The sequence below is a fragment of the Oryzifoliimicrobium ureilyticum genome, from assembly GCF_037199735.1.
Classification (GTDB): Bacteria; Pseudomonadota; Alphaproteobacteria; order Rhizobiales; family Rhizobiaceae; genus Rhizobium; species Rhizobium ureilyticus.
The window spans coordinates 1-57,671 of sequence record NZ_JBBBVQ010000005.1 but is presented as its reverse complement, the minus strand read 5'-3'; the positions used below and the strand labels follow the sequence as shown (position 1 = coordinate 57,671).

Here is a 57,671-nt window from a genome sequence, read left to right as displayed (position 1 = left end):
AATGAATGTGCATGCCCATCGAAGTGGGGCTCTTGTGGAGATCATGAAGGGCGCAGGCCTGTTTATCAACACGACCTCGCTCGGAATGGATGACAGCGAAGCGCCGGTCATAGATTTTTCCCCTCTTCTATCGAAAGCGGTTGTAACCGATATTGTCTATGTGCCCCTCATGACGCCGATCTTGCGTCAGGCGAAGGAACAGGGATTTGAGACCGTCGATGGCCTTGGCATGCTGCTTCATCAAGCCGTTCCCGGATTCGAGAAATGGTTTGGCAGGCGTCCTGTGGTCGATGAGGTTCTTCGATCTCTGGTCCTGAAGGATATGGATCGTCATTGATGCTGACCATCGGCGTGACGGGATCGATTGGCATGGGAAAGTCGACGACCGCACGGCTTTTCCAGGAGGCTGGTATCGCGGTCTGCGATTCCGATGCCGTTGTTCATTCGCTCTATCAGGAAGAAGCAGTCGGGCCGATTGGCTCAGCGTTTCCTGAGGTCATTCGCGACGGCGCTGTCGATCGTGCGGCTCTCTCGAAAAGGCTTGCCGACAAGCCGGCGGACTTTGCAATTCTTGAAGCGATCGTGCATCCGCTTGTTCGTCAAAAACAGGATGAATTTTTGAAGGAGCAGAAACGCGCGGGCGCGACATTGGCCGTTCTCGATATTCCACTTCTCTTTGAGACGAAAGCGCAGGACCGCGTTGATTTTGTCGTCGTCGTGAGCGCCGATCCACAGATTCAACGACAGCGGGTCCTTGCGCGACCCGGCATGAGCGAGGAAAAGTTTGAACTGATCATGAAGCGGCAAATGCCAGATGAGGAAAAGCGTAAGCGTGCGGATTTCATCATTGATACTGGCCGTGGCATTGAGCCGGCGAGGCGGGACGTCCTCGCACTCATCGAGAAACTAAAAAGCGGAAACGCGAGTAGGAGCTAGGACTTTGCGCGAAATCATTTTCGATACGGAAACGACGGGCCTCGACAATCAGCTTGATCGCATCATCGAAATTGGCGGCATCGAGCTTCTCAATCATTTTCCAACAGGTCGTAGCCTGCATATCTATATCAATCCAGGAGACCGAAAGGTTCATCCTGAAGCGCTCGCTGTTCACGGCATTAGTGACGAGTTTTTGAGCGATAAGCAGCCTTTCGAAGCTGTCGTCAACGAAATCATCGAATTTTTTTCAGGGGCGAGGTGGGTCGCGCATAATGCGACCTTCGACATGGGTTTTATCAATGCTGAATTCGCACGGCTCGGTATGCCTCCGGTCTCGCCTGATCAGGTCATCGACACCCTTTCTCTTGCCCGTCGTAAACATCCGATGGGTCCAAACTCTCTAGACGCTCTTTGCCGACGCTACGGTATCGACAACTCGCATCGCACCAGGCACGGAGCACTGCTTGACTCCGAACTGCTGGCCGAAGTCTATATCGAAATGATTGGTGGTCGGCAGGCAGCGCTCAGCCTCGGCTCTGCCAACGGCGATAGAGAGAGAGCCGAAAATTCCTCTGACGATATCGTCATCGATCTTGCGCCTCGGGTTCGCCCTCTAGAGCCAAGAGTGACAGCAGCGGAAAAGGCAGCCCATGATGCCTTGGTCGCGCAACTTGGAGGCAATGGAATTTGGGCGAAATATTCAAGGCTAAACTAAAAAAGCCAGGCACAGCGCCTGGCTCTCATTCGTCCGCCCGTTAAAGGCCTTATCAGTTCGGCATCACACTGCCATTGCCCCGCGCCTGCTCTTCGGCAACGCGCTGTGCGAACATCTGCGCGAAATCAATCGGATCGATCATGAGCGGAGGGAAGCCGCCATTGCGTGTGACGTCCGAAATAATCTGACGTGCAAATGGGAAAAGCATCCGCGGGCATTCGATGAAAAGAACCGGCAGCATATGCTCTTGAGGGAAGCCCTCGATACGGAAAACGCCGCCATATACCAGTTCTGTGTGGAAGACGGTCTTGTCGCCATCCTTGGCATCGGCATTCAACGACAGAATGACGTCGAAATCTGTGTCGGACAAAGGGTTGGCATTGACGTTGACGCTAATGTTAATGGCCGGCGCCTTATCGCGCGACTGAAGCGAACGCGGCGCACCTGGATTTTCGAAAGACAGATCCTTGGTATACTGCGCAAGAATCGTAAGGCTTGGATTCTTGCCTGGAGTAGCGTTGTTTTCGTCGGCCATTGTCTTTCCTCAAAGCAGTTCTTTGCGCCCGCCTTAACACTTCGGCCAATGCCTTACAACCCTTGCCCGCGGTGCCTATTGATCGCCAAGGCGTTTACCCGACCAAGGCGAATGAGGGTCTGGCTCACGTCGGTAATCGTCAGCATCGAGATCGACGACGCCCGGCCCAGCGGGTGATTTCGGTTGACCGCGAGTAAATCCGTCCGAAGTTTTGATGACGAACATTCTCTTTGAAATGAACCGCCAGACATGGTCCTGCACTGCCGGCACAAGGAGAAGAAGCGCCAGAATATCGGTGACGAAGCCCGGCACGATCAGGAGCAGCGCCGCCACCACCGACATGACCGGCTTTAACAATTCTGATCCAGGCATCTGACCTGATCTTTGTTGTGTCCTCATCTGCCGCAAGATGTCGAGACCCTGTCGCCGCAGGAGAATAACTCCGCAGACGAAGCTTAAGATGACGAGCGCCAAGGTCAGGCCGAGCCCGAGAACCTTACCGACGATCACAAAGCCCGCGATCTCGACGAGCGGCATCAGGAGAAAAACAATAGGAAGCATGGAAGGACGCATCTTCTTTCCCGACCTCCAGCCGGGTCCTTTCTGCGGCAAACGCGCCGCCATTTGAATCATCTGTGTTACCGGACTATATGGGTATAGAAACTAGAAATGTTAATTGGCAAATGCGTAGGTTATGGGCTCAAGCGACTTCATTACTTTATTCTTCCTCGTTGCTGCGGTGCTGATCTTTCTTCAGCTTCGCAGTGTTCTTGGCCGTCGCACAGGCAATGAAAAGCCGCCACGCGATTCCTACGGTCTTCAAAATACTTCAACCGAGGACGCGCCTGACGCAGGGAAAGTGGTGACTTTGCCACGCCGCGAGGGTTCGGACGAAGAAGACCGCTTTGCTAAGATCGACGCTTTCGCACCGGCCGGCACTCAATTGAACGAGGCTTTAAGAAACCTCGTGCGCTCGGACCCATCCTTTACGCCAAAAGAATTTTTGGATGGCGCGCGCATGGCCTATGAAATGATCGTCATGGCATTTGCGACAGGCGATCGACAGACGCTCAAGAATCTTCTTTCAAAAGAGGTTTACGAAGGTTTTGATGCTGCGATCTCAGAGCGTGAGCATAGGGGCCAGACAGTGAAATCGACATTCATAGGTATCGACAAGGCGGAAATCCTTCAGGCGGAAGTCAAGGGTCCCGAAGCGCAACTGACGCTGCGCATCATCAGCCAGCTGATTTCTGCCACCTATGACAAGGACAACAAGCTTGTCGAAGGAGATGCCGAGAACGTCGCGGAGGTCAACGATATCTGGACATTCGCTCGCGACACGCGCTCTCGCGACCCCAACTGGAAACTGGTGGCCACCGAATCGGAACATGAGTGATCGACCGGCGGATTTTGCATTAGAGGCCGTTGCATTCGACGAACTGCCGGGCTGGAAGGACGACAATCCTTCCAGCCTTTTTACCGCTATGGAGGATTGCTACCGGCATATCACGGAGGTCAAACCCTACCGCACGGGGTCGACGGGGCTGGGCAGTGACGACCTCCTACCACTGCTTGCCGCGGTACGAGGGTTTGCTCCATCGACTGCCGCCGAAGCACGATCCTTCTTCGAGAACATGTGCCAACCCGTCAAAGTCCGCGAACTAGCCGGACAGCGTGGTTTCGTAACCGCCTTTTACGAACCTGAGGTCGAGGTTTCAGATAGTCTCGACGCGGTTTTCCGCTATCCCTTCTATCGCAGACCAGATGATCTTATCGATCTTGATGACAATAACAGACCGGCGGACCTCGATCCGTCCTATGCGTTTGGCCGGATGGTCGAGAACGAAATTAAGCCCTACGCGGATCGAGCCGCCATCGATAGTGGCTTCCTCGCAGGTCAGGGACTTGAAATCGCTTGGGCAAAATCGAAGGTCGACGTCTTTTTTGCCCATGTTCAAGGCGCCTGTCGGCTTGTTTATCCTGACGGTCGCGTCAAACGGATAACCTACGCGGCAAAGGCTGGCCACCCGTTTTCGGCTATCGGGAAACGCTTGATCGAGCTTGGCGAGATTGAGACAAAGGCGATATCGATGCAATCGATCCGTCAGTGGTTGAACGAGCATCCCGATCGCGTCGATGAGATCTTGTGGCATAACCGCTCCTACATTTTTTTCCGCGAAACGGATTCGCCAAGTCTCTCGAAAGGGCCGATTGCTGCGGCCAAGGTTCCCTTGGTCGCGGGTCGATCGCTTGCCGTTGACCGATCGATTCACAGTTTCGGTTTCCCGTTCTTCATCAGCGCGGAGACGCTCAAACACCTAGACCAAGGTCAACCGTTTCAGCATCTCATGCTGGCTCTCGACACCGGATCTGCGATTGTCGGGCCGCAGCGCGGCGACATCTTCACCGGTTCAGGTTTCACTGCTGGCGAGCTTGCCGGGACCGTGCGCCATCCGGCGGATTTTTATATCCTCGTGCCGAAGCAGGCCGTAGCGAGACTTCTGTCATGAGCAAAGACAGAAAGCTGAGCAGCGAAGAGCGCATTTTGTGGGGCAAGGTGGCACGCAGCGCACGGCCCCTTCATCCCGAACGAATGTCCGATGATGACGTGGAGGCGTTTGAGCAGGAGGCAACTCACGCCATGGCTTCGGGACGATCGCATTTAACGCCTGCCCAAGCAGAACCAGATCGACCGGTCAAGAAGAAGCCGTCGGGCATACACTACCCGCTTGAACGGCCTGTGAAGAAGAAGATTGCCAAAGGACGTGTTGCGCTCGAGGCGCGGCTTGATCTTCACGGCCTCGTTCAGGACGAGGCACATGCCGTCCTCCTCGACTTTCTGATCAGGGCGCATCAGCGCGGATTGCGCCACGTTCTTGTCATAACCGGTAAAGGCAGCTCCTATGGCAGCGATGGCGCCCTGAAAAGGGCAGTGCCGCTCTGGTTTTCAAAGCCTGACTTCCGGCACCTGATCTCCTCCTACGAAACAGCGGCGCGCCATCATGGCGGGGAGGGGGCGCTTTACATCAGACTTGCCCGCCGACATGGGGAAGAAGCATGACACCCTTTGGTGAAGCGGTCAGACGCTTGCGCGCCCGAAAAGGCGTATCGCAAAAAGAGATGGCCATGGCTTTGCAAGTTTCACCTGCCTATCTCTCTGCCCTCGAGCACGGCAAGCGCGGGCTTCCAAGCTTCGAATTTTTGCAGCGCGTTGCCGGCTACTTCAACATCATCTGGGATGAAGCGGACGAACTTTTTGCGGTTGCACGATGTTCCGATCCCCGCGTTGTCATCGACACTTCCGGTTTGCCACCTGAGTATACGGCTTTGGCCAACAAGCTAGCCGCTAAAATTCGAGACTTGGACACGACAAGAATTGCCGAAATCGATATGCTTCTAGAAAAACAAAGCCAAGACACCATAAAAGCGTTATAATCCCCCGTTTTCTTGTGGTTTTAAGGGCCGGCTATTGGGAAAATCGGCTGAAAACCTATATTCTAAAACGATACGGAGACGCTGATTCGCGTCACTTCTCGCGACCTCCGCAACAGGGAATTCTTAGACAGTATGAGCGATACGAACGTGACGGATACAGCCGTCCCCGAATATGGTGCCGATTCGATCAAGGTGTTGAAAGGGCTGGATGCTGTTCGCAAACGTCCCGGCATGTATATCGGCGATACGGACGACGGCTCCGGTCTCCATCATATGGTCTATGAGGTGGTTGACAACGCCATCGATGAGGCCTTGGCCGGCCATGCTGATATTGTCACTGTGACCCTCAATGCGGACGGGTCTGTGACCGTCACGGACAATGGCCGCGGCATTCCGACCGACATTCATACTGGCGAAGGCGTCTCGGCGGCCGAGGTCATCATGACCCAGCTGCACGCCGGGGGAAAATTCGACCAGAATTCCTATAAGGTTTCCGGAGGCCTTCATGGCGTTGGCGTTTCCGTCGTCAATGCTCTTTCGGTCTGGCTGAAGCTTAGGATTCGCCGTAACGGCAAGGTTCACGAGATGAGCTTCACGCACGGTGTCGCCGATGCTCCGCTTGTCGTCACTGGCGAGGCGGAAGGTCGCTCCGGCACGGAAGTGACCTTCATGCCAAGCTCGGAAACATTCACGATGACCGAGTTCGATTACGACACGCTTGAGCGGCGTCTGCGTGAACTTGCATTTCTGAACTCAGGTGTCAGAATCCGGCTAACGGACAAGCGTCATTCCGACGTAAGGCAGGAAGAAATGCTTTACGAGGGCGGCCTTGAAGCCTTCGTGACTTATCTCGATCGTGCCAAGAAGCCGCTGGTAAATCGTCCAGTCGCTATCCGCGGCGAAAAAGACGGCATTACGGTGGAAGTCGCAATGTGGTGGAACGACAGCTACCATGAAAACGTGCTGTGCTTCACCAACAACATTCCGCAGCGCGACGGCGGCACGCATATGGCGGGCTTCCGCGCCGCTCTCACCCGCCAGGTCGTTTCTTATGCCGACACTTCCGGTATTACGAAAAAGGAAAAGGTCAGCCTTCAGGGCGAAGATTGCCGCGAAGGCCTAACTGCCGTTCTTTCCGTGAAAGTTCCGGATCCAAAATTTTCCTCTCAGACCAAGGACAAGCTCGTATCCTCAGAAGTACGGCCCGTCGTTGAGAGCCTTGTGAGCGAGGCGCTCAGCCATTGGTTCGAGGAGCATCCGGCAGAAGCTAAAATTCTGGTCGGCAAGGTGGTAGAGGCCGCGGCGGCACGCGAAGCGGCTCGGCGCGCGCGTGAACTCACGCGGCGCAAGGGCGCGCTGGACATTGCCTCGTTGCCAGGCAAACTCGCGGATTGTTCGGAGCGCGATCCCACCAAGTCAGAAGTTTTTCTTGTCGAGGGCGATTCGGCCGGCGGATCGGCGAAACAGGGACGTTCGCGTGAAAACCAGGCAATCCTGCCCCTGCGAGGCAAGATCCTGAACGTCGAGCGTGCGCGCTTTGACAAGATGCTGCTGAGCCAGGAAATCGGAACGCTGATTACTGCGCTCGGAACCGGCATCAAAGATGAGTTCAACGCCGATAAGCTGCGTTACCATAAGATCATCATCATGACAGACGCTGACGTTGACGGCGCCCACATCCGCACGCTGCTTCTCACATTCTTCTTCCGTCAAATGCCGGAACTGATTGAACGCGGCCATCTCTATATAGCTCAGCCTCCTCTCTACAAGGTGACCCGCGGCAAGTCGGTTCAGTACGTCAAAGACGAAAAGGCACTTGAGGATTATCTGATTGGCCAGGGGCTCGATGAAGCAAGGCTGACGCTCGGGAATGGCGAAGTGCGGGCTGGCCAGGACCTTCGAGAGGTCATTCAGGATGCGCTTCGTCTTCGCACGCTTCTTGATAATCTACATTCCCGTTACAACCGCTCCGTTGTTGAACAGGCCGCGATTGCAGGAGCCTTGAATGCCGAGGCGCTCCACAGCCGTGCTGAAGAATTGACGGCCGAGGTCGCTGCACGCCTTGATATGATTGCCGAAGAAACGGAACGCGGTTGGCAAGGCAGTCTTGCCAACGACGGCGGGCTGCGTTTTGAGCGAATGGTCCGTGGCGTCAAAGAAGTCGTCTTCCTCGACACGGCGCTTCTCGGTTCGCAAGATGCGCGCCTCATCGACAACCTCTCCGGCCGTCTTCAAGAAATCTACAAGACGTCACCTGTATTAGCACGGCGGGACGGAGAAACTGAGATTTCCGGTCCAAGGGCGTTGCTTGAAGCTGTCTTCGCAGCTGGCCGCAAGGGCCTAACCATGCAGCGCTACAAGGGGCTAGGAGAAATGAACGCCGAGCAGTTGTGGGAAACCACGCTCGATCCGAATGTGCGTTCGCTTCTGCAAGTCAAGGTCAGCGACGCTACCGATGCCGACGGCTTGTTTGCACGACTGATGGGCGATGAAGTCGAGCCTCGTCGCGAATTCATTCAGGATAATGCGCTCAACGTCGCAAATCTCGATATCTAATCTCTCCTCGCTCGTATTCGCCTCGTCGAGCAAAAAAAGATCAACCGGAATAAGTAGCGGCGCGCCTTCATGACGCGCCGTTTCGCTTTTAACGACTAAAGCTGGATACGGGTCGATCAGCGAGATCAGCGCCATCAGTTGGCGGTAAAAGTACCGTTGAAGGCCACTTCAGACAGCGGCTTCCGACTGCTCGGAACTTCTCGCTCGCGCAGTTTGTCGGGAAGCGTGTCTCTATCGCCAATTGTCCCGATGGCGACTGCCGCTTCCACGCGGTAGCCATCCGGAATCGCATAGGCCTCTTTGATCTTGTCGTAGTGAATGCCGCCCATCCCGTGGGTATGAAAGCCAGCAAGATGTGCTTGGATAGAGAGAAAACCAAAGGCAGTTCCGGCATCGAAGGAATGCGAGTAACTCGGTTTGCGCTCGCCATCGACTTCGCCTTGAAATGTTCGCGAGACGATGAAGACGAGAGCAGAAGCGTTTTGAGCCCATCCCTGATTGAACTCTATCAGGAGTTCGAGCGCCTTTTCCCACTGTTCCGTACCCTTCAGGGCATAGATGAAACGCCAGGGCTGCTGATTGGACGAAGACGGCGCCCAGTGTGCCGCCTCGAGTATAGAGAGTATCTGTTCTTCCGAAATCGCCTCATCGCGGAACGCTCGGGGCGACCAGCGGTCCAGGAAGAGTGAATCGATAGGAAATGAAGATTCGCGGTGGTTACTTTTTGTCATAGCGTTTCCATTCAAAAAGATAGCGCGGCATCGTAAAATGTTCTGAAGCCATTTGCCAATCGCGAAGGCATCACACTGCGGTGTCTTCGAGAGCGGCGCCCTCGAAAAAGCCTGGTGACACGGATGAATAATTTGTTCATAGGTAAGCAAAGCTAGAGGAGAAAGCTCTGATGAAACTACTGCGCATTGGAAAACCCGGAGAGGAAAAGCCCGCTCTGTTGGACCAGAATGGTAAAATTCGCGATCTTTCTGCGCATGTCGCCGACATCGGCGGTGTTGGTATCTCCCCGGATAGTCTTGCACGCCTCCAGGCCATTGATCCGTCTTCCCTGCCGGAAACAGCACCGGACAGATATGGCCCGTGCGTGGCCGGGACAGGCAAATTCATCTGCATTGGCCTGAATTACTCCGATCACGCTGCAGAAACAGGTGCAACAGTCCCACCGGAGCCTATCATATTCATGAAGGCAAGCTCCGCCATCGTTGGTCCGAATGACGATGTGGTTATCCCTCGCGGGTCCGAGAAGACCGATTGGGAAGTCGAGCTCGGTGTCGTCATTGGGCAAAAGGCGAAATATGTATCCGAAGCCGAAGCGCTCGATTACGTAGCCGGCTACTGTGTTACGAATGATGTTTCCGAGCGTGCGTTTCAGACGGAGCGATCCGGCCAATGGACCAAGGGCAAATCATGCGACACCTTCGGTCCTCTGGGGCCTTGGCTTGTTACGAAGGATGAAATACCCGATCCGCAAAATCTTGGCATGTGGCTGAAGGTCAATGGCGAGACAATGCAGAATGGTTCATCCAAGACCATGGTGTACGGCGTTGCCTTCTTGGTTTCTTATCTTAGCCAGTTTATGTCGCTGATGCCCGGCGATGTCATTTCGACAGGAACGCCTCCTGGTGTCGGCATGGGCCTGAAACCACCGCGCTACCTGAAAGCTGGCGACGTCGTCGAACTCGGGATTGAGGGATTGGGTACGCAAAAGCAGACCTTCGTCGCAGACGTTTGATGACATTGATCATCGGCGCCCTCGATGACGGCGTGACCTGCCGTCATCGAAACGACGCTGTGGGAACGCGCTATTTGCTTATTTTCTGCCCGTATGCTTGCCGATCGGGCAGAAATTGATCATGCTGCCGCATCGGCCTTGTTGGAGATGGAGGCTTCTTTAGCGAGCGTCGGAGGAGATGGCCTATGTTTTATCACCTCTATGAATTCAATCATGCGGCGATGACTCCTTTTCGCATCGCCGCAGAGGCGACGCGGCGGGCCTATGACAATCCGCTGAACCCTTGGGCACAGACTGCGTTCGGCCGCACGATCTCGGCAAGTCTGGAAATGTTCGAGCGCATGACGCGCCGTTATGCAAAGCCTGAATTCGGCCTGCATGAAACCGTCATGGATGGCCGACCAGTTTCCGTTGTCGAAAAGCGAGTGTGGTCGCGGCCCTTTTGCAGTCTTCTTCATTTCGAAAAGACGACTTCTGCTGACTATCAACCTGATCAACCGCGTATTCTCGTTGTTGCGCCGATGTCGGGGCACTATGCCACACTGTTGCGCGGCACAGTCGAAGCGCTGCTTCCCCATGCCGATGTCTACATCACCGACTGGATTGATGCCCGAATGGTTCCTTTGGAGGAAGGGCATTTCGATTTCGAAGACTATGTCGACTATCTCGTCGAGATGCTTCATGTCCTGGGTCGCAACACCCATGTGGTTGCTGTCTGCCAGCCGTCGGTTCCGGTTCTGGCTGCGACCGCCATCATGGAGGCAGGCTCGGATCCGCACGCGCCTGCTTCGATGACGCTGATCGGCGGTCCAATCGACACAAGGATCAATCCGACGGCCGTCAACAAAATGGCGGTAGAGCGGCCGATCGAATGGTTTGCCGAAAACGCCGTTATGGAAGTGCCCTGGCCGCAACCCGGTTTCAGAAGACGAGTTTATCCCGGGTTCCTCCAGCTTTCCGGCTTCATGTCGATGAACCTTGATCGACATGTCGTTGCGCATCGGGAGTTCTTCCTGCACCTCGTTAAGAATGACGGGGAGCCGGAAAAGCATCGCGAGTTCTACGATGAATATCTGGCCGTCATGGATCTCACTGCTGAATTCTACCTCCAGACCGTTGAGCGGGTTTTCATCAACCATGCTCTTCCGAAGGGTGAGCTTCTGCATCGCGGCCAGTTTGTCGATCCAATGGCGATCAAGAACGTCGCTCTGTTTACGATCGAAGGTGAAAACGACGACATTTCCGGCGTTGGACAAACTCAGGCTGCGCATCAAATCTGTGGCAATATCCGGCAGGAGAAGCGGTTACATTATCTCCAGCCGGATGTAGGGCATTACGGCGTTTTCAACGGTTCACGCTTTAGAAGCGAAATCGCGCCGCGCATCATTCGGTTTGCACGAGAGCAATCCCAAACGGCGTGATGCTGGTCGGCTATATAATTTCTTCGTTACGAAACAGGTAATTAACCAGACCCCCGACTTTGCCGCCTTGAACCGCCAAAGCGGCTTAACCACATCCAAATCGGGCGTTCGCGATTCCGTCGAACGCAGATGAAGGATGGGAAACAATGAACCAGTCTGCATTGCTCCGGCCGGATTGGACCCCGGCAACGATTGCGTTGATGGTGCTCGGCTTCGTGGTCTTCTGGCCGCTTGGTCTGGCAATGCTTGCTTACATTATCTTCGGCGAACGTCTGCGTTCTTTCAAACGCGACGCAAACGATGCTGCTGATCGCTTCTTCGGCGGGCTGAAGCGTCCATACCAGCGCTACAATTCGCACTTTTCAACCGGTAACGTCGCCTTCGACGAATGGCGGACTGCTGAGCTGAATCGCCTTGAAGAAGAGCGCCGCCGGCTTGATGAGATGCGTGAAGAATTCGATTCGTATATGCGCGAGCTTCGCCGAGCCAAGGATCAGGAAGAGTTTGATCGCTTCATGCGCGAGCGCCGCAACTCGCGCGGCGATTCGGGTCCCGTGACTGAATTCACAAGGGCTTAATGCGTTGATCTTGACAGTGGGCCGGCATCTCGATGCCGGCCTTTTTTATGCGATCACCGCCTTTTGGAAAAACGCCGTAAAGCCTCTTCTTTCTCTGAGCTGACACCGACATTCGCGCTCTCAATGAAATACGCTTTGCCCCGGTGGCTCATTCCAGTGCAAGTTTTGCGAAAATGAGGCCGGGACGATTCCCGTTGGCGTGATTTTGCGGTAGCTAATCGCTATGTTTCTATCGCCGCTTCGGAAGAAAATTTCCCCCCGTAAAACCGTTCCGCCGGAGCGGCGAATGCTGGACGTTGACGGAAGGCTCCTGCCACTCACCATCAAGCAGAATGAGCGGGCGACACGTATTACCTTGCGGATCGAGCCCGGCGGAAAAGCTCTCAATATGACCGTTCCCCCGGGTCTGATGCGGCGCGAAGTCGATAACTTCATCGACCGGCACCGCGGTTGGCTGAAGACGCGACTTGCCAAATTGGTGATCGACACCGACCTCAGCGATGGGAGTATTATTCCCTTTAGGGGTGAGGATCACCGTATTGTCCTCACCGGCAGTCTGCGCGGGTTGACGGAAGCCGTGACGCTCGCCGATCAAAAGATCCTGAAGGTGAGCGGTCTTCCCGAATATACCGGTAGACGAATTGCCACCTTTCTGAAAAAGCAGGCGAAACTTGATCTTGAAGAACGCGCGCGGGTGCATGCCCGATCGATTGGAGCGAACATTGGCTCTATTTCCTTCAAGGATACTCGCAGCCGTTGGGGATCTTGCTCATCAAGTGGCAATTTGAGCTTCTCCTGGCGCATCATGATGGCGCCTCCTCTTGTGATCGACTATCTGGCGGCGCATGAGGTGGCCCATCTCAAGGAAATGAACCACGGTCCGCGCTTTTGGGCTCTTTGCCAAAAGCTGTGTCCCAGGATGGAAGAGGCAAAGTCCTGGTTGAAGCAGAACGGAAGCCGGCTTCACGCCATTGACTTCGATTAAGGCCGATTTTGCAGAAGCGTTAAAATGAAGCATCCCTGTGATTTGGCTCGACTTGAGCGTCATTTCGTGCCACTTCGCTCGCATGAAACCGGATATCAAGATATGCGGCCTGAAGACGCCCGAAACCATTGAGCGCGCGGTTGCTCGTGGGGCAAGCCATATTGGTTTTATTTTCTTTGAACAGAGCCCGCGTTACATCGAACCGGCTGATGCGGCCGAAGCCGTTGCGGCAGTGCGCGGAAAAGTGAAAATCGTTGCCGTTGTCGTCGATCCCACAAATGACGATCTTGATGAAATCGTGTCGCTTTTAAAGCCGGACTTGATTCAACTCCACGGTAACGAAACCCCAGATCGCGTTCTCGAAGTCAAAATGCTTTATGGCCTGCCCGTCATGAAGGTATTTTCGGTGCGCGATGCCGATGATCTGAGGCGCATCGATTCCTATATAGGGATAGCTGATCGGTTTTTGTTCGACGCCAAGGCGCCAAAAGGGTCTGAACTTCCTGGAGGTAATGGGGTCTCGTTTGACTGGACTCTGATGAAGCAGCTTGACGAAAACGTCAATTACATGCTTTCCGGAGGCCTGAACAAGGACAATGTTGCAGCGGCCTTGGCCACGACCCGTGCCCGAGGACTAGATGTATCATCCGGGGTTGAAGAAGCGCCGGGCGTGAAGAACATCGATATGATTGACGGATTTTTCGACGCGGTTGCCAAGGCCTCGCACCTTTCCGCCGCCTCAGGGAGTTGAAAGTGGATCAGAGCTTGAAACCAAATTCATTCCGTTCCGGCCCGGACGAAGACGGCCGCTTCGGCATTTACGGTGGTCGTTTCGTCGCCGAGACCCTGATGCCGTTGATCCTAGACCTGCAGGAAGAATGGGCAAAGGCAAAGGGCGATCCGGAATTTCAGGCGCAGCTCAAACATCTCGGAACCCACTATATCGGCCGTCCGAGCCCTCTTTATTTTGCCGAAAGACTGACTGCCGAACTTGGCGGCGCGAAAATCTACTTCAAGCGCGAAGAGCTCAATCATACGGGTTCGCACAAGATCAATAACTGTATCGGCCAGATCCTTCTGGCCAAACGTATGGGTAAAACGCGCATCATCGCTGAAACTGGCGCCGGTCAGCATGGCGTCGCTTCAGCGACCGTCGCAGCTCGCTTCGGCTTTCCTTGCGTCGTTTACATGGGTGCTACGGATGTCGAGCGTCAGGCGCCGAACGTGTTCCGTATGCGTCTTCTCGGCGCTGAGGTGAAGGCCGTAACCTCTGGCAACGGCACCTTGAAGGATGCCATGAACGAGGCCCTGCGCGACTGGGTCACGAATGTCGATGACACTTACTATCTCATCGGGACAGCTGCAGGCCCGCATCCTTATCCCGAAATGGTGCGTGACTTTCAGTCGGTAATTGGCACCGAGGCTCGCCAGCAGCTTCTCGAAGCGGAAGGCCGTCTGCCCAATCTGGTGGTGGCTGCCGTTGGCGGCGGATCGAATGCCATCGGCATTTTCCATTCCTTCCTGGATGATCCCGATGTAAAGATCGTCGGCGTGGAAGCCGGCGGCAGGGGTCTTAGCGGTGAGGAGCACTGCGCGTCCATCACGGCGGGATCGCCAGGTGTTCTTCATGGAAACCGCACCTATCTGCTGCAAGATAATGGCGGGCAGATCAAGGAAGGCCATTCTATATCGGCTGGCCTCGATTATCCCGGGATCGGACCTGAACACGCCTATCTCAACGACATCGGCCGCGTTGAATACGTTCCAATCATGGATCACGAAGCGTTGGAAGCATTCCAGCTTTTGACACGCGTGGAAGGTATCATTCCCGCGCTTGAGCCATCGCACGCAATTGCGGAAATCGTAAAGCGCGCGCCCAAGATGGGCAAAGACGAGATTATTTTGATGAACCTCTCCGGGCGTGGCGATAAAGACATCTTCACCGTTGGGAAGCTTCTTGGCATGGGTGGACAGGCATGACGGCACGGATGAACGAACGTTTTGCTGCGTTGCGAGCCGAAAATCGTCCTGCGCTCGTGACCTATTTTATGGGTGGTGATCCCGATTACGAGACTTCCCTTGCCATCATGAAGGCTTTGCCTGAAGCGGGCTCGGATGTGATTGAGCTTGGCATGCCTTTTTCCGATCCGATGGCCGACGGTCCCGCCATCCAAGCGGCTGGTCAGCGCGCATTGAGGAAAGGCCAAACACTCGAAAAGACGCTCGAGTTGGCAGCCGCGTTTCGCGAGAGCGACCAAAAGACACCTATCGTCATGATGGGATACTACAATCCAATCTACGTCTACGGCGTCGAACGTTTTCTGGACGATGCGCTGAAGTCCGGTATCGACGGCTTGATCGTTGTCGACCTGCCGCCGGAAATGGATGACGAACTCTGCATTCCGGCACTGGAAAAAGGCATTAGCTTTATCCGTCTCGCCACCCCGACGACGGACCACAAGCGCTTGCCCGCCGTTTTGAAGAACACGTCGGGCTTTGTCTATTATGTGTCAATGAATGGGATTACCGGTTCGGCGCTGCCGGATCCGTCGCTCGTCGGCGGAGCCGTGCGTCGCATCAAGGAGCACACGGATCTGCCGGTTTGTGTCGGCTTTGGCGTCAAGACGGCCGAGCATGCACAAGCCATTGGCCAATCTGCCGATGGCGTGGTGGTCGGCACCGCGATCGTCAACCAGATCGCAGCGAGCCTTACACCGGAAGATGGTGCAACGAGCGAGACCGTTCCAGCGGTTGTGACCTTGGTGCGTAGCCTGTCTTCCGGCGTTCGCTCGGCTCGCCTTGTTGCTGCCGAATAATTATCTCACATTGACACTTGTCAATCAGGAGTTTTGACCTTGAACTGGATCACCAACTACGTCCGTCCACGCATCAACTCGATGTTGGGACGCCGCGAAGTCCCGGAAAACCTCTGGATCAAGTGCCCCGAGACGGGCGAAATGGTTTTTCATAAGGATCTCGAAGACAATAAGTGGGTCATTCCTGCCTCTGGCTACCATATGAAAATGCCGGCCAAGGCGCGTCTGATCGATCTTTTCGATAACGGCGAATACGAAGCGTTCCCGCAGCCGAAGGTCGCTCAGGACCCGCTAAAATTTCGCGACTCTAAAAAATATAGCGATCGCCTGAAGGACAGCCGCGTGAAGACCGAGCAGGAAGACACGATCCTGTCCGGTCTCGGAAAAGTCCACGGTCTGAAGGTGGTTGCCATTGTTCATGAGTTCAATTTCATGGGCGGTTCCTTGGGGATTGCTGCCGGCGAAGCTATCGTGAAGGCATTTGAACGTGCGATTTCCGAAAAGTGCCCGGTTGTCATGTTCCCGGCATCAGGCGGCGCCCGCATGCAGGAAGGCATCCTGTCACTGATGCAGTTGCCGCGCACCACCGTTGCCGTCGATATGCTCAAGGAAGCCGGCTTGCCCTACATCGTGGTGCTCACAAATCCGACCACCGGTGGTGTCACGGCGTCTTACGCCATGCTGGGCGATATCCATTTGGCCGAGCCAGGTGCTGAAATCTGCTTTGCAGGTAAGCGAGTCATCGAGCAGACGATCCGCGAAAAATTACCGGAAGGCTTCCAAACGTCTGAATATCTCCTTGAGCACGGCATGGTGGACATGGTGGTCAAGCGTCACGATATTCCCGAGACGCTGGCGCGCCTTCTCAAGATTGCAATGAAGAAGCCAGCCTCTGCAGCAAATGATGCAGCAAGCCCACCCGTTGCAATAGCCGCGAGCGCTTAAGCGGGCCAAACCAAATCCGAGGGATCTATGGCGGTCAGAAACGAACAAGGTGTGAGCGAAGCAGACCGCGAGATTGAAAAGCTGATGTCCCTCCATCCGAAAGGTTTCGACCTCTCGCTTGAGCGGATTACGCGGCTTCTTGAGAAACTCGGCAATCCGCATTTAAAGATGCCTCCGATTATCCATGTCGCAGGCACCAACGGCAAAGGGTCGACGACGGCCTTTTGCCGTGCGGTTCTGGAGGCAGGCGGTCACAGCGTCCATGTTCATACGTCGCCTCATCTCGTGAACTGGCATGAGCGCTACCGCATCGGTGTTCCTGGCGGAGCGGGCAGGCTCGTTGAGGATGCCGTATTTGCGGAAGCTATTCGCAGAGTAGCCGCTGCCAATGACGGACAGAAGATTACTGTTTTCGAGATTCTGACGGCTGTTGCTTTCATCCTGTTTTCGGAGCACCCCGCCGATGCCGTTGTTCTTGAAGTTGGCCTCGGTGGTCGTTTCGATGCAACCAACGTCATACCCAGTCCCGCTGTTTCAGTAATCATGCCAATTTCCCTCGATCATCAGCCATACCTTGGTGATCGGGTTGAACTGATTGCGGCTGAAAAGGCGGGTATCATGAAGTCCGGTCATCCTGTTGTGATCGGCCAGCAGCCTTATGATGCTGCACTTGACGTCCTGATGTCGACAGCAGAACGCCTGCGGTGTCCGACGGCGATCTATGGGCAGGACTTCCTGGCGCATGAGGAATATGGCCGGCTCGTCTACCAGGACGAATACGGACTTGCCGATCTTCCGCTGCCGCGGCTTCCGGGCCGCCATCAATATTCCAACGCAGCAGCGGCTATTCGCGCAGTGAAGGCGGCAGGGTTCAACGTCACTGAGCATATGATGGAAAAAGCGATGGGATCGGTCGAATGGCCGGGCCGTTTGCAGAAATTGTTCGAGGGACAACTGGCAGCTCGTGCGCCGAAGGGAGCCGAGATCTGGATTGATGGAGGACATAATCCAGGCGCTGGTGAAGTCATCGCCGAGGCAATTGCCAATTTCGAGGAAAAGTCGCCGCGCCCCCTCTACCTGATCACCGGCATGATCAACACGAAGGATCCTATCGGATACTTCAGAGCATTTAAGGGGCTCGCTGAGAAAGTCTACTGCGTTCCCGTAAACAACAGCGATGCGACGATCGACCCGGTCGTCCTTGCCAATGCCGCCTACGATGCGGGGCTCGTGGCCGAACCCATGTCGTCGGTCGGAGAGGCCTTGGACCTGATCGCCAGCCACATGAATGTTGGAGACGCTCCACCGCGCATCTTGATTGGCGGATCGCTTTATCTCGTTGGTGAAGTCCTTGCAGAGAATGGCACCCCGCCAAAATAAAAACCCGGCAGATGCCGGGTTCTTGATGACGCTTGGTCTTTAGCAAACCAATTTAGGCAGCTGTTGAAATCCAGTTTGACAAAGCTGTCTTCGGCTTCGCTCCAACGGAAATATCCTTGACTTCGCCGCCCTTGAAAATGGCAAGGGTGGGAATGGAACGCACGCCGAACTGGGCGGCCAGTTCAGGATTTTCATCAATGTTGAGCTTGGCAACCTTGACCTTGCCCTGCATTTCAACCGCGATTTCTTCGAGGCTAGGCGCAATCATCTTGCAAGGACCGCACCACTCAGCCCAAAAATCGACAACGACGGGCTCTGCGGATTCAAGAACTTCCGATTGGAAGTTGTTCATGTCGACGGTGACGGTAGCCATCAGGCTGCTCCTTTGTCGGAATTGTGTTGCCAAGAATGTGGGATGCTAAACCCTAATTTTCAACTTTTCTATTTCATTTTGCGCCAAGGCGAGCAAGGGCCGCTGTAAGAGCCATGTCGCTGAGATGAAAGATGCTGCCGTTCTGTGTATAAACCAGCAGGCATTGCACCAGCTTATCCGGGTAAAGCGCTTCGAGCACGCGACGATATACTGCCATCTGAGCAATATGGGAAAAAGCAATATCGCTTTCTTTTAAAGGTGCACTGCGGTTTGTCTTGTAGTCGAGAAGCACGACCCGGTCCTCCAAGGCAGTGAGCCGATCGACCCGGCCGGAGATGGCAAATTGGGTACCGTCCAAATCCAGCGTGCCCATGATGGACACTTCGGCCTGCGAGTGCCCGGAGAAGAATGGTTGCAGAAGGTTAGCCTGCAGAAGCGTAAGAATCGTGCTTTTAAGGCTTTGCTTTTCGCTCTTCGGCCAAAATCCCGCGGCGCGCTCGATGTACCGGCTCGCAGCAGCATCTTGCTCTTCCCGAGGCAGATCCGGCAGGATTTGCAGCATCCGGTGTATCAGCCGTCCCCTTTGTAAGGCAAAGCTGCTGCCATGGCCCTTATCGAAAAGCGGCGACACAAAAACGGTATCATCCGCTTCGTCATCGACCATGGTGCCTGCACCGGAAGGGCTGAGCGGACGCGGCAATTGCCTTTGCGGCGGTAATGGCCGTCCGAGCGCTGATGGAAGATCGCTTTGGAAATCGGCTTCGGTCTCTTCCTCAAAGCGCTCAAAGGTCAAACCCATGGAAGGTGTGCGCCAGCTAAATCCTTCCCATTCGCCGTCGGGGCCATGAAAGCGCGCCGGCGCAACATGAGGATGCCCGCTGCTCAAGGCTTTCGAAATCATCGTATGCCAGTTGTCGGTGGCGGCGCGGCTTCCACGGTAACCACAGACGATCAAACGGTCGGCAGCCCGCGTCATGGCCACATAAAGAAGGCGCCGATACTCATCTTCCGCCAATGATCGGATGCGCTCCCCATCCTTTTCCGTGATCGCATTTCCGAGATCGCCGAGCGGTACCCATACAGGGGTCGGCGGTTCATCATGTCCGCTCTTGATCAGCCGTAGTTTCGGCATATGCGAGGAAGAAAACGCCTTGGCACCGCCATCCACCAAAAAGACGACAGGTGCTTCCAGGCCCTTGGAGGCATGTACCGTCATGATCCGGACTTCGTTGCGATCCTTGTCCTGTTCGCGCTTTACCTCTGGCGCTTCAAGCTCCAGCGTTGAAATGAAAGATTGCAGCCCCGGCAGCCCGTTGGTCTCATGATCAAGGGTGAAGGTCAGGAATTCGTCGATGATGTCGCTGACCTCGGTTCCCAGCCTACCAAGGAACTTGCGCCGGCCGCCGTGAAGCCCAAGGACACGGCTGTAGAAATCGTGCACCGAATACTGCTTGGACTGGCTTATGAATGTCCGAAGTGCGCCAACGACGATTGCATAGTGTGGTAATATCTGCGCTGCGGTCTGTAAGCGCTCCCAAAGGCTTTCCGTCTCTTCTCGCTTGGCAGCAAGTTCAAAGAGATCATCCTCCGTCAGATCGAAGAGCGGACTTTTTAAAAGACAAGCGAGTGAGAGGTCGTCCTTTGGTAGCAAGACGAAGCGACCGAGTGCCATGAGATCCTGAATAGCAATATGGCTTGTGAGGACCAAGCGGTCTGCACCGGCCACCGGTATGTCGCGGCCGCGATGCTTCAAAGCGCGTGTAAGTGCTGTCACGAACGAGTCGCGCTTTCGCACGAGCACCAGAATATCGCCAGGTTCTATCCTTCGCTCCCGACCCTTTTCAACGACCGTTTCCCGGCCGACGAGCGTCGCGATGGTGTCGGCAATTCGCCTTGCCAGAACGGCCGGCGGCGCTGTTTCCGGCGTAGCATCGAAGGGGGCCGTCCAGTCTTCATCCTTGATGGTCTCGGCTGGCGCAATCATTTCCCAAAGGTCCACGGCGCCTGGATGACCGATACGGCTTGAACGATGGACCACCGGCTCGGCTTGTGCGCTCAATCCGCGGGCGTTCTCGTTGCTACTGAAAATATGGTCGACGGCAGCCAGCACGTCCGCTGTTGAACGAAACGACAAGGGAAGGCGTACAGAGGAGAAAAGCTGCCCCCCGGAAGACACGCGTCGCTGTGTCCGCATGCTTTCTTCGGAAAACCGCTCTGGTCTGGCACCTTGGAAAGAGTAGATCGACTGCTTTTCATCTCCAACGGCGAAAAGGGTGCGGAGCGTGGTCCGCGCGCTCTCCCCGGAGAAAAAATCCTCTGCAAGAGATTGTATAACTTCCCATTGAATGGGGCTGGTGTCTTGCGCTTCGTCCACGAGGATGTGGTCGATGCCTTGGTCCAGCTTATAATGGATCCATGGTCCGACGCCGGATTTCGTCAGAAGGTCGGCGGTTCGAGTGATCAAATCCTCGAAGTCCAGCTGGCTTCTCTGCTTTTTTAACGCGTCATAATCCCGGTTCAAACGCTCTGCAAGGATGAGGGCCGCTCGGGTTGCTTCAAACATTCGTACGACTTTGAGTCTGTCGCGGCAGGCTGCAACATGCGCGCGCGCGGCATCGACGGCCTCTGCCAACACAGGCGAATGGGCAAGCATGGCTTTGGCAAGAAACTCGCGATCCGACTTTGGCCGTCCGTCCTGAGTGAGGAAAATTCGCTCCAGAAGCCGGACCCGCTCGACAACGTCTGTTTGGCCGACGACGGATCGTAGGTTTGCGGCAACCTCTTGCGGCTTTGCCCCGCCCTTGTCTGCTGCAACATCGAGATAAAGCTGTAGCATGGGTCCTTGAAGACCGGGCAGCGGCCAGTATCTCGCTGCCATAGTTGCTTCACTGTCGGTAGGCGACAGATCAAGCCTTGCCCGCAAAACGTGCTCGGTACCACCTCTGGCGGCGGAATAGGCAAGAAAGCGCTGAATTGCATTACGTTGTGCAACTATGTCGGCAAGAAGTCCCTCGAGGCCGGCTTCATCGGCGAGGTTGAGAATGTGCGAAAAGGCTTCGGATAGCTGGCTATCGTCCTCTGTGGTCGCGGTCAGTAACCGTCGTCTTGCCTCTGTCAGCAAGGTGGAGGCAGCGCGATCATCCAGCACGGAAAAATGCCCGGCAACATTGGCCTCTAGCGGAAACTGATGCAGCAATGCCTCGCAAAATGCGTGGATCGTTTGGATCTTCAGTCCGCCAGGTGTTTCAAGCGCCTTTGCAAAAAGCCGGCGCGCCTCGGCTAGCTTTATCCGATCAGGCTGCGCGCCTTCGATGGCGGCGATGCGCTGACTGAGCGCCTCATCATCGAGTACAGCCCAATCCGCCAAACGTTGGAATACGCGGTTGGACATCTCCGATGCCGCAGCCTTCGTATAGGTAAGGCACAGGATTGCTGATGGGCGTGCGCCTGCCAGAAGAAGGCGTATGACGCGTTGCGTCAGAACATGGGTTTTGCCGGACCCGGCATTGGCAGATACCCATGCGGAACGCTTCGGGTCCGATGCGATGGTCTGCTGGATCGTGGTCCAGCTGACCCACTCACGCGGTTCATCGCTTTCGGGAAGGGGAAAAACGTCATTCATTGACATCATCCTCGCTTTCCGCGGTCGACCATTCCGCGACACGCGCCAGATGGTCGTATTCTCCGCCATACTCGAATTGCTTTGCCGGGATGAGCCGGGACGTGAAGCCGCGCTCTCCAGATTGGAGAAGCAATACGAACTTTACGAGTTGTTCGATGGCGGCTGCGGCAAGCTCCGCGGCAGAACGCGCGGTTTCAGACCGTTTGGTCGCCTCGTTGTTGACGATATCGACCTGGAAACGCGTGCCGGGCCGGAGGCGGACATAGAGGAGATCCTGCGGCGCCTGCTTTCCAACACTGCGGAAAGCGCCGCCTTGCAAGGCCGCGGCCTCCAAAGGAACTTGCGGGTCGAGCAGTGCGCGCGCTTGGGCGGGCGAGGGGTTATAGCCGGTCTTGTAATCGATGATGTCCGCGCCGCCGCTCTTCTTGAGATCAATCCTGTCAGCTACGCCGCGAAGCTGAATATCGACAGGTTCCAGCACGATGCTGCCGCGAACTTCGGTAACGGTTTTGACGATGTCGTTCCGCCGTTCCGCCTCCCAATGAAGGAAAGCCCGCGCCACCTCGCGAAAGCGCGGCCGCCAGATCGCATCGATATGGGCCGGAAGCTGCTCCATATCGAAAAGCTCTGAGAGAATAAGATGCATCGCTTCTTCAGCGTCTGGCGTACCCGCCTTATGCCCTTCGCGGATGAAGCGATCGATAATGGCGTGATAAAGCGTTCCGCGTTCGGCGGCGCCAGGATCTCGATTGAAGGGTTCAACCGCATCGAGCCGCAAAATACGACGCGCATAAATCGCATAGGGATCGCGCCGCAGGCGTCCGACCTCACTGAAGGAGTAAGACTGGGGTTGTAGCTCGCGCGGGGGACGCGGTGCCGGTCTTTCGGCTGAGGCCTGTGCGGCGCCTTGATCAATCAGCTTGGCCCATTGAAGATATTGTTCGCCGCGCTTTTTTAGACCGGCCTCGAAATCTTTGCCGCCAAAGGCGAGAAGGCGCTGCAGCCAGCGGGACGCAACAGTCGGGGTCGCGCCTTGCCGCAAGGCGCGGGAGTAGATCAGTTGCGCCGACCCGCTTGCCATCTCGAAGTCATGTGCCAGCTGGCCGATCCGTCGTTCCGGCGGCTCGAGGCCGATCTCGGTTTTCATCATGCGGGAGACGAAGGGATTGTTCGTCGTCTGGCCTGGCCAGCTTCCCTCATTCAGACCGCCTAGAATGATCGTATTAACGCTTTGAAGGCGCGCTTCGAGCGTTCCGAAGATAAAGACGCGGGGGTGGCTCAACGCCTGTGGCTTCACGCTGCGGCCGGTCGTCAAAGCCAACATGATATCGATCCACTCCGGCCCCGTCGCCTCGATCTGGCCGTCGGTATCGATGACCTCGCCGAGCAGGCTGGCAAGCTCGCTGCCTGCCTCATTCCCCCATAAGCTCAAAAGATTGCCGGTCTCGTCGCGCGTCAGGGCTTCCAGCGCCCGGCCGGTTCGCTCCGCCCAATCTGCAAGCGTCAATGTCGGCAAAGAGCCGTTGTCGGCATCGGGCAACGAGGCCAAGATGAGAGGCGAAAGCCCGTCGGAAATGGCTTTGGTCAACAGGCGTGCGCTGTCTACAGCGTCGGCCGGCAGCGACCGACGCCAATGAGGCAGATGGCGGTCCGTCGCCATCTCCGTCATCTGGCGCTCAAGCAGCCCCTCCAGACCGCCGATATGGACGCTGGCGACGCCCCCGCGCAAGGCGAGTACCTCAAGCGCTTCGACAGCTTCCCTGACCATGTCGACCGGCATGCCGAGCCGCGTCAGCGGGTGTTTCAGGAGACTGGCAATCGCGACCGGATCGCCAGCGCGCAAGGCAGCCTCGAGGAGCAGCCGAAGAATTTCCCCCTGCGGCGTGGAGGCAAGCGGGGACCCTGCAGAATCATCGGCGAAGATGCCATAGCGCGCGAGTTCCGCTTTGACCCGGCGGGCAAGGTTTCGGTCAGGCGTAATCAGCGCGACCTGGCTGTCTGAACCCTGTCCCGGCTGCTCCAAGGCCAGACGCATGGCAATGGCGATGGCTGTCGCTTCTTCGCGCTCGTTCGACGCCTCGATCAAGCACACATTATCGAAGCCTTCCTCAAGGGCATCCTTGGGAAGATCCTCTCGCCAAATGCTCCAAGCTGATGTTGCCTGTGCAGGCGCAAGCGCCCGCGCGATGACGTTGGATCGCATCGCCATTTTTGAAGCTGGCAAAGCGAGCGGCTCGACATCCCTGCGCTTGATCTTCAGTCTCTCCAAGAGGCGCATCAGTCCATATTGAGGATGGCTTCTGCTGGCCGGATCGGTGCGCAAAGCCGGGTCCTCGTCCGATGCCAGCATTGCCCATACCTCGTCTGGCATGGTGAGGTCGAGGCCAGGCAACACGATGACGCCTTCCGGTATTTGCGCGACAGCGGCCATCAGATCCGCCGTTGCCGGCATCGAGCCGGTCGACCCTGCAATGATCATCGGCCCGGAATGGCGGGTTGTCGCGAGGCGGCGCGCCTCAGCTCGAAGGATGGCATTGCGATGACGAGCAGGAGATGATCGTCCGAGTTCCTCGAGGCGCGCTGGCCAAAATGCACTGGCGATCTGCAGGAATTCTGCGGTGAGCTGCCACCACATCGCATGGTCCTGAGCCTTCAGCTTTTCCAGGTCCTTCCAGTTCCCGTCTTCCGTTTCCACGGCGTCGATAAGTTCTGCAAGGCTCCGAGCAAGCCAGATCGCATCAGCAGGGCTGGCAGGCGCGACAAGGGGCGAATCATCATGAATGCTGCGGACGATGTCAGGCAATCGGTTCCGCCAAGCGAGAATCAGCTTCGCAAGCTCAAGCAGACGGGCCGTGTTTGGCAGCGGCTGAGCAAGATCGAGTTGCGCAGGCAAAGCTTCATCGAAGTAACCGCTGTCGTCATCCGTTTCGCCAAGGGGGCGAATCAGCGGCAAAATAGCCGAGCGCCCGCCCAGAAGATCCACGAATTCGGAGCGAAGCACGCGCACGGCACGGCGGGTTGGCAGATAGATCGTGACCTTCGCGAGCGAGAGGGGATCACTGCCGTCATAGTGGAACGAGGGGATGAGGCTTCCGTTGCAAAGCGTTTCGGCCAGCGTCTTCAAAAAGGGCAAGCCGGGATGGATTGTCAGAACACGTGGTCTGTGACGCTCCGCCATCCCTTACGAAAGTCCTCCAAAGCGGTGAATGGTTGTCTCCGCCTGCTCTATAGCCTCAGGCGTGCCGACCGTGATCCAATGCCCCCTTAGCTTTGTGCCGAGGAGGCGGCGCTTCGCAATGACCTTATCGAAATAGATATTGAGGTTGAATGGTCCATTCGGCGCATCATCGAGCAGGGCTGGGTGAAGCGCGATCGCGCCGGCATAGACGACCGGATCGGGATCGCCCTCTTGATAGCGCGTGAGCACACCATCGGCATCCATGTTGAAATCGAGTTTGCCGTTATGGCCGGTCGTATCGGCGTTATCGACGCAGAGCATTGCCATATCCATGCGCGCCGCATCGTAGAATCCGGCTAAATAATCAAGATTGTTCCACTTGTGCTCTTGTTCTCCGATCCAGAAGAGATCGGCATTCATGACCAGAGTCGGCTCTCGCGCCAGAAGCTTCAAGCCCTTTGCCAAACCGCCGCCGGAATTCATCAAGCCATCCCGTTCATCGGATATGATGATCTCGGCATCGCGATAGTTCTGAAGATGCTCGAGCATCTGTTCGGCAAAGTGATGGATATTGACGACGATCCGCTCGACGCCCGCCTTGACCAGTGCATCCAATGCGTAATCGATCAACGGCTTTCCGCTGATTTTGACGAGCGGTTTGGGAAGAGTATCGGTGATCGGCCGCATGCGTGTGCCAAGACCCGCCGCAAGCACCATTCCCTGTTTTATGGTCATTTGATTGTTATACGTCGTTGAATTCGATGCCTACCTGTATGCACCAGTTTCGCAAAGGTGCAAGGGCTGGGTGGTTCAACGTGTCTTTGAGATAGGCAAGAGTCCGCGGCATGTGTCTGAGATAGCCGCTTTTCCCATCCCGTTGGGTCAGACGCACCCATATGCCGACGAGCTTGCAATTGCGCTGCGCTGCCATGATTGACCAGCTTTCCATGAAAGCTGCTTCGTCGAAGGACGCATTGGCCCGTCGAAGGGTCAAATAGTCCTGCATCAAAACTTGGGAAAGTCGTCGGTCAATCGTTACTCTTGCGTCCTGGACGAGCGAAGCGACGTCATAAGAGGTCGGACCGATCATGGCGTCCTGGAAGTCGATGAGGCCGATACGGCCAATTCCCTGTCGATGATCCTGCCAGAGGATATTTGGCGAATGATAGTCGCGCAGCAGGAGATTCTTTTCGGCAGTTTCAAGACGGTCGATCAACCTGTCCCAGATATCGAGATAGGCATTGCGTTCATCGTCGGTAACGGGAGCGCCATTGCGCAGCCATGGCAGATACCAGTCGACCAGAAGCCGCACCTCCATCTTCATCGCCGTCCGATCAAAGTCCGGGATATGATGAATGTGTGTTTCGCCGGTCGTGATGTCGCGGGGAAATGGCAGGGCGTGCAGATGCGCAAGGCACGCAATGCCAGCACGATACCGTTCCTCGATCGGCATGCCGTTCTCGTCGAGAACACCATTGCCCCCAAGATCTTCGACGAGCAGAATTCCCTTTTCGTAATCGACGTTGTAGATGGCCGGCGCCGTAAAACCTCTTGCACGCAGCTCCGTCGCAATGGCGACAAACGGATAAGCATTCTCTGCCAGATGTGCGACCTTTGGATAAGGTTTGCCATCGAGCACCGCTGGCCCATCCTTCAAAGGCGGCCAATCCATCAGGATCATCCGCTGACCCTTTGCATAAATGGCTTCGTAAGCGCGTAAAGATGCGTCGCCTGTCAGAAAACGGCGATTCGCCTCGCTATAGCCCGCTTTCGTCAAAAAGCTGCGAATGGAGAAAACGCGTTGGATACGCTCGAGCTGGCGCCCGGCGGCTTCGATCGCCGCACGGCGTCCGCTGCCCTGGTGCTCCAGCCTCAGGATAATTCTGTCCGCGGGTAGGGCATCGCCCCCCATCTCCGGCCATTCGACAACACAGATCCCGTTTTGCAATGCCTCATCGAAGCCGAGTTCGTCCAATTCCGAAGCATCCGAGAGGCGGTAGAGATCAAAATGCGCAATCGGGATCCGCAGATCGTAGCTTTGGATGAGGGTAAAGGTCGGGCTTGGGACCTCAAGCGCTTCGTCCTCGGCCATGGCGCGGATAAGCGCCCGGGCAAGCGATGATTTTCCCGCACCAAGATCGCCTGATAGCGCCAGGCAATCGCCGACGCGAAGCGCCAGCGCCAGATCTTCGCCAAGCTGATCCGTTGCAGCTGCGTCCTTGAGGTCGACCGTGATCGTGATTTTTTCTGACGTCATTCAGCAGCGATGGAATGCGGTATGTCGCCCGAGGGAATCCGGCAAACGACCGTTGTTCCGCGACCAGGTTGGCTATCGATGGATACGCTTCCATGGTGCAGGCTGACGAAGCTGTCGACGATGGAAAGGCCAAGTCCCGCACCGCCACGTTTGCCGCTGCGCGCCCCGCTTGCGAATCGATCGAAGACAGTGGCGATCATTTCTCCCGACATGCCGGGCCCACGATCGGTTACCGAGAACACAAAGTCTCTGCCCTCGCGGCGGCAAACCAGGGAAATAGCAGCGCCCTCAGGGGAAAAATTAGCTGCATTGGCAAGAAGTTTGACGAGGATCTGCTTCAGTCGCTGCGGATCGGCCACCAGCGACCCAAGGTCGGCTGAGGCGATGATTTCCAGCGTCACATTGCTTTCCTGAAGGCGGTCGGCAATTTGAATGGAGACGTCGTCGATCAGCTCGTTCAGCTCGATCTCGGCATAGTTCAGCCGCATGATGCCGGCATCGACCGTTGCAAGATCAAGAATATCGTTGACGAGCGTCAGAAGAACAGAAGAGGAAGTGGAGATATGTTCGACATATTCCATCTGCCGATCATTCAAGGTGCCGAGGCTGGGCGTGCGCAGAAGATCCGTAAAGCCAATGATATTGGTCAGCGGCGAACGCAGCTCGTAAGAGACGTGCTGCACGAAGTCGTTCTTCAACTGGTCGGCGCGGCGCAACGCCTCGTTCTTCTCCGTTAGGGCACGCTCTGCCCTCACGCTGTCCGTCATATTGACGAAGGTGAGCATGGTCTGGGCATTCGGCAACGGAATGACCGCGTAATCCAGCACAAGACCGGACAGAAGTTCAAGCGTCCCCTGGCTTGAGCGACGCTCATCTTCGAAGCTGGTGATCTGTTCGGCAAAGGCCGCCCAGCCATCAGGCCCCTCATAGGACTGAGAGCAGGCGGCGCCCAGCGCACGGATGTGCGTTCCGGGTTTGGCTTGTGCTTCGGTAATGGCCCACAAAGCTCGGAACGCCGGGTTGGACAGCCGGATACGACCATCCGCACCGAAAACCGCAACGCCTTCCGACAAATGGTCAATCGTTTCGCCCTGCACCTTGACGAGGGTATTGTACCGGGTTTCGAGATCGACCTGTTCTGTCAGATTCTCGAATACCCATGTTGCGCCACCCTGTGGATGCGCGGTCGCAAAGACGCGCAAGGTTTGGCCGTTCGGAAGGTGCCAGAGATCAGTCTGGGTATCGAGCGCCCGGTAAACAGCAAGTGCCGTCTCTTTCCAGGTTTTCCAGCTCAATTGGTCCGGCAGCTTCTTGGCAGCGCGCAGGCGTTCCAAAAGTTCTGCATTATCTGGCTTGCTTTCCAAGAAGCCGATATCGAGGCCCCAAAGTGTGACGAAGGCCTGGTTATAGAACTGCAGGCGGCGTTCACCGTCGAAGATTGCAACGGGCGTAGCAAGATGATCGAGCGTTTCCGCATGACTCTTCAGCGTTCGCTCGAGCTCGGCCCTGACGGCTTCGACATCGGAAACATTGACGGCAATTCCTGCCGAGCCATCTGCGACGTTGACGTTGACGACGTCATAAAAGGTGCGATTGCCGCGAACGACGGTCGAAATCCGTTCATGGAACGGCTTTTCGGCCGCTGCGCTGGAACGCATACGCTCGCGAACGGCTGTCGTCAGCAACTCGCGTCCGTCTTCGACGGCTTCCTGTGTGGAAACGGCTTCGACCGCATGCCCATAAGCAGCGTTTACCCAGGTGAGACGACCCGATTGGTCGCAGCGCCACGCAGGCAGATCAAGCGCATTTAACATGCTCTCGAAAGCATCGATCGACGACAGGAGGCGATCGCGTTCGATCTTGAGTTCCGCAAGCTCGGCGCGCAAATTGTTGAGGGCCACGAAGCGCACGAAAGCGCGCCCGCCTGAAATGCGTCCCTGCGCTTCCAAGATCTCGTCCCGGAAGGTAGCGACCACCATATCGAAGCTCTCGGCGCGATCGCGCAGCCGGGCTATCGCCTTGTCGAGTTGGCCTGCCGAGTCCGGCTTCAGCCATTTTCCGAATGCGAGAAAGTCATGATCGCTCGGTGCACCCGTCTCCGGTGGCAGATGGCCCAGCATCTCGGGTTTATCATCGCCGTTCCAGATGACGATCCGGCGATTTTTATCAGCAATCAGCGCTTCATATTGGGAAATCCGCTGACGAGCATCCGAAAGCGCTGTCTTGATGTCGCGGGTTTCCGTTTCGAGGTTGCCACGTTGACGAACCACCCAGAGTGTGGAGAGCAGAGCGGCAGAAATGGCGCCAAGCGCGATCGAGAAGCCGGCGACCTGGCTTGAGGTAAACAGATGCGTGGTCGCTATAGTCTCGCCCGTCGCCGCCCGGCACATAGCGGGCGCAATGAAGAAGCCGATAGCAGTTCCCGCCGCGCAAAACCGCGACCATGGCTTTAGCAGCCGCTGCGCCAAACGCGCGCGGCTCGTCAACTGCCAAGGATAACGCCCCGTCTTTGAAAGCGCGGAAAGGAAGCCGTAGCGTTCACTTCCCGCCTTTGAAAGCAGGCAAATTTTTGTTTCCGACATGCGCGGTATGTCTCCGTCCCTTAATGTGCCGCATCACGACAAGACATCCCATTTTCGTACAACGAGGGCTCCGAAGTTACGAATCGAGTACCAAAACAATACTTCGGAAGGCGTTTTGCGGAAAGAGACAGGGCCAAAAATAAGGGCGTCGCGCTTGTCAACGCGACGCCCATCAAGATGTTGTGGATAGTTTCTGGATAATTAATATCTGTAGTGTTCTGGCTTGAACGGACCTTGTGGCGTCACGCCAATATAGGCCGCCTGCTCTTCCGAAAGTTCCGTGAGCCTTGCGCCAAGCTTGTCGAGATGTAGCCGAGCAACCTTCTCGTCGAGATGTTTCGGCAGAACGTACACCTGGTTGGAGTACTCGCTCGGCTTTGTGAACAGCTCGATCTGCGCCAATGTCTGGTTCGTGAAGGATGCAGACATCACAAAGGATGGATGACCTGTGGCATTGCCAAGGTTCAGGAGGCGGCCTTCAGACAGGAGAATGATCCGGTTGCCCTTGGGAAACTCGATCATGTCGACTTGTGGCTTGATGTTCGTCCACTTCAGGTTGCGCAGGGAAGCAACCTGAATTTCGTTGTCGAAGTGGCCGATATTGCCAACGATCGCCATATCCTTCATCGCGCGCATATGGTCGATGCGAATGACGTCTTTGTTGCCGGTGGTCGTAACGAAGATATCGGCCGTGGAGACGACATCTTCCAGACGAACGACTTCAAAGCCATCCATGGCAGCCTGAAGCGCGCAGATCGGATCGGCTTCCGTGACCTTCACACGGGCGCCTGCGCCGGCCAGAGAAGCGGCCGAGCCCTTGCCCACATCGCCATAACCGCACACGACGGCAACCTTGCCGGCCATCATGACGTCCGTGGCGCGGCGAATGCCGTCGACGAGCGATTCCTTGCAACCATATTTGTTGTCGAACTTCGACTTGGTCACCGAGTCGTTCACGTTGATTGCCGGGAAGGGCAGAAGGCCCTTCTGGCTGAGCTGGTAAAGCCTGTTGACGCCTGTTGTCGTTTCTTCGGTCACGCCCTTGATCGCATCGCGCTGCTTCGTAAACCAGCCTGGCGAAGCGGCAAGGCGTTTTTTGATCTGAGCGAACAGGATCTCTTCTTCTTCCGAATGCGGATTGGACAGAACGTCCTCGCCGGCTTCGGCGCGTGCGCCGAGCAGGATGTACATCGTAGCGTCGCCGCCATCATCGAGAATCATGTTCGAGAAGCCGCCATCGGTCCACTGGAAGATCTTGTCGGTGTAAGTCCAGTAGTCGGTGAGCGATTCACCCTTGACAGCGTAGACCGGAATACCGGCTGCGGCGATTGCGGCTGCCGCATGGTCCTGTGTCGAGAAAATATTGCACGATGCCCAGCGGACTTCAGCACCAAGGGCGACAAGCGTTTCGATCAGCACAGCCGTCTGGATGGTCATATGCAGGGAGCCGGTGATACGTGCGCCCTTCAGCGGCTTGCTCTCGCCAAATTCGGCGCGGCAGGACATCAAGCCCGGCATTTCGGTTTCTGCAATCGAAATTTCCTTACGGCCATAGTCTGCAAGGCCGATATCGGCGATGACGTAATCTTTTTCTGTGCTCATCGATGTCTCCAGCTGAAAATCTTTTGAACCCGCGAATGCACGGGATCGATTATCGCGGCGCGCGAAAGCAGCAATGCCGACGAAAACCGCTGCACGCGGTGTATCAGTCTTGGGATCGAATGGCAATGTTGATATAAAGAAGTCTTTATATCTTTATATGGTGGTTAAATTTCTTCGCCGAACTTATTGCTAATCAGATCTTCCAAAGCGTGCAGCACTTCTTCTGCCTGGTTGCCACTAGTGGAAATGACCACAGATGTTCCAGGGCTTGCCGCCAGCATCATCAGTCCCATGATCGAGGTGCCGCCAACCGTCATGCCGTCTTTGGAGACCTCAACCGTGGCGTCGAACTTTTCGACCGTTTGCACGAATTTTGCGGATGCTCTGGCGTGGAGGCCACGCTTATTGATAATTTGGATTTCTTTTGACGTCATCGCGCGCCGCTATCCACTATTTTCCGCTTAACACGCGACTTGCAACGTTGATGTATTTGCGGCCTGCTTCGGAAGCTTCGGCCAAGGCTCTATCCATATTATTATCGCCGCGCACACCTGCCAGCTTGATCAGCATGGGAAGATTCATACCGGCGATCACTTCCGTATGACCGCTGCTCATGACTGAGATCGCAAGGTTGGATGGGGTTCCACCGAACATGTCGGTCAAAATAACGACGCCATGTCCGTCATCGGCGTCGGAAACCGCGTTGAGAATATCCTGCCGTCTTTGATCCATATCGTCTTCTGGGCCGATACAGACGGTTTCGATGAACTTTTGAGGACCAACGACATGTTCGACGGCAAGTCGAAATTCCTCAGCCAGCTTGCCATGAGTGACAAGCACTAGTCCAATCATGATTATACTGCTCCCAATGGCACAGGCATGCGGCAGCCCCAATATCGCAATGCAGCAATTGCGTCCACCGTGGGCCGCCATCTTGGTGATGAAAAGCTGAAGTGCAAGACAAAAATAGTATAAAGCCGCCAAGAAGTCATTTCAAAGCAGATGCGCAATGTCCTGACGCACTGCCATAAGCGTCGCCAGCGGAACGGGGTTAGTGGCAAGAAGTCGGATCACCGGCAGGCGAAAGCGTTGAGCCAGCACAACCTCCTCATCTGCGGGAGGTATGCGATTTTCACCTGTAGGTTCCCCGGGAAGTATTGCGTAATGAAGGGCGGCCAAAGGTTGGCAGGGATATGTTACAATGCCTGTCCCGCGGATTTCGATCATCCCCTTGATGGTCGCCGGCGCTTCGGCAAAAAGACGCTGACCGCTTTCATGAAGAAGAACTTGATCGTCTGCAATGAGATAGGCTTTGATGCCCATCCGCTTTGCCTCGGTAAGACAGGCGAAAGCCAGCATTGACTTCCCGCTGCCCGATGGGCCCATGAAAATCAAACCGCTTCCACCAACCGTGATGGCTGTTGCATGGAGGTTGACCCGGCTCTCTTCGCTCATCCCTGAACTTCCGCAGGAAGCGCCAGAATGAACCTTGCGCCCAATATGGCGTGGGTCTCGCTGTCGATCATGTTTTCAGCACGCAAGGATCCGCCATGAGCCTCGGCAATCTGCCGGCTGATCGACAGGCCGAGCCCCGAATTCTGGCCGAAGCCTTCGGCCTCCGGGCGATCCGTATAGAAGCGCTCGAAGATGCGATCGATGTTTTCTGCCTGGATTCCTGGTCCATTGTCTTCGACATAGACGAGGCAGCGCGAGCGCGTACGCACGAGTTTGACCGTGATCTTGCCGCTGTCTTCAGGCACGAAGGACCGAGCATTTTCGATCAGGTTCGTGATGATTTGGCCAAGGCGAAGGTCATGCCCGTTTACAAGGAAACTTGTTTTTACTCCTGGCTTCCGCTCAATGGAAAGCTCGATCTGCACTTCCTTTCGCCGGCTCCTGATTTGCCGCGAAATCTCGACGAGGTCGCGCAGAAGCGTTTCAAGATCGACGGACGAGGAATCCACCCGCGCAAGTTCAGCATCGAGACGCGAAGCGTCTGAAATGTCGCTGATCAGGCGATCGAGTCGGCGAACATCGTGCTGGATGATATCGAGCAGCCGCTTCTTTGATTCTTCGGATTTCGCGAGCGGCAGCGTCTCGACCGCGCTCCGCAATGAGGTCAGCGGATTTTTCAGTTCGTGACTGACATCGGCCGCAAAGCTCTCAATGGCGTCGATCCGGTCGTAAAGGGCCGTTGTCATTTCCCCAAGGGCAATCGACAAATTGCCGATTTCGTCCTGCCGGGCTGAGAAATCCGGGATCTGCTCGCGTTCTTTCGCACCTCGTCTGACACGAATGGCGGCAGCTGACAGGCGGCGGAGCGGATTGGCGATCGTTGAAGACAACATGAGCGACAAGAGCACGTTCACGAGGGTCGCCACGCCGAAGACGCGCATGATGCCGAGACGCTCTGCATGGACGATATTGTCGATATCGCCCGCCTGCGTGGAAAGTAAGAGGACGCCGAGAACAGCGCGCGAGCGCTGGATCGGCACCGCAACGGAAACGATCAGCTCGCCTTTCTCGGTGGTTCGAACGACCGCGCCTCGAACGCCGGTGAGGGCATTCATGACTTCGGGGTAAATCGATCCATCACCGCCCGGGGCTTCTTTGTAGAGGGGAAGATTCCTCGGCTGCAGCATCTTGTTGAAGAGGGTCGATATCCATTCTCCCCAAGTCTGGCTTTGATCGTCCACCGGAGGCAAGTCAAAGCGAAGGACTTGCCCACGTGAATAAAGATGGCGTGAATCGAGCAAGAGATTGGCGTCTGCATCGAAGATGCGTGCTCGGGTATGGGTCGGAGATATAAGTCTGCGGAGGACAGGTGCAACCTTCTCGGGATCGATCGGGAATTCGAGATCTTCGTCATTGGGCGCTGGCGTAATGCTCTGTCCGGCCTGAAGCTCGAGGAGTTTCTGCGGATCGATGGTGATCGAGTTTGTGTCGACCGAAGCGGAGGCAGACACTGCGCCCGCAATAATTTCACCTTGGGTGAGCAAGCTCTCGACGCGTGCGTCAATCAGCCCTTCGCGGAACTGGTTGAGATAAAGAATGCCGCCGACAAGCACCAGGAGCGCGGTCAGATTGAAAAAGACAATCCGCCGTGTCAGGCTCGAGAAAACCGCATTGCCGAAAACGCGACGGATCAGTGTGAACGGGTGTGACCAGCGGCGTCGCAGAATACGTCGGCTACCCGTATTCTCGACATCGTCCAAATCACGTTCTTGCACCAATTGTGCCAAGACAGGCCCTTCCGGAGCACGGAGAGCTCGCAAACTCTCCGCTACTCAAACTGATAATAAGGCGTCGCTTACACCATCAAGCCGCTTCGCGGAAACGATATCCGACGCCGTACAGCGTTTCGATCATATCAAAATCGCTGTCGACCATCTTAAACTTTTTGCGAAGTCGCTTGATATGGCTGTCGATCGTTCTGTCATCGACATAGACCTGCTCGTCGTAGGCGGCATCCATCAAGGCGTCGCGGCTCTTCACCACACCCGGCCGCTGAGCAAGGGAGTGCAAGATCAGGAATTCCGTGACGGTCAGCGTCACTGGCTCATTCTTCCAGGTGCAGGTATGACGCTCCTGATCCATCACGAGTTGTCCGCGTTCGAGCGTCCGGGCAAGCTGAGCTGCTCCCGGCTTGGCAGGCGTACCAGCAACGATGGCTGCCGCATCGCGGCTGGACGCGCGGCGCAAAACGGCGCGGACACGCTCGACAAGCAATCTCTGCGAGAATGGCTTCGTGATGAAGTCGTCAGCCCCCATTTTAAGACCGAACAACTCGTCGATCTCCTCATCTTTTGAAGTCAGGAAGATGACAGGGATATCGGACTTCTGCCTGAGACGGCGAAGCAGCTCCATTCCATCCATGCGAGGCATCTTGATATCGAATATCGCCAGATGAGGCGGGCGAGCCAAAAGGCCGTCGAGAGCCGAAGCACCGTCGGTATAGGTTTCGACCTTATAACCCTCGGCTTCCAAAGCAATCGACACGGAAGTCAGGATATTGCGGTCGTCGTCAACGAGCGCGATTGTCGGCATGGTATTCGTCTCCGTCATCAGCTGCGCATCTCCAGGAAAGGACGTCCTCCAGGCGGCCTCAAAAGGCGGTGCGCTTATGCAGGATAAAGGTGGAACAAATTGTGGCAAAGATAAAGGGGGCACATGCACGCCACCTTTACGCGCAAAAGTGATGCTCTCTTATAGGCCTGAACCGCGGGGATTTCAAACGATTTAAAAATAGACAGGAATATTTAAATCGATTAATAGTTTGATATTGTTATATTTTTCTCGTTTTTGCCACTTGCGTTTTAAAAATTCTCTTTCTAACGTTGGGCTAGGTCAATGATGACGGCCAACCAGAGGAAGAGCGATGGAAGTCTTCGGAGTGCACAACCCGGCTATCGAGCTGGCGCAAATGGGTCTGAGCGCAGCACGCAGTGTTCGCTATAACTTTACGGCTGCTCCGCTTTATGAAGAAGCGATTCGCCGCGGCGAAGCCATGTTGACTGCGTCTGGCGCGCTGCGCGCATTGACTGGGCAGCACACCGGCCGTTCTCCAAAAGACAAATTCGTCGTTCAAGACGCCAACACCGACGGCCAGATTTGGTGGGATAACAACAAGCCTATTTCGCCTGAAAAGTTCGAGCTCTTGAAGCAGGATATGTTGGCCCATGCCGCCGGCAAGGATCTTTTCGTCCAAGATTTGATAGGTGGCGCTGATCCTGCTGAGGCTCTGCCGACGCGCGTTATCACAGAATATGCCTGGCATTCCCTCTTCATCCGGAATTTGTTGATTAGGCCGGACACGGCGACGGTCGAGAGCTTCATGCCAAAGCTTACGATTATTGATCTGCCATCCTTCAAAGCCGATCCAGCACGGTATGATGTACGCACGGAAACCGTGATTGCTTGCGACTTCACAAACGGGCTGATCTTGATTGCTGGTTCCGAATATGCCGGTGAAATGAAGAAGTCAGTCTTCACTGTGCTGAACTATCTTCTGCCTGAAAAGCGCGTGATGCCGATGCACTGCTCGGCAAATGTCGGCCCCGATGGCGATACGGCCGTGTTCTTTGGTCTGTCCGGCACCGGCAAGACGACCCTTTCGGCCGATCCCAACCGAACCCTGATCGGCGATGACGAGCATGGCTGGAACGAGAACGGCATCTTCAACTTCGAAGGCGGATGCTACGCCAAGACCATTCGCCTTTCAGCGGAAGCCGAGCCGGAAATCTACGCGACGACGCAGCGTTTCGGCACAGTCCTGGAAAATGTTGTTTTGAACGAAAGCCGCGAGCCTGATTTCGATGACGGCTCGCTTACAGAAAACACCCGTTGCGCCTATCCGCTCGACTTCATTCCGAATGCCTCGCGCTCTGGGCTTGCTCCGCACCCGAAGACGATCATCATGCTGACGGCCGATGCTTTTGGCGTCATGCCGCCGATCGCAAAGCTGACGCCCGATCAGGCCATGTATCACTTCTTGTCCGGCTACACGGCAAAGGTTGCCGGTACGGAGCGTGGCGTAACCGAGCCGGAAGCGACGTTCTCCACATGCTTTGGCGCCCCCTTCATGCCGCGTCACCCGGCTGAATATGGTAACTTGCTCAAGGAACTGATCCGCGATCATGGGGTCAATTGCTGGCTGGTCAACACGGGTTGGACAGGCGGAGCCTATGGCACGGGCCGCAGAATGCCGATCAAGGCAACCCGGACCCTGCTGAATGCGGCTCTTTCGGGCGACCTTTCGAAGGCTGACTTCCGCCGCGATGAAAACTTCGGTTTCGAAGTTCCCCTGGCAGTTTCTGGCGTAGACAGCCAGATCCTGGACCCAAGATCGACCTGGGCCGATCCGGCCGCCTATGATCGTCAGGCTGAAAAGCTGGTCGGCATGTTCATTACAAACTTTGAGAAGTTTGAAGAGCATGTGGAGGGCAGCGTTCGGGACGCCGCTCCAGGTCTAAAAGTCGCAGCCGAATAATCTTTGGATGGATTCACGTGAAACCCGGCGTCATCCGCCGGGTTTTCGCTGTTCTAAACGCGTGTCAGCGGGCGCAAATGCAAGTTGACCTTGCTGTAGCGTGCTTCTCAGACCTTTGCGTTTGCCAGATGAAAATCGGATTTCGATTTTAGGGCCGATGCTGTAGAAGACGCCATGGCCAGCGAACCCCTTTATATCTCTGATCGAATTACCATTGCCGGATGGGAGCTCACGGAGCAATTTGTCCTGGCTGGAGGGCCAGGGGGGCAAAACGTCAACAAAGTTTCCACGGCGGTACAGCTCTTCTTCAATCTGCTCCACTCGCCGTCGCTCGACGAGCGGGTCAAGGCGAATGCGATGAAGCTCGCCGGGCGTCGTGTCTCTAAGGAGGGTGTGCTCCTGATCGAGGCCAATCGTTTCAGAAGTCAGGAGCGGAACCGCGAAGACGCGCGCGAGCGTCTGAAAGAACTCGTTCTCGAAGCCGCTAAACCACCGCCACCACCGCGCCGCAAAACCAAGCCCACAAAAGGCTCCGTCGAGCGCCGATTGAAGCAAAAAATGGAACGAAGCGAGGTCAAGAAAATGCGCGGACGGCCGCAAAAGGCGGAGTGATGCAGCTTTCTGATGGGATTATCTACTACCCGTCTTACTTCCAGCGGAACGAGCAGGAGAAATTGCTGGAAGAGGTTCGCTCTGTTGTATCGCAAGCACCCCTTTATGTTCCAGCAATGCCGAAAACCGGAAAGCCAATGTCCGTACGCATGACGAATTGCGGCACTCTTGGGTGGGTGACAGATCGGGATAGAGGCTATCGATATCAGCATGAACATCCTGTGACGGGAAGGCCATGGCCGGCGATCCCGGCTGTTTTGCTTGACCTATGGCATTCGATTGCCGGCTATGAAAAACCTCCGGAAGCCTGCCTTATCAATTTTTATGCGGATGACGCGCGCATGGGTCTGCATCAGGATAAGGATGAGCAGGATCTTGATGCACCTGTTCTATCGGTGTCGCTCGGCAATAGTTGTCTGTTTCGGATTGGCGGCACGCAGCGGTCCTCGCCGACAAGTTCAATCAAGCTTGCCAGTGGTGACGTGATTGTTCTTGGTGGCGCTGGACGGCTTTGCTTCCACGGCGTCGACCGAATTTACCCGGCAACGTCAAATCTTTTAAAAAATGGCGGGCGGATCAACCTGACGTTACGACGTGTCACGTGAAACATTCCGGCCGCGTCTCTTGAAATTCAAAGCTTACGCAGGGCAACTTGCTCGACGAGATGGTTCGGACCTTTGCGAAGAATGAGGTCAGCCCGCGGACGTGTCGGCAGGATGTTCTGCCGCAGGTTCTTCAAGTTGGTATTGGACCAAAGACCTTCTGCGATCGAGACGGCTTCGGTGTCGCTGATCGAAGCATAGCGATGGAAGTAAGAATTGGGATCGAGGAAGGCCGTTTCACGCAGGCGCATGAAGCGCGTTACATACCAGTTGTGGATTCGCTCTTCCTCGGCATCGATATAGATCGAAAAATCGAAGAAATCCGACACCATCGGGACGATCTTGCCATCAATGGGAAGATCGCGCGATTGCAGCACATTAATGCCCTCGAAGATCAGAATGTCGGGCCTGTCGACAACCTTATATTCGCCTGGGATCACATCATAGATCAGATGAGAGTACGTCGGCGCGCGAACGTCGGGCTGACCTGCTTTGATGGCCGACAGAAAGCGAAGGATTTGTGCAGTATCATAGCTTTCGGGAAAGCCTTTGCGCTGCATCAGGCCTTCACGCCGCAATACCTCGTTTGGATAGAGGAAGCCGTCGGTCGTGATCAGGTCGACCTTCGGGCTTGATGGCCAACGGCGCAGCAATTCTTTGAGAACGCGCGCTGTCGTTGACTTTCCGACCGCAACAGATCCGGCGATACCGATCACGAAGGGCGTCTTGACGATGTCCGACAGCCGCAAGAACCGATTTCTCTGCTCGAACAGGAGTTGCGAAGATTCGACATGCGCCGAAAGAAGCCGCGACAAGGAAAGATAAATCCGCTCAACCTCATCGATATCGATCGGATCTCCGAGCGAGCGAAGCCGTGAAACTTCCTCGGCCGTCAGCGTCATCGGCGTGTCGGCACGAAAGCGGGCCCATTCCTCGGACGAAAAGAAATGATAGGGCGTGACCGAATTGACTTGTAAATGGTCGAGCGGCTCACTGACGGCAAGAATGTCCTTGGCGCTATTCATGAGCCCTCCCGGCTCGCTTTTTCGGCCAGGCCGGATTGAGCTGTCCTCCGCTCAAGCTCAGTCATGACTGACTCAATTCGTATATCGGCAATCTTCAACACCACCAATAGATGATAGAGGACGTCGGCTGCCTCATAGGTCAGGTTGTCTCGGTCATGGGTGACCGCAGCCATCACAGCTTCTATCGCCTCCTCACCCAGCTTTTTTGCCGCCTTTGACTGTCCTGCCGCGCATAGCTTCGCCGTCCAGGATTGATCGGGCGAGGCTTTCGATCGTTCTTCGATGATGCGTTCAAGGTCCGTTAGCGTAAAACTGGTCATGATCCTTTTCCTCAGTCCAGCCGCATCTCGATGCCATGGGCAGCCATGTAGCGTTTGGCTTCAGCAATCGAGTAGGTGCCGAAGTGGAAGATCGATGCCGCCAGGACCGCGTTCGCATGGCCTTTGACAACGCCGGACACCAGATCATCCAAGCTACCAACGCCACCGGAGGCAACAACAGGCACTCGCACGCGATCGGCAATTGCGCGCGTTAGCTCCAGATCATAACCGATCTTGGTCCCGTCACGGTCCATCGAGGTCACCAGAAGCTCTCCCGCACCGCGTGTTACCATTTGTTCAGCGAACTCGACGGCGTCAATTCCGGTCGCATTGCGACCGCCATGCGTGAAAATCTCCCACGAAGGAACATCGCCTGGCCGGCGCTTTGCGTCGATTGAGACCACGATACATTGATTGCCGAACTTATCGGCTGCCTCGGCCACGAAATCAGGATTGCGCACGGCGGCCGAATTGATCGAAACTTTGTCAGCGCCACACAGGAGCAGCTTGCGAATATCGGCAACGCTGCGCACACCGCCGCCGACGGTCAACGGCATAAAGCACTGTTCCGCAGTTCTGGCCACCACGTCAAAGATGGTATCGCGATTGTCCGACGATGCGGTAATGTCAAGGAAGCAAAGTTCATCGGCTCCTGCAGCGTCATATGCCTTTGCCGCCTCCACCGGATCACCGGCATCGACGAGATCCAGGAAGTTGACGCCTTTGACAACACGGCCATCTTTGACGTCGAGGCAGGGGATGACGCGGGCTTTCAGGCTCATAATGCGCGCTCCTCTTTGCGGGCTGCGGCAATCAGGGCAAGTGCTTCAGCCGGGTCGACGCGTCCGTCATAGAGCGCACGGCCGGAAATGGCGCCTTCCAGCTTTCGCGCATCCGGCTTGAGCAATCGTTTTACATCGTCAAGCGACGCAAAACCCCCCGAGGCAATGACGGGGATGGAAACGGCCTCGGCAAGCGAAAGCGTCGATTCCCAGTTGATCCCACTCAAAATGCCGTCACGGTCGATATCGGTGTAGATGATAGCCGCCACACCTGCGCCCTCGAACCGGCGCGCCAGCTCGATCACGCCGAGCTCGGAAGCTTCCGCCCATCCCTCGACGGCTACCTTACCGCCCTTGGCATCAATGCCGACAGCAACGCGTCCTGGGAAAAGCTTGCAGGCCTCGATCACCAGCGCGGGATCGCGGACCGCGACGGTGCCGAGGATCACGCGCGTCAGGCCTTTGCCGAGCCATGTCTCGATATGATCAAGGGTGCGGATGCCGCCTCCGAGCTGGACCGGATTCTTGGTCGTCTTCAAGATAGCATCGACAGCCGCGCCGTTGACGCTTTGACCCGCAAAAGCTCCATTTAGATCAACGACATGCAGGCATTCGAATCCCTGGTCCTCAAAAGCTTTCGCCTGGGCGGCGGGGTCGGGATTATAGACGGTTGCCTGCTGCATATCGCCCAGCTTCAGGCGTACGCACTCCCCGTCTTTAAGGTCGATAGCGGGAAAAAGGATCATGCTGTTTATCGTCCTTAATAAGCGCGAGCCTTAAGGCTTCCAGCGCAGGAAATTGGAAATCAGTTTCAGCCCTAGCTTTTGGCTCTTTTCCGGATGGAATTGGGAGCCCGCCTTGTTGTCCTTGCAAACAAAAGCCGTCATCGGCCCACCATAATCGGTTGTCGCCAGAACGTCTTCGGCATTGAGGGCGGCAAGATGGTAGGAATGCACGAAGTAGGCGTGCAGACCATCGGCCCCAGTCGGAATATCCTCAAATAATGGATGAGGCCCGCGCAGTTGCAGCGTGTTCCAGCCGATCTGCGGAATCTTTAGCGTCGGGTCGGTGGGCGTCATTTCCACGACGTCGCCAGCAATCCAGCCAAGCCCTTCAGTGACGGTCTTTTCGAGCCCGCGCGATGACATCAACTGCATGCCAACGCAAATGCCAAGAAAGGGACGTGCCTTTTCATCGATGGCCTCATGCAGCGCCTCGGCCATGCCGGAGACAGCGTTAAGGCCTTTTCGGCAATCAGCATAAGCGCCAACACCGGGCAGAACGACACGATCGGCGGCCGCGACATGCTCGGGCCGGTCCGTCAGTTCGATTGACGCATCAAGGCCAGCTTCTGCGGCGGCACGCTCGAAGGCTTTCGTCGCCGAACGCAAATTGCCGGAGCCGTAATCAATAATTGCGACGCGCATCAGCGTCCTCCGTTAAAGCCGAAAAGATCAAGCGATGTCGCCCCACCTTGGGTCGCAACGGCGCCACTCTTCCAATCGGGGACAATAATCTCGGTCTTTACCGGTTCAATATAGGTTGAGAAGTAGATCTCCTCAGCGGTTTTGAGTGAAGACGCGCTGATGACGGCCTCTTCCGACCAGCCTTTGCGCACCAGATTGCGCGCCAGCCAATGGCGTCCTTCAAGGCCGACGATCAACATCGTGGCAAAGCCGAGCGCGGCGCCCACAGGCCACATTCCAGCCTGCTGCATCAGCACGCGGGACGCTATCTGCAGTACGAAAGCACCGGCTGCCGCCAGCCAGAGCCGATTCACGGCGAGCCATATCCATGGAAACAGGAAAGCTAGAAATGAAAAACCATCGCGGATGAAACGGGTCTTATCGTGCCTTGCGTCTGTACCGGAAGGCGCGGTTACGACCAAATAGCTGGAAGTCATGCTGCTTGCTCCCTGAAGGAAATCAAGCGAGGCTGCCCTTCGTGGAAGGGATACGGCCTGCCTGGCGTGGATCTATCTCAAGGGCGCTCCGCAAAGCGCGCGCCACCGCTTTGAAACAGGTTTCCGCGATGTGATGATTGTTTGCGCCGTAATGGTTGAGGATATGGAGCGTAATACCGGCATTCTGCGCCAGCGCCTGAAAGAACTCGCGCACAAGCTCCGTATCGAAGGTGCCGATTTTCGGTGAACTGAAGGTCACGTTCCACACCAGAAACGGGCGTCCTGATACATCGACCGCTGCCTTCGTCATCGTTTCGTCCATCGCAAGATCGATCGACGCATATCGGGTGATCCCGCGCCGATCGCCAAGAGCCTTGGCGATGGCCTGCCCGATGGCGATGCCTGTGTCTTCAACCGTGTGGTGATCATCGACGTGAAGGTCGCCTTTGACGTCGATCTCCATGTCGATGAGCGAATGCCGGCACAGCTGGTCCAGCATATGATCGAAGAAGCCAACGCCCGTTGCAATCTTGCCCTTGCCCGTGCCGTCAAGATTGACCGACACGCCGACGGATGTCTCGTTCGTCTTGCGCGATACGGCTCCCGTCCGGCTTGTCGTGTCTTCGGTCATCGTCTTCTCCACCAGGATTGAGCGGGTTCCATATCAGGCAGCTTACGAAATATCCAGAAGCGCTCCGCCAGAAAATCCCGCCATTTGCAATCCGATTTTGCCAACTTACATAAGCGTCAACCCGGCCAAGATCAGGGCCGTAAAACAACCGCCCAATTCCCGGGCAAGGAAGATTTCATGACAACGATTATAACAGTTCGCAAGGCCGGCAAGGTGGTCATAGCCGGCGACGGTCAAGTCAGTCTCGGTCAAACCGTCATGAAGGGAAATGCGCGCAAGGTGCGCCGCATCGGCAAAGGCGATGTCATTGCCGGTTTCGCCGGCGCGACGGCAGATGCATTCACCCTGTTGGAGAGGCTGGAACGTAAACTCGAGCAATATCCCGGGCAGCTCATGCGTGCGGCGGTCGAACTCGCGAAGGACTGGCGAACCGACAAATATCTGCGCAATCTCGAAGCGATGATGATTGTGGCAGATAAGTCGGTAACGTTGGCTATTACCGGCAATGGCGACGTCCTTGAGCCGGAACATGGCGCGGTCGCCATTGGCTCTGGCGGCAACTATGCTTTGGCTGCAGCACGGGCGCTTCTTGATACGGACAAATCCGCTGAAGACATCGCGCGTCGTGCACTCGATATAGCCGCCGATATCTGTGTCTACACAAACCACTCCATCGTGGTCGAAACGCTCGACGCCGAAGCCTGATTGCCCTTCCCACCTTTCTTGGAAACAATAAGAATGACTAGTTTTTCTCCCCGAGAGATCGTCTCCGAACTTGATCGCCATATCATCGGCCAGCATGATGCAAAACGCGCTGTCGCCATCGCGCTGCGCAACCGCTGGCGGCGTCAGCAGCTCGATCCGAGCCTGCGCGATGAAGTTATGCCAAAGAATATCCTGATGATTGGTCCGACAGGTGTCGGCAAAACGGAAATCTCCCGCCGTCTGGCAAAGCTCGCAGGCGCGCCCTTCATCAAGGTTGAAGCCACGAAGTTCACCGAGGTCGGCTATGTCGGCCGCGACGTCGAACAGATCATCCGCGATCTCGTTGAGATCGGCATTGGCCTTGTCCGCGACAAGAAGCGCGCCGAAGTGCAGGCGAAGGCACATATGAGCGCTGAAGAACGGGTTTTGGATGCGCTGGTTGGCGCGACCGCTTCGCCCGCCACGCGCGAAACCTTCCGCAAGCGCTTGCGCGATGGTGAGCTCGACGACAAGGAAATCGATATCGAAGTCGCCGACACCGGTGGCGGCATGGGAGGCTTCGAAATTCCGGGCATGCCGGGGGCCAATATCGGTGTGCTGAACCTGTCGGACATGTTCGGCAAGGCCATGGGTGGTCGCACCAAGAAAGTCCGCACGACCGTCAAGGCCTCATACACCGATCTTATCCGTGATGAGTCGGATAAGCTGATTGATAACGAAGTCATTCAGCGCGAGGCCGTGCGCTCTGTCGAGAACGACGGCATTGTCTTTCTTGACGAGATCGACAAGATCGCGGCGCGCGATGGCGGCGTCGGTGCTGGTGTTTCACGTGAAGGCGTTCAGCGCGATCTTCTGCCGCTGGTCGAAGGCACAACGGTATCGACCAAATATGGACCGGTGAAGACCGACCATATCCTCTTCATCGCATCAGGTGCCTTCCATGTGGCAAAGCCGTCGGATCTCCTGCCGGAACTTCAGGGTCGTTTGCCGATCCGCGTCGAGCTTCGTCCGCTCAGCAAGGAAGATTTCCGCAGGATCCTGACGGAAACCGAAGCAAGCCTCATCCGGCAGTACCGGGCCCTGATGGAGACCGAAAACCTTCAGCTCGATTTCACAGACGATGCCATCGATGCACTGGCGGACGTCGCCGTTCATCTTAACTCGTCTGTCGAAAACATCGGCGCGCGTCGCCTCCAGACCGTGATGGAACGTGTCTTGGACGAAATCTCGTTCAATGCGCCGGACAAAGGCGGCACGTCGACGACCATCGATGCCGAATATGTACGCAAGCACGTTGGCGATCTCGCCAACAATACGGACTTGTCCCGCTTCATCCTCTAAAAGAAGCGCCGCCGCAATTGCCTGGGATTGCGGCGGCGTCACCTCGACAGCAGCTGCGCGCTGTTCTAGTAAAGCTTGGATATTGCCGGCGCGGGGCATTTTTCGGCCATGATCATGGTTCACTGCCTTGCGTAAATCATGAACGAACCGCTGGGATGCAAGCCGTGCGCCGCCTTCTGACAAGCCTGACCATCGCCGTTGCCCTGTTTGCCGCATTTCCTTCCTTTGCTCTTGAGGTTGTTCCACCCGGCAACCGCAACGCCGAGCAGCCGCCCGTTCCCGGCGCTTCCGTCAGAAGGACCAAGGGAACAAGAGGCACGTTCGATAGCAAATACGAGAAGATCCGCGATCTCTTGGCGAGCGACCATGCCTTGATGGCAAAGATCAAGAAAACGGCTGCCGCATACGACATTGATCCTATTCACATCGTCGGCGCCTTGGTTGGCGAGCACACATATAACGTCGACGCCTATGACCGACTGCAATCATACTATGTCAAGGCGGCGTCTTATGCGGGGGAAAACTTCCGCTTCGCCTATCAAGGGGAAAGCGTCGAAACCTTCGTCAATCGTCCGCAATTCGCCAAATGCGCTGGCAAAACAGATTCTTACACATTGTGGAATTGCCGTGAAGACGTTTGGGATGAGGACTTCCGCGGCAAAACAGTTGACGGCAAGAGCTTTCCGAACAACCGGTTCAGTGCCGTCTTCTTCCAGCCCTTCTATGCAGGACAGACTTTTGGTCTTGGTCAGGTCAATCCTCTGACAGCTCTCATGCTGACCGATCTTGTTCATAAAGTTTCCGGCTATGATAAGCTGAACGAAAAGGATGCCGGCAGCGTCTATAAAGCGATCATGGATCCCGATATCTCGCTGGCTTTCATCGCTGCGGCAATCCGCCGCTCTATCGACGACTACAAACAGATCGCCGGGATGGATATTTCGAAAAACCCAGGCATTACGGCCACGCTTTATAATGTCGGCAATTCGCGGCAGCGCGCAGCGGCATTGGCGGCGCGGAACAAAAGCGGCGGTAAAACAGTCTTGCCTGAAGAAAACTACTACGGCTGGCTGATCAACGATAAGCTGGACGACCTAAGGCGCCTGCTCTAACTTCCTGCTGGTCGGGAAGTTTTATTCTTCCCTGAAAGGCAGTTTCGATGGATATGCGTCCGGATCCCTTCGTGCCCCCGGCGCCGGTGCCGCGCACAGTGCCGCCGAGCCGGCTGGAAATCATCAGGACGATCTTTCGAAATCCCCTCGAACTCTGGGGCGAACCCTCGTTCACGCTTCCGTGGATCAAGACGCGCTTCTTCAGCGAAGTCACCGTGATCGTCAACGATCCCGGCCTCATCCGTCACGTCCTCGTCGATAACGCGGCCAATTATCGAATGGCTGTCATCCGCCAACTCGTTCTGCGGCCAATTCTGCGCGACGGACTGCTGACAGCTGAAGGGCAGACATGGAAGCGCTCGCGCAAAGCCGTTGCGCCGGTATTCACGCCGCGTCACGCGCGTGGTTTCGCAGATCAGATGCTTCGGCAATCGCGAGAATATGTTGCAAAATACGATGTTCAGCCGGGCACGGTGTTCGACATTGCTGCCGACATGTCGGAGATGACCTTCGCCATTCTCGCAGATACGCTGTTTTCAGGCGAAATCGTTTCTTCGGAAAATTTCGCCGACGATGTCAACGCCTTGCTGCACCGCATGGGGCGTGTCGATCCGATGGATCTCCTGCGTGCGCCGCCATGGGTGCCGCGCGTGACGCGCATTGGCGGCCAGAAGGTACTCTCGAAATTTCGCGGCATCGTTCATGATACCATGGAGGCGCGACGCAGCCTTATGCGGCGCGATCGCGGCGCAGCGCCCGACGATTTTCTGACACTTTTGCTTGAGCAAGCAGGTCCCGACGGTCTCACCGATGACGAGATCGAAGACAATATCATGACCTTCATCGGTGCAGGACATGAGACGACGGCGCGAGCACTCGCATGGACTTTATATTGCGTCGCCAACAGCCCGCATATCCGAACAGCAATGGAAGAGGAAATCGATCGTATCCTTGCAAGCGATGCCGCCCCCGTCGACTGGCTCGATTTGATGCCTTACACACGCGCTGCCTTCGAGGAGGCTTTGCGGCTTTACCCGCCGGCTCCCTCTATCAACCGCGAAGCCATCACGGATGACAGGTGGACGAGCCCTGAAGGCAAAACCGTGACGATAGAGTCGGGCACCACCGTCCTGATTATGCCCTGGACCCTGCACCGCCACGAACTGTACTGGGAGCAGCCGCGCGCGTTTATGCCGGAGCGATTTTTGCCGGAGAACAGAGGCAAGATCGGCCGCTTTCAATTCCTGCCGTTTGGGGCAGGCCCCCGGGTCTGCATCGGAGCCACCTTTGCCCTGCAGGAGGCGGTGATAGCGTTAGCGGTCTTGATGCAGCGCTATCGCTTCGACGTAACGCCCGGCACGCAGGCATGGCCGGTGCAGAAGCTGACGACCCAACCGCAACATGGCTTGCCGATGTTCGTCACAAGGCGTACCGCTTCGTCGTCAGTCTAACTTTACCTGAGCTCACGGATTCACTAGGACGTAAGTGCGCAGGCAACGCGCCCGAGATCAAACATGCCGGGGAGGCTTCCATGGCTCGCATCGACAGAAACGGTCTGCAATTCGAAGAGGTCCTTCACAGCTTTCTGAAAGAGGAAGTGCTGCCGGGGCTCTCGATCGATGAGTCGCGTTTTTTCGCGGAGTTTTCGAAGATCGTTCATGATCTCGCTCCCAAGAACAAAGCTCTTCTGGATAAACGCGATGAAATGCAGGCCAAAATCGACGCCTGGTATCGCCAAAACGGCTCCATTCAGGATCACGACCGGTATGAAGCTTTGCTCCGTGAGATTGGCTATTTATTGCCCGAGGGGCCAGATTTTAGCGTAACCACCACGAAGGTTGATCCGGAAATTGCGGTGATTGCAGGCCCTCAGCTTGTCGTGCCGGTTATGAATGCGCGCTATGCGCTGAATGCCGCGAACGCGCGCTGGGGCTCGCTTTACGACGCACTCTACGGCACTGATGCCATTTCCGAAGCCGACGGCGCGGAAAAGGGAAAAGCCTACAACCCCAAGCGCGGCGATAAAGTGATTGCGTGGGCGCGTGAGTTTCTAGACCAAGCCGTGCCGCTTGCGGCCGGAAGCTGGACAGATGTCACGTCGCTCTCGGTTCGAAGTGGGCTTCTTATCATCGGAACATCGAGCAGCGAAGTGGGGCTTCGCGATGCAGATCAATTTGCCGGTTACCTTCAAAATGGGTCGACGCTCAGCCACTTGCTTCTGAAAAACAACAATCTCCATATTGAAATCGCTATCGATCCGACGACAGAGATCGGCAAAAGTGATGCCGCAGGCATTTCAGACATTCGTCTGGAATCGGCAATCACCACGATCATGGACTGCGAAGATTCCGTTGCCGCGGTCGACGCAGACGACAAGGTCGTCGTTTATCGGAACTGGCTTGGCCTCATGAAGGGCGACCTGCAGGAAGAGGTCGTCAAGTCTGGCGGAAGCTTCATCCGAACGCTCAATCCTGACACCACCTATACGAAGCCCAACGGCAGCACATTTGATCTTCATCGGCGCTCTCTCATGCTGGTGCGCAACGTCGGCCATTTGATGACCAACCCCGCTATCCTCGACCAAGAAGGTCAGGAGGTGCCGGAAGGCATTATGGATGCGATGATCACCGCCTTGATCGCGCTTTACGATATCGGACCGAAAGGACGCCATGCCAATTCCAGGGCCGGCTCTCTTTATGTCGTGAAGCCGAAGATGCATGGACCTGACGAGGTTGCCTTCGCGTCAGAAATCTTCGCCCGCGTCGAGGATGCTCTGAGCATGGAGCGCAACACAATTAAGATGGGGATCATGGATGAGGAGCGACGCACGACCGTCAACCTCAAGGAAAGCATCCGTGCCGCGCGTGAGCGAGTCGTCTTCATCAACACCGGCTTCCTTGATCGTACGGGCGATGAAATTCATACGTCGATGGAAGCTGGCCCTATGGTGCGGAAGGGCGATATGAAGCAAGCGGCTTGGATAGCTGCCTATGAAAATTGGAATGTCGACGTTGGACTTCAGTGTGGGCTGTCCGGTCACGCGCAGATCGGTAAAGGCATGTGGGCCATGCCGGATCTGATGGCAGCCATGCTCGAGCAAAAAATCGCTCATCCAAAGGCCGGCGCTTCGACGGCTTGGGTTCCATCACCTACTGCTGCCACACTGCATGCGACACACTATCATAAGGTTGATGTCGAGGACGTACAGGCTGCCTTGCGCGCCCGTCAGAGGGCGAAGCTCTCCGATATTCTGTCTGTTCCGGTGGTCACGCGCCCAAACTGGACGCCGGAAGAAATCCAGCACGAACTCGATAACAACGCTCAAGGCATTCTTGGCTATGTTGTGCGCTGGATCGATCAGGGCGTTGGATGTTCGAAGGTTCCGGACATCAATAATATCGGATTGATGGAAGATCGCGCCACCTTGCGGATTTCCGCACAGCACATCGCGAACTGGCTGCACCACGGTATCATCTCGAAAGAACAGGTAATCGCCACCATGCAGCGGATGGCGGCCGTGGTCGATCGGCAAAATGAAAGCGATCGTGCCTACCGGCCCATGGCTGGACGCTTCGATCAGTCTGTGGCGTTCCAAGCCGCCCTTGAACTGGTACTGCAGGGAAGGCAGCAGCCAAATGGTTATACCGAACCCGTTCTGCACCGACGCCGCCGCGAACTGAAAGCGTCTGCAGGCGCGTGATCGACAAGCGAGGGCAACTGCATTGCCCGCATATGCTGTAGGAATGTAGATCAAAGCAAAATGGCCGCAGCACCGCCGCGGCCATCTTCAATTTTGCCAATATGGATCCAGTTATTGGATCACGATAACCTTGGAAGTTGTCCGGCCTGGACGAACGCGGTTGTAGAGATCGATCACGTCCTGGTTCATCAGGCGAATGCATCCCGAAGAAGCGGCCGTACCGATGGAAGCCCATTCCGGTGTTCCGTGCAGGCGGAACAACGTGTCCTGGCCCTTGTCGTTGAAAAGGTACATGGCGCGAGCGCCCAGCGGATTGCTGAGGCCGGGGCCCATGCCACCCTCGACATATTTTGCAACATCAGGACGCCGAACTGCCATTTCCTTTGGCGGATGCCATGTCGGCCATTCCTGCTTCCAGGCGACATAAGCTGTGCCCGACCATGCAAAGCCCTGCTTGCCGACGCCGATGCCATATCGAACGGCCTTACCGTCGGACAGGATATAGTAAAGATGCCGTTCGCGCGTATTGACGATGATCGTGCCAGGGCGTTCGCTGCTCTCGTAAGAGACGATCTGGCGACGGAACTCCGGCTTAACGCGCTGGATTGGGATTGCCGGCAAAGCAAAACCCGCATCTTGAACGACGCCGTAAGAGTCGCTGAACGTCTCTGTCGACTGAAGAGCCGAGCCAATTCCGTTGATTGGCTGCGCGGCGGCAATGTTTGGGCTGGAAATGCTCATCGCAATCGTTGCGACAAGGCCGGCAACGGTCAGGGCTTTGCGTCTCAACATGGTCTTCTCTTAGTAGGTGAGGGGAGATCGTAAACTCCGACGATCCTTGAATTCAGTTTATTTTCGATTAGTCTCTGCTTTGCAAGTCGATGCTGCGACGCGACAGGGCTCCCGCATGCAAATTGAAGGCGCATTGTTTTTTTGCAACAATGCATCCCGATGGACTGAGATGACAATTTTAAGTTTTGCAAATAACAATCCCTTGATCGACGGACGTCAGTCGGATCGCGCCATGATGGTGAGGAAGGGTGTGCAGGTTCTCCTCAACGAGATGCGCTTTGCCGTTCTTCCCGAACTTTCTCTTGCAAGCGGGCGCCGCGCAGATCTCGTGGCGCTCTCCGAAAAGGGCGAGATTTGGATCATCGAGATCAAGACGTCGATTGAGGATTTCCGCGTCGACCGGAAATGGCCCGATTATCGTGCCCATTGCGATCGCCTGTTTTTCGCAACCCATCGCGATGTACCGCTTGATATTTTCCCGGAGGATTGCGGACTGTTCCTGTCGGACGGGTATAATGCGCATGCAATACGAGAAGCGCCGGAACATCGCCTGCCACCTGCAACACGCAAGGCAGTGACGCTGAGTTTTTCGCGCACCGCGGCTCAGCGGTTGATGATGGCAGAATGGGCGGTCGGCAGATCGCTCGGCATCGACGAAACGTAGGTGCGGCTATGGAAGCGCTATCGTAGCTTCGGCGTTTACCGTCCTCGAACGGTTCAAGGTAATCGACTCTTCAGCCAAAGCACGCCTTATTTCGGCGCGCGTTTGGCGAGGATGCGCTGCAATGTCCTGCGGTGCATGTTCAAGCGCCTTGCCGTCTCGGAAACATTGCGTTCGCACATCTCGTAAACACGCTGAATATGCTCCCAGCGCACGCGATCTGCCGACATCGGGTTTTCAGGCAGTTCCGCCTTTTCACCTGGCCGCTGTGTCAAGGCGGCATAAATTTCGTCGGCATCGGCAGGCTTTGCAAGATAATCGACAGCGCCGAGCTTCACGGCCGTAACGGCGGTTGCGATGTTGCCGTAACCGGTGAGGACAATCATCCGTGTATCGTCGCGTCGTTGGCGAATGGCGTCAATGACATCAAGTCCGTTGCCATCCCCCAAACGCAGGTCCACGACCGCGAATTTCGGAGGGTGGTTGACTGCCTTTGTCACACCTTCGGCAACAGATTCGGCCGTTTCAACCGCAAAACCGCGGCTTTCCATCGCGCGCGCCAGGCGCCGCAGAAATGGGCCATCATCATCGACGATTAGCAGGGTTGCGTCGGGTCCGATTTCCTCTGCCGAATGATTGAGAAGTTTGTCTTCGCTCAGGGCGTTCATGGCGCCAACCTCGCTTCTTTTGTTGTTTTGTTTTCGTTCTATCTAAGCAGTCGAAGTCACTTTGTCGAATTGCTATCCAGCAGAAAGCGCGGCCATTCGACACGCACGCAAGCGCCGGCCGCCTCGGGGTCGCGGTTGCTGAAATCAAGTGTCGCACCGGAACGCTCCAGTAAAGTCTTGGCGATGAAAAGGCCAAGGCCAAGGCCTCCTGCGATATCTTCCTTCTGCCGCTTCGTCACGTAAGGCTCTCCAATGCGGGTCAAGATATCGGGAGCGAAACCTTGGCCGTCGTCTTCGATCGTAATGATCACATGTTGAGCATCGTGCCTGACGGTTACCGTCACCTTTCTTTCCGCGTAATCGACAGCATTCTCTACGAGGTTGCCGAGCCCGTAGATCATGCCGGCATTGCGCTCGATGATTGGTTCGCCCTTGCGAGGACTGCGCTCGACAAGCTCAAGCTCCTTTCCAGAGTCGCGATGCGGCGCCAGCACCTCGTCTATCATCGACGACAGATTCAACCGGCTCATATGACGCTCGCCTTCGGCCGAAAGACTGGTCAAACGCCGCAGGATATCGCGGCAGCGCTCGCTTTGACTGCGCAGCAACTGCACGTCTTCGCGAAAGCGGTCGTCATTTTGCAATTCCCGCTCCATCTCCTTGGCAACCACGGTGATGGTGGCAAGCGGCGTACCGAGCTCATGTGCTGCTGCAGCCGCCAAACCGTCCAGTTGGGATAGATGTTTTTCTCGTTGTAACACCAGTTCGGTCGCGGCAAGCGCGTCCGCCAGCTGATTGGCCTCCATCGACACTCTATACGTATAAAAGGCAGCAAAGATCATCGTTGAGGCGATGGAGCACCAAACGCCGAATTGCATGACGCTGTGGACGCTCACTTGGATGCCCTCATACCAGGGCAGGGGAAAGGGAGACACCGCAAGGACCGTGACGCAGATCATTGCGATCCCAATGAGCACGGCACTGTAGCGAACCGGCTGTGAAGCAAAGGAGATGATGACCGGCACGCAAACAAGATATGCAAAAGGATTGGAAAGTCCGCCTGTCACAAATAAGAGCGCAGAGAGTTGAAGAAGGTCGAAGGCAAGCAACACGGCGGCCGATGCCGGAGTGAGGCGATAGGTAGCGGGATAACGAACGGCCAGATAGACGTTGACGAGCGCCAGTGAGCCGATGAGGATGCCGCAGCCGAAAACGGGGAAAGGGAAGTTGAGCCAGGCCGCCACGATGAAGACGGTAACGGACTGCCCGCAAACCGCGAGCCATCTCAGGCGAATCAGGGTTTGAAGCCGTAACGGACGGCTGTTGTTGCGCTCCTCGCGCGGCTTGTTTTCCACATTGTCGGCCATGGCCGTTCCGCTATTCCTGTTGTTACGTGCCGCGCGGCTTCGCGCGATGGGTTGGAAGCGCATCCTCGGGCCGCTCGGGCCAAGGATGTTTCGGATAACGGCCTCGCATATCGGCCCTCACGTCTTTCCAGGAGCCGGCCCAAAATCCCGGAAGATCGCGCGTCGTCTGGATGGGTCTGTGGGCAGGCGATGTCAATTCGAGGAGAAGAGGTATGCCAGCACCGACCCGGGGGTGTTCCTTCAGTCCAAACAGTTCTTGCACCCTGATCGTAAGCGTCGGGTCTTCGCTTTCATAGCTGATCGGGTGGCGCTGTCCGCTGGGGGCATCGAAATGCGTCGGTGCAAGACGATCAAGCTCCCGCTGGAGATTATAGGGGACAAGAGACTGAAGCCCGTTTGTAAGCCCGCCGACAGAGATTGCGGCAAGGCTTCGCGCCTCGTTCTGAAATGGAGCGAACCAATCGTCCAAAGCATCGAGCAGGGCTTCGTCGCTCAGATCCGGCCAGGGTTCTCCGGCCGTCCGACGAAGGAAATTCACACGCGCTCGCAGTTGCATCGCCTCTTTGGAAAACGGAAGCTGTTCGAGGCCTCTTTGCCGGACAGCCTCCGCGATGGCCTTCACCACGGCGGCCCCTGATGGTTTGGGAAGCGGTCTTTCTTCAAGAACGATGGCACCGAAGCGCCGCAGCCGACGCGCCCGAATATCGCCGCTGGCTTCGTCCAAAAAGACGCGGTCTTCATCGACGATCTGATCGGCCAGTTCCGTTTGCAAATCATCGCCGGAAATTTCTGCAGCGGCCAAAATTCGCGCCTGGGCCGCTCGCCCCGTCAGATCCGCAATCACCAGCATGTCTCGTTCTGCCAGCATCTCCGTCTCGGCAAGCTCGGCGCCACGACCATTTGCCATGACGAAGCGCCCCCGTCCGCCACGCTGGACCGCGACTCGATCGGGAAAGGCATGCAGGAGAAGACGCCCTGCCGTTGTCGGCTTATGAACGTCTTGTGTGGCTAGGCTCTTGGCAATCCGCATGGCGAGCCCCCGTGCGGCATCAGCGCGCTCGCCCGAGGCTGAACGAAACCTGCGAAGCCGCTCGTCAAGATCGATCGAATCGCCGCCAAGGCCCTGCTCCGTCAGAAGCACCGCAAGAAGTGCTGCATCCCTTGCATAACCTTCTTCGGACGCCGAAACGACCATCGCAGAAAGACGCGGGAGCAAAGCGAGCTCGCGCATTTTCTTGCCTCTTTCGGTGAGATCGCCTGCACTATCGAGAGCGCCGAGTTTCACAAGAAGTGCTCGTGCTTCTTTCAGGGTCGTCTCAGGCGGGGCATCGGAAAAGGCAAGGCTGGCGACGTCCTTGACGCCCCAATGGGCGAGATCAAGCGCGAGACCAGACAGATCGCTTGCAAGGATCTGCGGCGTGCTGAATGCCGCAAGTGCTGCCGTTTGTCCGGCGTGCCACAGGCGAATTGCAATGCCGGGTGCGGTTCGACCAGCGCGCCCCGCGCGCTGGTCGGCCGAAGCGCGCGACACGCGAACCGTCTCTAGACGTGTAATTCCAGTGGACGCTTCAAAGACCGGCACACGTTGCAATCCGCTGTCGATTACCACTCGGACCCCATCGATCGTGATCGACGTTTCTGCAATCGAGGTTGCCAAGACGACCTTGCGAAACCCGTTGGGCGCCGGCTGGATGGCAGTATCCTGGGCTTTCTGATCAAGGTTGCCGTACAAAGGCGCAATGACCGACTGGCTTGGCAGGCGCCCTTCCAGCCGCTCCGCCGTACGTCGAATCTCCGCCTGCCCCGGTAAGAATGCGAGGATGGAACCTTCTTCATCGTGCAAAGCATCAAGGATTGCTTTCGCCATCGCATCCTCGATCCGTTCACCGGCAGGCCTTTCGCGGTAGCGGATATCGACCGGAAAGCTGCGCCCCATACTTTCGATGACAGGTGGTCTGCCCAGCAGAGCCGCAACTTGCTCCACATCAAGCGTTGCAGACATCACAAGCACCCGAAGATCCTCTCGAAGTGCAGAGCGGACATCAAGCGCCAGTGCCAGACCAAAATCGGCGTCCAGCGAGCGTTCGTGAAATTCATCAAAGATCACCACCGAAATACCACTTAGCTCAGGATCATCGAGAACCATGCGCGCGAAGACGCCCTCGGTCACGACCTCGATGCGCGTGCGGTTCGAAACACGGTTGTCGAGGCGCATTCGGTAGCCGACGGTGCCGCCAACTGTTTCGCCTAGCAGGGCCGCCATCCGGTTTGCCGCAGTGCGCGCCGCCAGCCGCCGCGGCTCCAGTAAGATGATCCGCCCATCGCCGCGCCACGCGCAATCGAGAAGGCTGAGAGGGACCAGCGTTGTTTTCCCCGCGCCGGGCGGCGCGGACACGACAGCGCGACCTTCAACGCCGAGCGCTTCGGCAATCTGGGGCAAGACGTCAGAGACCGGTAAGTGTGGAAGCACGGGCATTTCAGGCTCTGCGAACGGCGTTTTCATAAGCAAATATCGCGCCCGCAAGGTCTTCCAGCGCGGCGCCAACCGATTTGAAAAGGGTGATTTCGTCTGATGCTGTGCGGCCGCGCACCGAGCCTGCCTGAAGTTCGCGCAATTCACCCTGGATCGCTTCAGCTTGTATGACCCCGCTTTGGAGCGGCTGAATAAGGTCACCGGCTTCGTGCAGAGCTCCCTCACGGGTATCGACGAAAATGCGCGACCGTCGGACGGCCTCATCGTCACTTTCGCGCATATCTGGCGCAAAGGCGCCAATAAGGTCCACATGAACCCCCGGCTTCAGCCATTCGCCCCGAAGAAACGGCGTTTTGGCCAAAGTCGCGCAGGAGATGATGTCTGCTTCAGAGGCTGCCGCCTCCAGATCTTCGGTAAAGCCGGCCTCATATCCGAGCTTTTCAATGTCCGAGGCAACCTCTTTGGCCTTCAGTCGATTGCGCCCCCATATAGTGACGCGCTCGATCGGCCGCACGGCCGCATGGGCCTGGACAAGGTTCGCAGCAAGCCTTCCCGTCGCGCAGACTAGAAGGTGTCTTGCATCCACGCGGGCAAGATGGCGCGCCGCGAGCGCTGAGGCAGCTGCTGTCCGCCGCGCCGTCAATTCGCCGCCATCGATGATGGCAAGCGGTTTGCCGGTTTCACCGGAGGAAAGAAAGTAAGTTCCGTGGATTGCCGGCAAGGCCCGGCGATGATTGTCGGGGAAGACAGAAAGGATTTTAACACCTGAATATTTGCCGGGCGACCAGGCCGGCATAATCAGGAGGACGGCATCGCTTTCATTCGGCAGTTCCATGCTATGATGCGCGCGCAGCGGTGCGACGCATCCCTGCTGAAACATCAAGGCCAGAGCATCGATCAAACCCTCCCAGGGCAACAAGTCTCGGGTCTGTGTCTCGTCCAACAAAAGCATTACGCAGGCTCCAAACGCTTCTTTCCATGTCGCTAAACCCTAGCGTTAGACATAGCGCTTGACTATGCCGAGGAAATGAAAATCAAATCCGCAATGAAGGCCAAGGCATTGGGGTCTCTCTCTGCCTCACACTGGGCGTCGCGTTCTGCCTTCAGACTTATTGTGGTCCTGGGCAGTTTGCTTTTCCCTGTAAAAAAAATGTCAAAAAACTTTTGGGGTAGGTGTTGACTGATTAGCTTGGGTGGGTCTATAAGTCCGCTCACTGACGAGGGCGGCGGGCGCTGCAAGCGGTTGTTGCCTTTGTATCTTGTTTCCTTGATTGGCTGGATTGCTGATTGTGCGGGTTTTGGCTTTTGAGCTGGGACTTGTTGGAGAC

General features: G+C 56.3%; 54 protein-coding genes (1 of these 54 running past the window's edge). 26 read left to right on the top strand and 28 right to left on the bottom strand.

Annotation, left to right across the window (positions count from 1 at the left end; genetic code table 11):
- The 3 genes in view from VQ830_RS08955 to dnaQ are tightly spaced (at most 4 nt apart) and all read left to right on the top strand, a layout consistent with a single transcriptional unit that may run on beyond the window.
- On the top strand, positions 1-337 hold the end of the coding sequence (locus VQ830_RS08955) for a shikimate dehydrogenase (RefSeq protein ID WP_337267755.1). The gene continues 521 nt to the left of window position 1, outside the view; 337 of the gene's 858 nt are visible here — the last part of the coding sequence; the start codon falls outside the window, past its left edge; the stop codon is at positions 335-337.
- On the top strand, positions 337-936 hold the full coding sequence (coaE, locus tag VQ830_RS08950; RefSeq protein WP_337267754.1) for a dephospho-CoA kinase: 600 nt from the start codon (positions 337-339) through the stop codon (positions 934-936). Before VQ830_RS08955 ends, coaE begins: the two co-directional genes overlap by 1 nt.
- Before the next feature lie 4 nt (positions 937-940).
- The gene (gene dnaQ / locus VQ830_RS08945; protein ID WP_337267753.1) at positions 941-1,651 is read left to right on the top strand and encodes a DNA polymerase III subunit epsilon; all 711 of its coding nucleotides are present in this window, start codon (positions 941-943) and stop codon (positions 1,649-1,651) included.
- A gap of 52 nt (positions 1,652-1,703) precedes the next feature.
- Here the strand turns inward: dnaQ and secB are convergent, their stop codons facing one another.
- Positions 1,704-2,186, bottom strand: coding sequence for a protein-export chaperone SecB (secB, locus tag VQ830_RS08940; RefSeq protein WP_337267752.1), 483 nt, complete (start codon positions 2,184-2,186; stop codon positions 1,704-1,706).
- A gap of 75 nt (positions 2,187-2,261) precedes the next feature.
- Positions 2,262-2,759, bottom strand: coding sequence for an FxsA family protein (locus tag VQ830_RS08935; protein ID WP_337267751.1), 498 nt, complete (start codon positions 2,757-2,759; stop codon positions 2,262-2,264).
- A 121-nt stretch (positions 2,760-2,880) separates the two neighbouring features.
- Here VQ830_RS08935 and VQ830_RS08930 point away from each other — a divergent pair, with 121 nt between their 5' ends.
- The 5 genes from VQ830_RS08930 (at position 2,881) to gyrB (ending at position 8,177) form a co-directional block, all read left to right on the top strand.
- A complete protein-coding gene (locus VQ830_RS08930; RefSeq protein ID WP_337267750.1) occupies positions 2,881-3,582 on the top strand; it encodes a Tim44/TimA family putative adaptor protein in 702 nt (233 codons plus the stop codon).
- Positions 3,575-4,696, top strand: coding sequence for a murein transglycosylase A (gene mltA / locus VQ830_RS08925; RefSeq protein ID WP_337267749.1), 1,122 nt, complete (start codon positions 3,575-3,577; stop codon positions 4,694-4,696). The genes VQ830_RS08930 and mltA overlap by 8 nt, the downstream gene beginning before the upstream one ends.
- A complete protein-coding gene (locus tag VQ830_RS08920) occupies positions 4,693-5,247 on the top strand; it encodes a Smr/MutS family protein (RefSeq protein WP_337267748.1) in 555 nt (184 codons plus the stop codon). Before mltA ends, VQ830_RS08920 begins: the two co-directional genes overlap by 4 nt.
- Complete coding sequence (locus tag VQ830_RS08915) at positions 5,244-5,621, top strand: helix-turn-helix domain-containing protein (protein WP_337267747.1); 378 nt, start codon at positions 5,244-5,246, stop codon at positions 5,619-5,621. Before VQ830_RS08920 ends, VQ830_RS08915 begins: the two co-directional genes overlap by 4 nt.
- 132 nt (positions 5,622-5,753) lie before the next feature.
- Positions 5,754-8,177, top strand: coding sequence for a DNA topoisomerase (ATP-hydrolyzing) subunit B (gene gyrB, locus VQ830_RS08910; RefSeq protein WP_337267746.1), 2,424 nt, complete (start codon positions 5,754-5,756; stop codon positions 8,175-8,177).
- Positions 8,178-8,311: 134 nt separating this feature from the next.
- Here gyrB and VQ830_RS08905 read toward each other — a convergent pair whose 3' ends face one another.
- Positions 8,312-8,908 carry a nitroreductase family protein gene (locus tag VQ830_RS08905; RefSeq protein WP_337267745.1) on the bottom strand — a complete coding sequence of 199 codons (597 nt, stop codon included), beginning with the start codon at positions 8,906-8,908 and terminating at the stop codon, positions 8,312-8,314.
- A 170-nt stretch (positions 8,909-9,078) separates the two neighbouring features.
- Here VQ830_RS08905 and VQ830_RS08900 point away from each other — a divergent pair, with 170 nt between their 5' ends.
- The 9 genes from VQ830_RS08900 (at position 9,079) to VQ830_RS08860 (ending at position 18,046) form a co-directional block, all read left to right on the top strand.
- Complete coding sequence (locus VQ830_RS08900; protein ID WP_337267744.1) at positions 9,079-9,921, top strand: fumarylacetoacetate hydrolase family protein; 843 nt, start codon at positions 9,079-9,081, stop codon at positions 9,919-9,921.
- Between the two features lie 185 nt (positions 9,922-10,106).
- Positions 10,107-11,342, top strand: coding sequence for a polyhydroxyalkanoate depolymerase (locus tag VQ830_RS08895; RefSeq protein ID WP_337267743.1), 1,236 nt, complete (start codon positions 10,107-10,109; stop codon positions 11,340-11,342).
- A gap of 146 nt (positions 11,343-11,488) precedes the next feature.
- Entirely contained in the window at positions 11,489-11,920 is a 432-nt protein-coding gene (locus VQ830_RS08890) for a DUF2852 domain-containing protein (protein WP_337267742.1), read from the top strand.
- Positions 11,921-12,143: 223 nt separating this feature from the next.
- Complete coding sequence (locus tag VQ830_RS08885; protein WP_337267741.1) at positions 12,144-12,905, top strand: M48 family metallopeptidase; 762 nt, start codon at positions 12,144-12,146, stop codon at positions 12,903-12,905.
- A gap of 82 nt (positions 12,906-12,987) precedes the next feature.
- The gene (locus VQ830_RS08880) at positions 12,988-13,656 is read left to right on the top strand and encodes a phosphoribosylanthranilate isomerase (protein ID WP_337267918.1); all 669 of its coding nucleotides are present in this window, start codon (positions 12,988-12,990) and stop codon (positions 13,654-13,656) included.
- A 2-nt stretch (positions 13,657-13,658) separates the two neighbouring features.
- Positions 13,659-14,885, top strand: a complete 1,227-nt coding sequence (gene trpB / locus VQ830_RS08875; protein WP_337267740.1) for a tryptophan synthase subunit beta — start codon at positions 13,659-13,661, stop codon at positions 14,883-14,885.
- Positions 14,882-15,721 (top strand): tryptophan synthase subunit alpha, encoded by an 840-nt coding sequence (gene trpA, locus VQ830_RS08870; RefSeq protein WP_337267739.1) that lies wholly within the window; start codon positions 14,882-14,884, stop codon positions 15,719-15,721. Before trpB ends, trpA begins: the two co-directional genes overlap by 4 nt.
- A gap of 39 nt (positions 15,722-15,760) precedes the next feature.
- Positions 15,761-16,666, top strand: a complete 906-nt coding sequence (accD, locus tag VQ830_RS08865; RefSeq protein ID WP_337267738.1) for an acetyl-CoA carboxylase, carboxyltransferase subunit beta — start codon at positions 15,761-15,763, stop codon at positions 16,664-16,666.
- Positions 16,667-16,693: 27 nt separating this feature from the next.
- Complete coding sequence (locus VQ830_RS08860; RefSeq protein WP_337267737.1) at positions 16,694-18,046, top strand: bifunctional folylpolyglutamate synthase/dihydrofolate synthase; 1,353 nt, start codon at positions 16,694-16,696, stop codon at positions 18,044-18,046.
- A gap of 52 nt (positions 18,047-18,098) precedes the next feature.
- Here VQ830_RS08860 and trxA read toward each other — a convergent pair whose 3' ends face one another.
- From trxA to VQ830_RS08800, 12 genes are all read right to left on the bottom strand, one after another.
- On the bottom strand, positions 18,099-18,419 hold the full coding sequence (gene trxA, locus VQ830_RS08855) for a thioredoxin (protein WP_337267736.1): 321 nt from the start codon (positions 18,417-18,419) through the stop codon (positions 18,099-18,101).
- A gap of 73 nt (positions 18,420-18,492) precedes the next feature.
- Positions 18,493-22,041: a double-strand break repair helicase AddA gene (gene addA, locus VQ830_RS08850; RefSeq protein WP_337267735.1), complete on the bottom strand. Its 3,549-nt coding sequence runs from the start codon at positions 22,039-22,041 to the stop codon at positions 18,493-18,495.
- Complete coding sequence (gene addB, locus VQ830_RS08845; protein WP_337267734.1) at positions 22,034-25,219, bottom strand: double-strand break repair protein AddB; 3,186 nt, start codon at positions 25,217-25,219, stop codon at positions 22,034-22,036. The genes addA and addB overlap by 8 nt, the downstream gene beginning before the upstream one ends.
- A 3-nt stretch (positions 25,220-25,222) precedes the next feature.
- Positions 25,223-25,954, bottom strand: a complete 732-nt coding sequence (locus tag VQ830_RS08840; RefSeq protein ID WP_337267733.1) for a nucleotidyltransferase family protein — start codon at positions 25,952-25,954, stop codon at positions 25,223-25,225.
- A gap of 7 nt (positions 25,955-25,961) precedes the next feature.
- On the bottom strand, positions 25,962-27,476 hold the full coding sequence (gene tsaE, locus VQ830_RS08835; protein ID WP_337267732.1) for a tRNA (adenosine(37)-N6)-threonylcarbamoyltransferase complex ATPase subunit type 1 TsaE: 1,515 nt from the start codon (positions 27,474-27,476) through the stop codon (positions 25,962-25,964).
- Complete coding sequence (locus tag VQ830_RS08830; protein ID WP_337267731.1) at positions 27,473-30,058, bottom strand: PAS domain-containing sensor histidine kinase; 2,586 nt, start codon at positions 30,056-30,058, stop codon at positions 27,473-27,475. The genes tsaE and VQ830_RS08830 overlap by 4 nt, the downstream gene beginning before the upstream one ends.
- Positions 30,059-30,259: 201 nt before the next feature.
- Positions 30,260-31,660, bottom strand: a complete 1,401-nt coding sequence (gene ahcY, locus VQ830_RS08825) for an adenosylhomocysteinase (RefSeq protein ID WP_337267730.1) — start codon at positions 31,658-31,660, stop codon at positions 30,260-30,262.
- A gap of 164 nt (positions 31,661-31,824) precedes the next feature.
- A complete protein-coding gene (locus tag VQ830_RS08820) occupies positions 31,825-32,094 on the bottom strand; it encodes an HPr family phosphocarrier protein (protein WP_337267729.1) in 270 nt (89 codons plus the stop codon).
- A gap of 16 nt (positions 32,095-32,110) precedes the next feature.
- Positions 32,111-32,512: a PTS sugar transporter subunit IIA gene (locus tag VQ830_RS08815; RefSeq protein ID WP_337267728.1), complete on the bottom strand. Its 402-nt coding sequence runs from the start codon at positions 32,510-32,512 to the stop codon at positions 32,111-32,113.
- A gap of 141 nt (positions 32,513-32,653) precedes the next feature.
- On the bottom strand, positions 32,654-33,115 hold the full coding sequence (locus VQ830_RS08810) for an HPr kinase/phosphorylase (protein WP_337267727.1): 462 nt from the start codon (positions 33,113-33,115) through the stop codon (positions 32,654-32,656).
- Positions 33,112-34,902 carry a sensor histidine kinase gene (locus VQ830_RS08805; protein WP_337267726.1) on the bottom strand — a complete coding sequence of 597 codons (1,791 nt, stop codon included), beginning with the start codon at positions 34,900-34,902 and terminating at the stop codon, positions 33,112-33,114. Before VQ830_RS08805 ends, VQ830_RS08810 begins: the two co-directional genes overlap by 4 nt.
- A 76-nt stretch (positions 34,903-34,978) precedes the next feature.
- Positions 34,979-35,707 (bottom strand): response regulator transcription factor, encoded by a 729-nt coding sequence (locus VQ830_RS08800; RefSeq protein WP_337267917.1) that lies wholly within the window; start codon positions 35,705-35,707, stop codon positions 34,979-34,981.
- A 331-nt stretch (positions 35,708-36,038) separates the two neighbouring features.
- Between VQ830_RS08800 and VQ830_RS08795 the strand changes: the two genes are divergently transcribed.
- The 3 genes from VQ830_RS08795 (at position 36,039) to VQ830_RS08785 (ending at position 38,866) form a co-directional block, all read left to right on the top strand.
- Positions 36,039-37,649, top strand: a complete 1,611-nt coding sequence (locus VQ830_RS08795; RefSeq protein WP_337267725.1) for a phosphoenolpyruvate carboxykinase — start codon at positions 36,039-36,041, stop codon at positions 37,647-37,649.
- 174 nt (positions 37,650-37,823) lie between these two features.
- Positions 37,824-38,261 carry an alternative ribosome rescue aminoacyl-tRNA hydrolase ArfB gene (gene arfB / locus VQ830_RS08790; RefSeq protein WP_337267724.1) on the top strand — a complete coding sequence of 146 codons (438 nt, stop codon included), beginning with the start codon at positions 37,824-37,826 and terminating at the stop codon, positions 38,259-38,261.
- Entirely contained in the window at positions 38,258-38,866 is a 609-nt protein-coding gene (locus VQ830_RS08785; RefSeq protein WP_337267723.1) for an alpha-ketoglutarate-dependent dioxygenase AlkB family protein, read from the top strand. The genes arfB and VQ830_RS08785 overlap by 4 nt, the downstream gene beginning before the upstream one ends.
- 26 nt (positions 38,867-38,892) lie before the next feature.
- Here VQ830_RS08785 and coaA read toward each other — a convergent pair whose 3' ends face one another.
- From coaA to hisB, 7 genes are read right to left on the bottom strand one after another with little or no spacing between them, the layout of a single operon-like run.
- A complete protein-coding gene (gene coaA / locus VQ830_RS08780; RefSeq protein WP_337267722.1) occupies positions 38,893-39,888 on the bottom strand; it encodes a type I pantothenate kinase in 996 nt (331 codons plus the stop codon).
- Positions 39,885-40,208, bottom strand: a complete 324-nt coding sequence (locus tag VQ830_RS08775; RefSeq protein ID WP_337267721.1) for a phosphoribosyl-ATP diphosphatase — start codon at positions 40,206-40,208, stop codon at positions 39,885-39,887. The genes coaA and VQ830_RS08775 overlap by 4 nt, the downstream gene beginning before the upstream one ends.
- A gap of 11 nt (positions 40,209-40,219) precedes the next feature.
- Complete coding sequence (hisF, locus tag VQ830_RS08770; RefSeq protein ID WP_337267720.1) at positions 40,220-40,990, bottom strand: imidazole glycerol phosphate synthase subunit HisF; 771 nt, start codon at positions 40,988-40,990, stop codon at positions 40,220-40,222.
- Positions 40,987-41,736, bottom strand: coding sequence for a 1-(5-phosphoribosyl)-5-[(5-phosphoribosylamino)methylideneamino]imidazole-4-carboxamide isomerase (gene hisA / locus VQ830_RS08765; protein ID WP_337267719.1), 750 nt, complete (start codon positions 41,734-41,736; stop codon positions 40,987-40,989). The genes hisF and hisA overlap by 4 nt, the downstream gene beginning before the upstream one ends.
- Positions 41,737-41,766: 30 nt before the next feature.
- Complete coding sequence (gene hisH, locus VQ830_RS08760; protein ID WP_337267718.1) at positions 41,767-42,417, bottom strand: imidazole glycerol phosphate synthase subunit HisH; 651 nt, start codon at positions 42,415-42,417, stop codon at positions 41,767-41,769.
- On the bottom strand, positions 42,417-42,893 hold the full coding sequence (locus VQ830_RS08755; RefSeq protein WP_337267717.1) for a DUF2628 domain-containing protein: 477 nt from the start codon (positions 42,891-42,893) through the stop codon (positions 42,417-42,419). Before VQ830_RS08755 ends, hisH begins: the two co-directional genes overlap by 1 nt.
- A 22-nt stretch (positions 42,894-42,915) precedes the next feature.
- Entirely contained in the window at positions 42,916-43,524 is a 609-nt protein-coding gene (hisB, locus tag VQ830_RS08750; protein WP_337267716.1) for an imidazoleglycerol-phosphate dehydratase HisB, read from the bottom strand.
- 177 nt (positions 43,525-43,701) lie between these two features.
- On the opposite strand from hisB, the gene hslV reads away from it, so the two are divergent.
- From hslV to VQ830_RS08725, 5 genes are all read left to right on the top strand, one after another.
- Positions 43,702-44,229 carry an ATP-dependent protease subunit HslV gene (gene hslV, locus VQ830_RS08745; protein WP_337267715.1) on the top strand — a complete coding sequence of 176 codons (528 nt, stop codon included), beginning with the start codon at positions 43,702-43,704 and terminating at the stop codon, positions 44,227-44,229.
- Between the two features lie 33 nt (positions 44,230-44,262).
- The gene (gene hslU / locus VQ830_RS08740; protein ID WP_337267714.1) at positions 44,263-45,570 is read left to right on the top strand and encodes an ATP-dependent protease ATPase subunit HslU; all 1,308 of its coding nucleotides are present in this window, start codon (positions 44,263-44,265) and stop codon (positions 45,568-45,570) included.
- Positions 45,571-45,734: 164 nt separating this feature from the next.
- Positions 45,735-46,682 carry a DUF1402 family protein gene (locus VQ830_RS08735; RefSeq protein ID WP_337267713.1) on the top strand — a complete coding sequence of 316 codons (948 nt, stop codon included), beginning with the start codon at positions 45,735-45,737 and terminating at the stop codon, positions 46,680-46,682.
- A 47-nt stretch (positions 46,683-46,729) separates the two neighbouring features.
- Positions 46,730-48,133, top strand: coding sequence for a cytochrome P450 (locus tag VQ830_RS08730; protein ID WP_337267712.1), 1,404 nt, complete (start codon positions 46,730-46,732; stop codon positions 48,131-48,133).
- Between the two features lie 80 nt (positions 48,134-48,213).
- Positions 48,214-50,382: a malate synthase G gene (locus VQ830_RS08725; RefSeq protein ID WP_337267711.1), complete on the top strand. Its 2,169-nt coding sequence runs from the start codon at positions 48,214-48,216 to the stop codon at positions 50,380-50,382.
- A 111-nt stretch (positions 50,383-50,493) separates the two neighbouring features.
- On the opposite strand, the gene VQ830_RS08720 is transcribed toward VQ830_RS08725, so the two are convergent.
- A complete protein-coding gene (locus tag VQ830_RS08720; RefSeq protein WP_337267710.1) occupies positions 50,494-51,174 on the bottom strand; it encodes a L,D-transpeptidase in 681 nt (226 codons plus the stop codon).
- 169 nt (positions 51,175-51,343) lie between these two features.
- On the opposite strand from VQ830_RS08720, the gene VQ830_RS08715 reads away from it, so the two are divergent.
- Positions 51,344-51,838: an MmcB family DNA repair protein gene (locus VQ830_RS08715; protein WP_337267709.1), complete on the top strand. Its 495-nt coding sequence runs from the start codon at positions 51,344-51,346 to the stop codon at positions 51,836-51,838.
- An 86-nt stretch (positions 51,839-51,924) separates the two neighbouring features.
- On the opposite strand, the gene VQ830_RS08710 is transcribed toward VQ830_RS08715, so the two are convergent.
- From VQ830_RS08710 to VQ830_RS08690, 5 genes are all read right to left on the bottom strand, one after another.
- Complete coding sequence (locus VQ830_RS08710) at positions 51,925-52,503, bottom strand: ActR/PrrA/RegA family redox response regulator transcription factor (protein WP_337267708.1); 579 nt, start codon at positions 52,501-52,503, stop codon at positions 51,925-51,927.
- Positions 52,504-52,559: 56 nt separating this feature from the next.
- Positions 52,560-53,870, bottom strand: coding sequence for an ActS/PrrB/RegB family redox-sensitive histidine kinase (locus VQ830_RS08705; protein WP_337267707.1), 1,311 nt, complete (start codon positions 53,868-53,870; stop codon positions 52,560-52,562).
- A gap of 22 nt (positions 53,871-53,892) precedes the next feature.
- Positions 53,893-56,346, bottom strand: a complete 2,454-nt coding sequence (gene hrpB / locus VQ830_RS08700) for an ATP-dependent helicase HrpB (protein WP_337267706.1) — start codon at positions 56,344-56,346, stop codon at positions 53,893-53,895.
- A 1-nt stretch (position 56,347) separates the two neighbouring features.
- A complete protein-coding gene (lhpI, locus tag VQ830_RS08695) occupies positions 56,348-57,295 on the bottom strand; it encodes a bifunctional Delta(1)-pyrroline-2-carboxylate/Delta(1)-piperideine-2-carboxylate reductase (protein WP_337267705.1) in 948 nt (315 codons plus the stop codon).
- 62 nt (positions 57,296-57,357) lie between these two features.
- Positions 57,358-57,671, bottom strand: a 314-nt coding sequence (locus tag VQ830_RS08690; protein WP_337267704.1) for a hypothetical protein, incomplete at its 5' end; no start/stop codon positions are given.

Bases quoted from the DNA above. Each gene is read 5' to 3' on its own strand.
- VQ830_RS08715 (WP_337267709.1), top strand. From the start codon at position 51,344: ATGACAATTTTAAGTTTTGCAAATAACAATCCCTTGATCGACGGACGT.
- VQ830_RS08930 (WP_337267750.1), top strand. From the start codon at position 2,881: ATGGGCTCAAGCGACTTCATTACTTTATTCTTCCTCGTTGCTGCGGTG.
- VQ830_RS08885 (WP_337267741.1), top strand. From the start codon at position 12,144: ATGTTTCTATCGCCGCTTCGGAAGAAAATTTCCCCCCGTAAAACCGTT.
- VQ830_RS08810 (WP_337267727.1), bottom strand. From the start codon at position 33,115: ATGAGCGAAGAGAGCCGGGTCAACCTCCATGCAACAGCCATCACGGTT.
- coaA (WP_337267722.1), bottom strand. From the start codon at position 39,888: ATGAATAGCGCCAAGGACATTCTTGCCGTCAGTGAGCCGCTCGACCAT.
- ahcY (WP_337267730.1), bottom strand. From the start codon at position 31,660: ATGAGCACAGAAAAAGATTACGTCATCGCCGATATCGGCCTTGCAGAC.
- VQ830_RS08705 (WP_337267707.1), bottom strand. From the start codon at position 53,870: ATGGCCGACAATGTGGAAAACAAGCCGCGCGAGGAGCGCAACAACAGC.
- lhpI (WP_337267705.1), bottom strand. From the start codon at position 57,295: ATGCTTTTGTTGGACGAGACACAGACCCGAGACTTGTTGCCCTGGGAG.
- hisA (WP_337267719.1), bottom strand. From the start codon at position 41,736: ATGATCCTTTTTCCCGCTATCGACCTTAAAGACGGGGAGTGCGTACGC.
- VQ830_RS08935 (WP_337267751.1), bottom strand. From the start codon at position 2,759: ATGCGTCCTTCCATGCTTCCTATTGTTTTTCTCCTGATGCCGCTCGTC.
- VQ830_RS08840 (WP_337267733.1), bottom strand. From the start codon at position 25,954: ATGACCATAAAACAGGGAATGGTGCTTGCGGCGGGTCTTGGCACACGC.
- VQ830_RS08800 (WP_337267917.1), bottom strand. From the start codon at position 35,707: ATGCCGACAATCGCGCTCGTTGACGACGACCGCAATATCCTGACTTCC.
- trxA (WP_337267736.1), bottom strand. From the start codon at position 18,419: ATGGCTACCGTCACCGTCGACATGAACAACTTCCAATCGGAAGTTCTT.
- VQ830_RS08830 (WP_337267731.1), bottom strand. From the start codon at position 30,058: ATGTCGGAAACAAAAATTTGCCTGCTTTCAAAGGCGGGAAGTGAACGC.
- VQ830_RS08775 (WP_337267721.1), bottom strand. From the start codon at position 40,208: ATGACCAGTTTTACGCTAACGGACCTTGAACGCATCATCGAAGAACGA.
- addA (WP_337267735.1), bottom strand. From the start codon at position 22,041: ATGAATGACGTTTTTCCCCTTCCCGAAAGCGATGAACCGCGTGAGTGG.
- gyrB (WP_337267746.1), top strand. From the start codon at position 5,754: ATGAGCGATACGAACGTGACGGATACAGCCGTCCCCGAATATGGTGCC.
- VQ830_RS08755 (WP_337267717.1), bottom strand. From the start codon at position 42,893: ATGACTTCCAGCTATTTGGTCGTAACCGCGCCTTCCGGTACAGACGCA.
- hisH (WP_337267718.1), bottom strand. From the start codon at position 42,417: ATGCGCGTCGCAATTATTGATTACGGCTCCGGCAATTTGCGTTCGGCG.
- hslU (WP_337267714.1), top strand. From the start codon at position 44,263: ATGACTAGTTTTTCTCCCCGAGAGATCGTCTCCGAACTTGATCGCCAT.
- VQ830_RS08720 (WP_337267710.1), bottom strand. From the start codon at position 51,174: ATGTTGAGACGCAAAGCCCTGACCGTTGCCGGCCTTGTCGCAACGATT.
- VQ830_RS08900 (WP_337267744.1), top strand. From the start codon at position 9,079: ATGAAACTACTGCGCATTGGAAAACCCGGAGAGGAAAAGCCCGCTCTG.
- VQ830_RS08710 (WP_337267708.1), bottom strand. From the start codon at position 52,503: ATGAACGCCCTGAGCGAAGACAAACTTCTCAATCATTCGGCAGAGGAA.
- VQ830_RS08880 (WP_337267918.1), top strand. From the start codon at position 12,988: ATGAAACCGGATATCAAGATATGCGGCCTGAAGACGCCCGAAACCATT.
- VQ830_RS08905 (WP_337267745.1), bottom strand. From the start codon at position 8,908: ATGACAAAAAGTAACCACCGCGAATCTTCATTTCCTATCGATTCACTC.
- mltA (WP_337267749.1), top strand. From the start codon at position 3,575: ATGAGTGATCGACCGGCGGATTTTGCATTAGAGGCCGTTGCATTCGAC.
- VQ830_RS08860 (WP_337267737.1), top strand. From the start codon at position 16,694: ATGGCGGTCAGAAACGAACAAGGTGTGAGCGAAGCAGACCGCGAGATT.
- hisF (WP_337267720.1), bottom strand. From the start codon at position 40,990: ATGAGCCTGAAAGCCCGCGTCATCCCCTGCCTCGACGTCAAAGATGGC.
- VQ830_RS08730 (WP_337267712.1), top strand. From the start codon at position 46,730: ATGGATATGCGTCCGGATCCCTTCGTGCCCCCGGCGCCGGTGCCGCGC.
- VQ830_RS08915 (WP_337267747.1), top strand. From the start codon at position 5,244: ATGACACCCTTTGGTGAAGCGGTCAGACGCTTGCGCGCCCGAAAAGGC.
- addB (WP_337267734.1), bottom strand. From the start codon at position 25,219: ATGGCGGAGCGTCACAGACCACGTGTTCTGACAATCCATCCCGGCTTG.
- VQ830_RS08795 (WP_337267725.1), top strand. From the start codon at position 36,039: ATGGAAGTCTTCGGAGTGCACAACCCGGCTATCGAGCTGGCGCAAATG.
- trpA (WP_337267739.1), top strand. From the start codon at position 14,882: ATGACGGCACGGATGAACGAACGTTTTGCTGCGTTGCGAGCCGAAAAT.
- VQ830_RS08890 (WP_337267742.1), top strand. From the start codon at position 11,489: ATGAACCAGTCTGCATTGCTCCGGCCGGATTGGACCCCGGCAACGATT.
- arfB (WP_337267724.1), top strand. From the start codon at position 37,824: ATGGCCAGCGAACCCCTTTATATCTCTGATCGAATTACCATTGCCGGA.
- VQ830_RS08895 (WP_337267743.1), top strand. From the start codon at position 10,107: ATGTTTTATCACCTCTATGAATTCAATCATGCGGCGATGACTCCTTTT.
- VQ830_RS08815 (WP_337267728.1), bottom strand. From the start codon at position 32,512: ATGATTGGACTAGTGCTTGTCACTCATGGCAAGCTGGCTGAGGAATTT.
- hisB (WP_337267716.1), bottom strand. From the start codon at position 43,524: ATGACCGAAGACACGACAAGCCGGACGGGAGCCGTATCGCGCAAGACG.
- hslV (WP_337267715.1), top strand. From the start codon at position 43,702: ATGACAACGATTATAACAGTTCGCAAGGCCGGCAAGGTGGTCATAGCC.
- secB (WP_337267752.1), bottom strand. From the start codon at position 2,186: ATGGCCGACGAAAACAACGCTACTCCAGGCAAGAATCCAAGCCTTACG.
- VQ830_RS08920 (WP_337267748.1), top strand. From the start codon at position 4,693: ATGAGCAAAGACAGAAAGCTGAGCAGCGAAGAGCGCATTTTGTGGGGC.
- VQ830_RS08725 (WP_337267711.1), top strand. From the start codon at position 48,214: ATGGCTCGCATCGACAGAAACGGTCTGCAATTCGAAGAGGTCCTTCAC.
- hrpB (WP_337267706.1), bottom strand. From the start codon at position 56,346: ATGCCCGTGCTTCCACACTTACCGGTCTCTGACGTCTTGCCCCAGATT.
- tsaE (WP_337267732.1), bottom strand. From the start codon at position 27,476: ATGACGTCAGAAAAAATCACGATCACGGTCGACCTCAAGGACGCAGCT.
- VQ830_RS08820 (WP_337267729.1), bottom strand. From the start codon at position 32,094: ATGACGTCAAAAGAAATCCAAATTATCAATAAGCGTGGCCTCCACGCC.
- coaE (WP_337267754.1), top strand. From the start codon at position 337: ATGCTGACCATCGGCGTGACGGGATCGATTGGCATGGGAAAGTCGACG.